This is a genomic window from Streptomyces sp. NPDC021562, assembly GCF_040640875.1.
In the GTDB taxonomy this organism is placed as follows: Bacteria; Actinomycetota; Actinomycetes; order Streptomycetales; family Streptomycetaceae; genus Streptomyces.
Map to the genome: position 1 here is coordinate 1 of NZ_JBFACN010000031.1, position 57,183 is coordinate 57,183.

Below are 57,183 nucleotides of genomic sequence, written 5' to 3' on the forward strand. Positions count from 1 at the left end.
CGAGTGCGCGGCGGGCCCCCCCCGGCCGGGGTGCCCCCCCACCCCCACGACGTGGCAGGAGCCGCGTCAGTCCGGCAGCAGAGCCACCGCCCGCGTCCAGCCGGCTCCGGCCCCCTTGATCTTCACCGGCAGGGCGCTGACGGTGAAGCCGAACGGCCGGGACAGCGCGGCCAGTCCGGACAGCCGCTCGATCTGACAGAACTCCCGGCGGCGGCCGGTCATGTGGGCGGGCCAGAGCATGTTCCGGTCACCGGTACGCCGATAGGCATCCACCAGGTGGGTGAAGGGAGCGTCCAGGCTGAAGGCGTCCGTACCGATCACCCGTACGCCCAGGTCGAGCAGATATTCGGTCGCCGAACCGTCCAGGCCGACGAACTCCGTGAAGTAGTCCATCGTGCCGGCCCGCCGGTCGGCACCGGTGTGCAGCAGGACGATGTCCAGCGGGCTGGGTCGGTAGCCGATCCGGGAGAGTTCCTTCTCCAGGACGGCGGCGTCCACCGTGCCCGCGGAGCGGCCGGTGAGATCCAGTACGACACCGGGCCGGTGGAACCAGTCGAGGGGCAGTTCGTCGATGTTCCGGGGCCGACCGCTGCCGTAGCTGGTGCGAGAGCCGTAGTGCGAAGGCGCGTCCACGTGGGTACCGGTGTGCGCGGACAGTTCGAGGAAGTCGTTGTTGAGGAACTCGCCGTCGGGGAACTCCGCCGGGGAGATCCGCATGCCGAAGTGCTCCTGCATCTCCGCCGCACAGTGGCGTGCCCCCTCCGCGGGTGACATCACGCGGTGGGCGACGGGGTCGGGCTCCCAGCCCGCCGCGTCGATGGGGGACGACAGATCGATGATTCTCATGCTGCGCGGCTCCCCGTCTGCTGGGTGAAGAGGTCCGCGCGAACGCGCACCGGGGTACGCCCGAAGGCGATCTGCTGGAGGACCTTCCGGTAGATGGGGGTATGGGCGAGCGCACGGGCCACGAGCGGCCGGATACGGTCGCTGATCCCCCCATGGGTGAGCATCGCCGCTCCCTGCCTGGCCTGGAGGGTGAAAACCGCTTCGATGTCCGGACGCCGGGCCCTCTCGTACGTGGACAGGCATGCGCACCCGGCGTCCTTCGTCCGCCAGGATTCGACCAGTACGGGATGCAGTACGGCGGCGTCCTGCAGAGCGAGGTTGATGCCCTGGGCGCCGATCGGCCCATGGGTGTGAGCGGCGTCTCCGATGAGCACGAGACCGTCGGTCGCCCAGGTGTCGGCACTGCCCGCGAACACGTCCAGCAGACTCAGGTCACCGGGACCGGTGAGGCTGGCCCGGACCTCGTCGGCGTAGATCGGCACCGCCTGTTCGATCCTGCGGACCAGGGCCGGGAACCCCTCGGAGGACAGCTCCTTGTAACCGCCGTGCGGCAGCGTCCAGCCGATCTGGATGCTGTCCGGATAGGAGTCGTAGATGAGGACGGGGTTTCCGCCGGACCGGTAGACCCTGATGTCGTGGGCGCTGCGGCCGCCGGCAGGAATCTTGAACCACAGGATGTCGTGCTCGAACGCCTCAACCCTGGTGTAGCCGAGCCCGGCGAGCTTGCGCACCTTCGAGTAGCGTCCGTCCGCTCCGACGGTGACGTGGGCGTCGATGCGCATGCGCTGCTCACCGCGGCCCACTACGACCCCTGCAACCCGAGCGTTCTCATGGTGCAGGTCGGTGACGGACCGGCCCTCGAGATAGGTGAAGCCCGGGTGCTCACGGCAGGCGGCGAGCAACTCAACAAGCAGGTGCCGCTGCGGAATGCTCAGCAGAAAGTCGTACGGTGCGGGCAACTGCGCATAGTCGATGTCCATCAGCAGCCGCTCGTGCTCGACCAGTCGGAAGCGACGCAGCGGATAACCGCCACGCTGTCGCGCCCGGTCGAGCACCCCGAGCTGCTCAAGAATCTGCATGCCGCCGGGTTGCAGAATCTCGCCACGGAACTCCCGGTCGAAGGACCGGGCCCGTTCCACGAGGGCGACCCGCGCCCCCGAACGCAACAGAAGCAGGGACAGGGCGAGCCCCGCGGGGCCACCGCCCACGACGCAGAAGTCGGATTCCATGTGTTCCATCAGTGCTCCTAGCGCGGACTTGGCGGGTGAGGAGGACAGGGGGACGGAGCGGCGGCCGGGCGTGGTCCGCTGTGCGGGCGCTCATGCCAGCAGGCCGAGCCCGCCGTCCACCGTGATCACTTGTCCGTGCAGCCAGGCCGCCTGGTCCGTGGCCAGGAGCATGATGAACTCGGCCACGTCACGAGGCGTGGACAGTCGTCCCGCGGGGGTGCGCCGGCCGAGGAACTCGGCGATGCTCCGGTTCGCGGTGAGTTCCCCCTTGTCCAGGAGCGCGGTGGCCACGGCGTTGACGGCGATGCCCCGCCCGGCCAGTTCCACCGCGAGGTAGCGCACCAGGTTCTCCACGGCGGCCTTGGCGACACCGACGTTCACATAGCCGGGGATCACCGAGTGCGCCCCGTTGCTGGACACCACGATGATGCGTCCCGGCCTGCCACTCATGAGCTCCGCGAGCCGGGAGCCGCCGTACACCAGCGGGTTCAGCGCCAGGTCGAGTTCGGACCGGAAGCTCTCCGGATCGGGGCTGACGGCGGTGTCGTACCGGAACGTCGCGGCATTGTGGACGAAGACGTCCAGGCCGCCCCTCTCCTCGGCCACCCTGTCGAGAAGGGCGTGGAACGCGGCCTCGTCGCGGACATCGGCGCGTACCGCCACGGCGGTGCCCTTCAGTCCGGCGAGTTCCTCGACGGTCTGCCGGGCGCTCTCGTCGTCGCGGTGGTAGTTGACGTAGACATCGCAGCCGGCCGCGCACAATTGGTGGGCTGTGGCCCGGCCGAGACCGCGGGCGGCTCCGGTGACCAGGGCCACCCGGCCGTCGAGGCCGAGCTGGGCGGGTTCGGTACGGAGCGTGCCGTCGCGGGCGCTCACGGGTTCACCTCCAGGAGGGGGGACGGATGACCGACAGTGCCCGCGAGCGCCGGTCCGGACGCACCCGTGACGATCACGGGATCGCCCTGCGGTTCCGTGTCCGGGTCGGTGAGCCGCAGGACAGCGGCGGCGACGCGTTCGGGCGTGGTCGGCGGAATCGGTGAGGGTGGATGCCCTGCTCCGGGACGGGCGATCGGGCCCGGGGCGAGGCAGCACACGCCGATGCCCTCGCGGGTGAGCTCGGCGGACAGGCCGAGGACCAGGCCGTGCACGCCCGCCTTGGCCGCGCACAGGTGGGCCGCCAGCGGCCGGCCGCGCAGTCCGGCCACCGAGGAGACCAGGACGACGCGTGCGGCCGGCGCGGCGCGCAGCAGCGGCAGACACGACCTGACGAGCAGGAAGCTGCCGGTGACATCGGTGTCCAGGACCTCGCGGAACTCCGCCGCCGACAGGTCGGTGGCCGCCGCCGGGCGGCCCCGGTACCCGGTGACGAGGTTGACCATGGCGTCCAACCGGTCCAGTCCGCTCGCCCTGGCGCGGTCCACCGCTCGGTCCAGGGACTCCTGATCGGTGACGTCCGCCACCAACGGCAGGACCGACGCGCCGTGCGCGTCCGCGAGCCGATCGGCAAGCCGGTGCAGCCGGTCCGCCGAGCGGCCCAGCAGGACGAGGTCCGTCCCCTGGGCCGCCGCCGACTCGGCCACGGCCGTTCCGACGAGGCCGTTCGCACCGGCGACGAGCAGCTGGCGGTTCAGCGGGGCCGCCGCCCCGTCAGAGGACCGGAGCACCTTCGAGCACCACGGTGTAGAGGTCGGGGTCGGGAATCGCGACGTCGGCGAGCTGCCTGATGTGCGCACCGAACTCGGCGCTGGCCAGGACCCGCTGGTGGTCGGCCTGCGTCTGCCACAGGGCGACGTTCACGTAGACGTCGGGCCGGCTCAGCGAGCGGTGCAGCTTGAAACCGATGAAGCCCTGCTGGCTGCGCATGAACTCCGCGCTGCGAGCCCAGATCTGCTCGAAATCGTCGGTGCTTCCCTTGACGGTGAACTTGTTGATCAGAGTGACCATGGTTGTTCCTCTCTCGGCATGGTGTGCGGGGGACGGGCTTCGATGGACGGCCGCTCAGGCCGCTACGGTGCTCAGCGCCGTCAACTGCTGAAGACTGTCGCCGATGTCCGCCGCCAGGCAGTTGCGCACCCGTTCGGCGATACGGGTGGGCCCGCGGCGCCCGGGCCGGACCGCGGGGAGCAGCGCCCTGCGATGCACGCCGACCCGCACTTCGCCGGTGTCGCCGGTGCAGGGAGTCACCGTCCATTCGTCGGTGAGCGCGAGCACTGCGGCCGGCGGCCGGAGCCGCTTGGTGACGACGCGGCCACCGGGCAGGCTGAGGCAGACCGCCAACCGCAGGTCACGCCGGCCTGGAAGCACAGCCAGGAACACGTCGTCCGCCACCGGGACGCGCAGCGCGCCGGACAGCGAAGGCAGAGTGTGAAGGCCTGGCAGGAGCCCGTCGGGGTACACCGAACCGGTACGGATCGTCACGGTGCCGCTGAGCTCGGCCAGGGCCCGGGCGGTGCCGTGTGGCAGCTGGGCGGCGGTGCTCAGGCCCTCGAGTTGGGACCTGGCGGCGGCCTGCACCATGGGGCGGATCCACGGGTGCCGGTCGGCACCGCCGTCGGCCGCCGCTTCGTGCGTCAGGTGCACCTCACAAGTGTCCGTGCCCGGCGTCGCGCGGAACTCCCAGACGCCGCCCATGGACAGCAGCGGATGCTGCGGCTCCTCCTGACGGAACGCGATGGCGAGCACAGGAGTCCGGCGGAACGTGCGCCGTGCCGTCCAGCTGCGGACGATGCCTGACGCGGGCGCGGCGTCACGGCCGGCCGACGCTGCCGTCTCGAAGGCCGCGTCCACGTCCACGGCCCACAGCCGCAGCCGGTCCGAGTCACCGGCCTGCTCCATCACCTCTACATGCACGATGTTCTCGAACAGCAACGGCCACCATCGGACGTCGGCCACCAGTTCGTGCACCTGGTCGGCAGGCCCGGGAACGGCCGTCGTGTGCTTGACCTTCATGGCAGTTCTTCCTTTCGAGCCGCGAGAACGAGCGCGGAGCGCTCAGACGTCGATCGTCCTCAGCAGAGGAGCGGGATATCGGTCGCCGAGCGCGGCCGGCACCACGTCGCCGAGTTTCTGTATCTCGTCCGGGGTCAGCCCCACCTCCAGGGCGGCCACGTTCTGCTCCAGGTAGGTGCGGCGCTTGGTACCCGGAATGGCGATGACGTCCTCGCCCTTGGCGAGAAGCCACGCGAGGGCAAGCTGCGCGGGTGTGACGCCCTTGTTCTCGGCCAGTTCGTACAGGACCGGCAGGAGCATCATGTTCCGGTAGAGGTTGTCTCCCCTCAGCCGGGGATCGTTGCGCCGGAAGTCCGCCGTCGCCAGCCGGTCCATGGTCAGGTCGCCGCTCAGGAAGCCGCTGCCGAGCGGTCGGTAGGCGACCAGGGACACACTCAGCTCCCGGAGCGTGGGCAGGATCTCCCGTTCGATGTGCCGCTCCCACAGCGAGTACTCGGTCTGTACAGCCGCGACCGGATGCACGGCGTCGGCACGGCGTACGGTGGCGGCGGAGACCTCGCACAGACCGACCTGCCCGACCTTGCCGGCAGCGACCAGTTCGCCGAGCGCGCCGACCGACTCCTCCACGGGTACGTCGGGGTCGACCCGCGCCAGGTAGTACAGGTCGATGCGGTCGGTGCGGAGCCGGGCCAGCGACGCGTCGATGCGCGCCTTGATGAACTCCGGTCGCCCGTTGACCCGCGGAGGACCGCCCGCCACGGCCTCCATTCCCGTCTTCGAGGCGATGACGGCCTCGTCCCGGCGGCCGGCGAGCGCTGTGCCCACGATCTTCTCAGCCGCGCCGTCGGGCCCGTAGAAGTCGGCGGTGTCGATGAGGGTCACGCCCAGGTCGAGGGCACGCCGTACGGTGGCCGCCGCCTCGGTCTCGTCGACCGGACCGTACGAGCCGCCCATGCCCATGGTGCCCAGGCCGAGGGCGGATGCCCGTAGTCCTGTGCGACCCAATTTCCGGTTCTCCATGACGCTGTCTCCAGGTCGTTGTCCGTGCTGGACCGGTACCGGCGGTCAGGCCGGTTCCTGGTCGTAGCGGTCGAAGATCTCCTTGAGCACCTCGGGGGTCGCCCGGCCGGGCGGGATGGCGTCGATCTCCCGGAAGTGGTTCTCGTATCCCGCCGGGTTGATGACGCTGAGGAGAGTGCCCGGCTCATCACCGATGTTCTTGAAGGCGTGCGGCACACCCCGCGGTGCGTAGCAGAACGCGCCGGGGCCGGCTTCGATCAACTCGTCGCCGGTCAGTACCTCGAAACGCCCGCGGACCACGTAGAACGCCTCGGTGTGGGTGCGGTGCAGGTGGGGCGGGGCGTTGCCGCCCGGTGGGAAGACGGCCTCGATCATGGCGAGGGATCCGTCCGTGTCGTCGCCGCTCAGCTTCAGTGAGAAGCTGTTGCCGAAGATGTCCAGCCGCTCGCCGCCGGCGGGTGGCAGCAGGACGTACTGACGGCGGGCGGCCGAATGGAAGCTGGTCATGGCACGTCCCTGGGTGTGGCGGGGCTCATGGGGCCCCGCTGGCGTGGTCAGTCCTTGATGCGGTCGGGGAACAGTGCCTGGGCGTTGGCGTGGTTGATGCCGTCGCGCTGCTCGGGCGTCATGTCGTGGGTGTCGAGGAAACCGTTGTAGTAGGGGATCTCCTCCTCCGCGAACGGCCAGTCGCTGCCGTACAGGACGTGACCTGGGCGGGCGAAGGCAAGAAGGCTCGGCAGGCTGGAGGGGCTGGCCGTGAGGGCGGTGTCGAAATAGAAGGAGCGCATCTGCTCCACGACGTCCGCCGTGCCGAGGTCACCCCAGGTGGCGGGTGCGGTGGCCATGCGATGGGCCGCGAACGGCACGAAGCCGCCACCGTGCGACAGGATGATGCGCACGTTCGGGTACTTGACCGTGCGTCCCGTACGCACCAGGTCGATCGCGGTGCGCACCGTGTCGAGGAGGTAATCCGCGACGTACGACGGGATACCCGGCGCGGGGGTCCCGCCGACACCCGTGGGGTGGGTGAACAGAACGGCGTTACGGCGGTCGAGTTCCTCGAAAACGGGTTCGAACTCGGGGTCGCCGAGATAGCGCCCGTGCACGTTGGTCGGCAACAGGACGCCGTCGGCTCCGAACTCGTCATAGGCGACGCGGATTTCCTCCAGCGCGGCGTCGACGTCGGGCAGCGGGAGCGTGGCGAAGAATCCGAACCGATCCGGGTAGTCCTTCGCCATCTCGGCGGTGAACTCGTTCACCTCACGCGCCTTCGGGGCGAGATCCTGCTCGTCCAGCCTGAGACCGATCGGGGCCGTCGAGACGATCGCCGTCCGGATGTGGTGGTCGTCGAGCATGCGGATCGTGCGGGAAACGCTCCACGGCACGGGTCGTGCTTTGTACAGGCCCTTCTCGATCAGCCAGTTTCGGTAGGCGGGGGGAAGCACGTGGTGGTGTGTGTCGACGCGGCCTGCAGACATCGGCTCTACCTCGCTTCGGTGACGGTCGGGATGTCTCCGGCTCGCGGCGGCGAGCCGAGGCGAGATTGGCAACGAGCGCTAGCAGCGACCTCGAGGATGGGTGGGACACCGGCTCTCCGGACACCTACGGATACCAAGCGCCCCGACGAGTGCCGGAACGGCGGGCTCAGTGGCCGTCGGTCACCGCCGCCGCGAAGAAGACCGTTGACCGCTCATCTCCTCCGGAGAGGGCGGCCGGATTGACGGGAACGCAATGGCTCGGCGGGCGGGGCCGGTGGCGCGCGTCAGCGGCGGTCGACATAGGTGACGAGGCCGCCGACGGTTAGACCCACCGCGCAACCGTAGCCGTGCCGCAGGGCGGCGGCGGCCCACTCGGGGTCGTGCGGGACCTAGGTCCATCCCAAGCGACGGGCCGGTTGTGGCTGTTCGTCGGGTATTTCATGCATCTCCGATCCGGCGATCGAGCGCAGGTCGGCGTAGCCGGGCGGCCTGCGTCTCATGCCGACGGACCCGTCGTCGGATCCTGGTCCTGGCGGGTCGGGCAGGCGCAGGTCGGAGAACTCCAGCCTTCGATCTGCGGTTCCTCGGGGATCCAGGGTGACCCGTGATTCAGCGGCTCCTGCAGATCCCACTCCGCCTCGGCTTGGCCCTCGCTATGGAGCGCCGGCCGTGACCCCGCAACCCCCTGCCCGATCTGGTACCGCTCAGGGGGACGGAGACAGGTCCGGCCGGCCCCCGCGACTCGGAGGGATCACGACTACGGGTGGGCCACCTCTGGTCGCCGCGAAGTTCGAACCTGTTCGACCGGGGCGGCAGACGGCGGCTGTCTAGGGTGGGAATCATGGATGCTCGGACAACTACCCACCATTCGGAAACCGTTGGTCCTGCCGAGGCAGACACCGACCAGTCGGGCGCGGCTGCCGTCGGTGCTCCGGCCCGGACGCCCGGCGACCCCGTCCCCACCGACGTCGTCGACCCCGGCGAGCTGCTCGCCGACCCCTACGCCGGGTATGCCCGGCTTCGGGAGGCCGGGTCCGTGCACCGGGTCGTCGGGACCGACGGGCTCCCGGCCTGGCTGGTGACGCGGTACGAGGACGTACGGCACGCCCTCGCCGACCCGCGGCTCTCGCTCGACAAGGCGCACGCCGCGCCCGGCGGCTACCGCGGGCTCGCGCTGCCGCCCGCGCTCGACGCCAACCTGCTCAACATGGATCCGCCGGACCACACCCGGGTCCGGCGCCTGGTGTCCCAGGCGTTCACCCCGCGGCGCGTCGCCCGGCTGCGCGAACCGGTCCGGCGGACCGCCGACGCCCTGCTCGACGCCCTCGCGCCGCTCGGCCGCACCGACCTGATCGCCGCCTACGCCGCGCCGCTGCCCATCGCCGTGATCTGCGAGCTGCTGGGCGTCGCCGAGTCGGACCGCCCGGACTTCCGGTCCTGGACGGACGCGCTCGTCGTCCCCGACCCCGCACGGCCGGAGCAGGCCAAGGAGGCGGCCGGGGCGCTGCTCGCGTTCTTCGCCCGGCTGCTCGCCCGCAAGCGCGCCGAGCCCGCCGACGACCTGCTCTCCGCCATGATCGCGGTACGGGACGAGGAGGACCGGCTCAGCGAGGACGAGCTGATGTCCCTGGCCTTCCTCATCCTGTTCGCCGGGTACGAGAACACCGTCCACCTCATCGGCAACGCCACCCTGGCGCTGCTCCGCGACCCCGCCCAGCTGGCCGCGCTGCGCGCCGATCCCGCCCGGATCGGCCCGGCCGTGGAGGAGCTGGCCCGCTACGACGGCCCCGCCCCGCTCGCCATCCGCCGCTTCCCCACCGAGGACGTCGTCATCGGCGGGGTCACCGTCCCGGCGGGCGAGACCGTGCTGCTGTCCCTGGCGGCGGCCCATCGGGACCCGCGCCGCTTCCCCGACCCCGACCGGCTGGACCTCGGCCGGGACACCAGCGGGCATCTGGCCCTCGGCCACGGCATCCACTACTGCCTCGGCGCACCGCTCGCCCGTCTGGAGACCGAGATCGCCCTGGCCGCCCTCCTGGAACGTCTCCCCGGTCTCGCACTCGACACTCCCGTGGACCGGTTGCGCTGGCGTCCCTCGATGCGCACCCGGGGCCTGCTGGCTCTTCCGGTGCGGTACTGAGAGAGGGTCAGAGCGCCGTGGACGTGTCCCGGCGGGAGGCGGCCAGATAGCCGACGAAGCAGACGATGGCCACCGTCCAGCCGAGGGTGACCGGACCCAGTCCGAACGCGAGCCCGCCCCGGCCGTGGCCGAGCGCCATCCAGTCGGCGAGGGAGGCGCCGAGGGGGCGGGTGATGACGTAGGCCGTCCAGAACGCGGGCACGGCACCCAGGACGCCGCCCCGGTGGGCGACGGCGGGCACGCAGATCGCGACGGCGAAGAGGACCGCGGAACCGAAGTAGCCGAGACCGGCGGTGGCGCTCAGGTCGCCGGCCGCGGTGCCGAGGGCGAAGGTGGCGAGGACGGCCGCCCAGTAGAAGGCCTCGCGGCGGCGGGTGCGGATGCTGTGGATGGACAGGGTGCGCTCGACGGCGTACCAGAGGGCGAAGACCGCGGCCAGCGCGAACAGGAAGAACGGCGTGGACAGCGTGTAGGGCACGCCGAGGCCGACGTGCAGGACGTCGGCGGCCATCGTGCCGAACACGCTGACCATGACGACGGCCGTCCAGTACACCCAGGCGATGTACCGGCGGACGGCGAACTGCACGGCCAGCGAGACCGCCAGAGCGAGTCCGCCGAGGGCGACCGCGGGCACCGGGCCGAGGACCTTGGCGAGCAGGTCCGACGCGGTCTCGCCCATCCCGGTGGTGAGCACCTTGATGATCCAGAAGTAGGCGGTCACTTCGGGAACCTTGTTCGCCAGCACGCGCAGGGTGGCCCGGGGGCGGTCGTCGAGGAGGTGCTCTGGGGTCATGAGCCGCACCATGACACGGCGCACCTTCGGTGCCACAGATGTCTTTGCCATTGTTTTGGGGCTTCTGGTGCATGAGTTTCATCAACGCCCGGCGAACCTGAGCGCAACCTGAACACGGCGGCGAATCCCCTGGTCGACGTGGCTCCCACGGTGGTAGGCGCCGAGTGCCTGCCCCGCGGGCCTTCCCTCAGGCCCGGCGCTCCCGCAGCCGCGCGTAGGTCATGAGGCCGAGCAGGACGGCCAGCAGGACAGCCGAGGAGCCGGCCGTACCGAGGTTCAGACCGCCCTTGGCGACCGGTTTGGTCAGGAAGTCGCCCGCGGTCGCGCCGAGCGGGCGGGTCAGGACGAACGCGATCCAGAACAGCAGGACGTTCGGCACCGCGGGCACCGCCATGAGGGCGGCCAGCACCGCGAGCGCCCCCGCCACCAGCAGCGCGCCGCCGGCGTAGCCGAGGCCGGAGCTGTCGGAGAGGAAGTCGCCCATGGAGGTGCCGAGCGTGTTGGAGACGAGGATCGCGGACCAGAACAGCGCCTCCCCGCGGAAGCTGACGATCTCCCGGATCTGGAAGGTCGTCCCGGTCAGCCGCCAGACGGCGAAGACGGCCATGAGCAGGGAGATGAGGATCGCCGCCCCGGCCGGGTAGCCGAGGCCGAGGCCCTGCGGCCCCCAGCCGAGCGAGGTGGCGCCGGCCGGCAGGTACTTCGCGTCGGCGTCGCGGTTCATGAAGTCGGACATGGTGGTGCCGGCCATGCTGGTCGACAGGATCACGGTCCAGTAGAAGAACGGGTTGTAGCGGTCGGCGCGGAGCTGCACGACCAGCGTCACCACGAAGACCAGGAACAGCGCGATCGTGGTGAGGAAGTAACCGAGCTTCAGGGTCTGGGAGAAGAGGTCGCCGGCGGTCTCGCCGAGGGTGGTGGCGGCGATCTTCATGATCCAGAACGCCAGGGTCACCTCCGGGAGTTTCTTCATCGCCGACGTGGCCGGGGCCGGGAGGTCCGGGCCGGTGCGGACGTGTGACTGCTGCACGGTGGGGGGCTCCTGTTCGGTCGGGCGACCGCGGGACGGTCACCAGGAGCGACCCTGGCAGTTCCGGCCCGAACGGCCCCCGCGCGACTCCCGCACGACTCCGGTGTTACCCCCGGGAGAGTGAATCGCCGTTCTCGCGGCTCACCTCGTGGTGACGGCCGCCGGGCCCGGGCAGCGGCTTGAGGTCGACCTGGATGCGGTGGGTGGAGTCATGGCTCACCGAGCCGCCGAGACGGGCTTCGACCACGCCCAGCCGCAGCCCCGCGCCGCCCTCGCCGGCCCGGTGGAACTGCACCGCGAACTCCAGGCTGACCTGCTCGACGCTGAACCGCCAGTCGCTCTGGGCCCCTTCGGCCTGGGCCCGCGCCAGCTCGGCGCGCACCGTGCCGATGGCCTCCGCGAGGCCGATCGGTTCCGGATCCCCCATCACCACACCCCCGTCGGCGTCAGTCGATACCTGTCCGAGCCGCTCACAAGTCTAGGGACGCGGCATGCCCCGCGCGTAGTGTGGGACAGCATGGGGGAACTGCGTGCGGACTGGAGACTCAGGCTGCGACGCGAGGACGCGCACGGACCCGTCTGCGGGGCCGGTGTACTCGTCGACCAGCACACGGCGCTGACCTGTGCACATGTGGTACGCCACCCGGACGCGGTGATGTGGCTGGAGTTCGCCGAGAACGCCGCGCTGGAGCCGGTCGCCGCGCGGGTCATGCCGGGCGGCTGGCTGCGGGACGGCGAACGCGGCGCGGACGTGGCCGTGTTACGACTGGACAGCCCGCGCCCGTGGGCCCGTCCCGCCCCGCTGGAACGCCGGCTCAGGGCGGGCCTGGAGGTGTACGCGACCGGCTACGCCGAGGGCTTCGACGACGGCATGAGCCTGTGGGGCCGGATCGGCGGGGCCAGCGGCGAGCGGGTACAGCTCGACTCCGTCACCAAGGCGCACGTGGTGCGCGCAGGTTTCAGCGGCGCGGCCGTGTGCACCCGGCCGCGGGACGGCGCCCCCGCCCGTGTGGTCGGGCTCGTCGTCAGCTGGCGCGGCGACCTGGGCGCACCGCTGCCCGAGGACAACCGGCTCGCCTTCTCGTATCTGGTGCCCGTCGACCGCATCGCCGAACTCTCGCCGTTGATCGCGGAGTTGAGCGGGCCGGATGCCTGGGACCGCGGGTTCGAGGAGCGGCTGGGGCGGTGGTTCGAGGACCCCGACGAGGACCCGGTGAAGATCAGCGTGGTGGCGCCGGGCACCGGCAAGGAGCGCTCGCTGCGCCATCTGCTGCACCATGCCGACGTGGTCCACCGCGCCGGCGACAGCAGACCGCGCCTCGCCGACCGGGCGCTGGGGATGGTCTCCTTCCCGGTCGGCGGCTATCTGGCGCACTGGGAGTGGCTGCTGGGCACCAGGCGCGGACCGGCTCCGGCGGCCGAGGTCACGGCCGCGCGGCCGGCCACGGTGGTCGTCCTGGGCCTCGACGAGGAGCCGCAGCCCGGCCCGCTGATCGAACTCCTCTCACGATTAAGGGAGTTGGGCTTCCGTCTGTTACTGGTCTTCCACCGTGAGGGCGGCGCCGGCTGGACCGCGGCCCGCGACGAACTGCTGCGCCCCGCGCTCCTCGGGCACACGGACGCCCTGCTGGACCGGCTGGAGCTCGCCGAGTTCGGCAAGGCGGCCCGCCGGGGCGTCGTGGCCAGCGCCTCCCTCGGTTCGGTCACCGAGACCGCCGACCTGCGCCGTGCCGAACGCCGCCGCCTCGACGCGGTACGGGACCCCCAGCACCACCTCACCCGCCTCCGCACCCTGATCAACACCCTCCGCACCGACCTGGCCCGCCAGGAGAACCGCTGATGCGGCTCGACGCACAGGAACCGGAGCCGCGGTACCCCCCGCCCCATCCCGCACCGACGTCCGCCGCACACGGCGCACCACCGCGTACACGGCGCACGCGGGAACGGGGTGAGGGGATGCGTGGGTGTCCGCATCGGCGGTTCGACGGGACTCCCTGCGCGGGGGCCGTGCTGCCGACCGGCTGGTGTGCCGTGTGCGGCCGGGCGGAGCGGCACCCCGGGCTGCCGGCGCTGCCCGCCGACCCGCGGGACCTCGGCCCGAGCGAGCTCCTCGCGCTCCCCGAGCGCACCGCCCGCCCCGCCGGCGCCCGCCTGATCCGTCCCGAGGCGCCGCTGGCCATCCGGATGGGCTGTTCGGCCGCCGGCTGCGGCATCACCTTCGCCCCGCCCTACACCGCGGGCCCGGTCCCCCTCAAGGGGCACTGCCCGGCCTGCGGCACCCGCTACTCGTACGAACCGGAACTCGCCGCGGGCGACCTGCTGCGCGACCAGTACCGGATCATGGGGCCGATCGCGCACGGCGGCCAGGGCTGGGTCTACCTCGCCGAGGACACCCACCTGGGCGAGGTCGTCGCCGTCAAGGGGCTGCTCAACCGGTACGAGGACGACGGCGCCCGGCTCGCCGACGTCGAGCGCCGCAACCTCGTCGCCATCCGCCACCCCCGTATCGTCCAGATCCGGGACTTCGTCGCCCGGCGCGCCGACAGCGGCGAGACCACCGGCGGTCACATCGTCATGGACGACGTCGGCGACGGCACCCTCGCCAAGGTCGTCGAGGAGACCCGGCGCGGCGAGTCGGTCCTGGACATCGAGCACGTCGCGGCCTACGGCTGCCAGATCCTGGAGGCGCTCGCCCATCTGCACGCCGGCGGTGAACGGACCTTCGTCTACGGCGACATGAAGCCCTCGAACGTCGTGCACCACGGGACCGGCGTCAAGGTCATCGACCTCGGCGGCATGCGCGAGGAGGGGCAGAGCCGGCCGCCCGCCCATGTCACCCCCGAGTACATGGCGCCGGAGATCGCCTTCTCGGGCCTGCCCACCGTCGCCCACGACCTGTACACGGTCGGCGTCACCCTGCGGGAACTGGCCGACTGGGCGGTCACGGTGGTGCCCGGCCTCGGCACCGACTCCTTCCGCCGGGTCGTCGAGCGCGCCCTCCGCGAGGACCCGGGACGGCGCTTCGCCGACGCCCGCGAGATGGCGAACCAACTGCGCGGCGCGCTGCGGGAGATCCGTGCCCTGCGCGGCAAGAGCGACCCGCCCGAGCCGTCGGACTACTTCCGGCCCTCCCCGCAGCTGCTGGGGGCCCGGCTCGGCACGGTGCCCGGCATCGAGCACTGGCTGTGCCGCCCGCGCCCCGACCGGTACGCGCCGCCCGTGGCCCCGGCCCTCGACCTCGGCGCCCCGACCCCCGCCGAGATCGCCGGCTGCCTGCCGGTGCCGCGCCGCTACCCGGGCGACCCGCAGACCGCCCGCTTCGAGGTGAGCAGCGGCTACGACCCCGGTCAGCTCCTCGCCCAGGAGGACGAGAAGCCGCGCTCGGTGGAGATCTGCCTGCACAACGTACGGGTCCTGCTGAGCCGCAACACCAGGGAGGACCTGGAGCTGGCGCAGACGGAACTCGACACCGCCGACTCCATCCCCGGCCCGTCCGCCGTGCGCCGCTGGCGGCTGGAGTGGCACCGCGCGCTGCTCGCGCTGCGCAGCGCCGGCCTGGACGACAGCCCGCAGCAGGTCGCCGGGGCCAGGGCCCATTTCATGCGGGTCCACCTCGAACTGCCCGGCGAGTACGCGCCGAAGCTGGCCCTCGCGTACTGCGGGGAGCGGCTCGGCGACGACACGGCCGGACCCACCGCCCGGGAACTGTACGAGGCGGTGTTCGCCCGGAACCCCGCGCACGGCGGCGCCGCCCTCGGCCTCGCCAGGCTCGCCCTGCGCGCGGGCGACCGCCGGGCGGCCCTCGACGTGCTCGGCAGGGTGGGACCGGGCACCCTGGACCACACCGTCGCCCGGATCGCCGCGCTGCGGATCCGGGCGGCCCGGCTGCCCGGGGACGTGGATCCTCCCCCGGACTCCGTCCGGGGGGACCCCCGTCCCGCTTCGCTGGCGGCGCCCGCGGAGGTGGACGCGGCACTGGCCGAACTGCCGCACCTGGTGGGCCGCAGACCGGGCGCGGCCGAGCCGAGCCTGTCCGAGGACGAGGCGCTGCGGCTCAGCATCGAACTGCACGAATGGAAACTGGACGCGCTGCACAGCCTCGACGACCGGCCGGGGCCGCGGGGCGGCGGAGCCGGCCGGCTGGACGCCCGGGGGCTGCGGCGGCTGAGTACGGCGGAACGCGCGCTGCGCGCCCGGTTGGAGTCGCTCTACCGCCAGCTCGCCGCCCGGCACCACGAGTCGCCCGCCGCCCACGAACACCTGGTGGACCTCCTGCACGCGGTCCGCCCCCAGACCCTGTTCTGACCGCACTCTGTCGCGATCGCCCCCCCCGGAAGGAGCGGTGACACAGGACATGAGCAGCCACACCCGGCCGCCGCAGCCGGGCATCCGACTCCACGTCGACCTGGACGGCGACGTGCGTCCGCACCGCAGCGCGAAGATCGAGGCCCGGCTCCGGGTCGACGTGGCCGCCGACGGCGCGCCCACCGACCTGCCCGCGGTGGAGCTCGCCGTGATCATCGCGGTGGACGTCGCCGAGGCCCACCGGGCGGCCGTCCGGCACGCGCTGCCCGCCGCGTTGCGCGCGCTGCCCGACCGGATCTCGTTCGCCGTGCTGGGCAGCGGGCCCGAGCCGGTGCGCTGCTATCCGCTGGGTGACGACGAGTGGGCCGTCGCCGACCAGTACCAGCGGCGCCGGGCCGCCTTCGCGGCGGGCTCACTGCCCCTGCACCGGGACCGGCCGCGTCCCGCCGGGTACGCGCACTGGGTGGCCGGGGCGCGCGCCCTGCTCGCCGGCCGCCCGCTGTCCGTACGGCACCTGGTGCTGATCACCGACGGCAGCAGCGCCGCCTTCCAGGAACCCGGTCTGGAGGCGGAACTGGACGCCTGCGCCGGGCTGTTCACCTGCGACGTGTTCGCGGTGGGCGCCGACTGGGCCCCCGACCCGCTGCTGGTCCTGGCCGAACGGCTGCACGGGACCGCCCAGTTCGTGGACGACGGGCTGGGCCGGGCGGTCACGGACGCCATCGCGCGGCTGCGCCGGGTGCACTCGCCGCAGCTGCCGATCGAGGTGACCCTGCGGCCCTCGGTGCGTCAGGTCTCGCTCAGCGAGAAGGCGCCCCGGCCGCACCGGCTCGGCGGGCTGCCCGAACCCGGCCGGCCCAACCGCTGGAGCTTTCCGACCTACCAATGGGAGCAGGGCAGCCGTGACTACCTGCTGACGCTGGTCGCCGACGCCGACGCCGACCCGCTGGAGACCGAGCTGCAGTTCGCCATGGTGTCCGTGGGGGACGTGCACGAGCCCGTCGTCGCCCGCTGGCACCTCGCCGACCGGTCCGTGCCGCCCGCCGTGGCCGGTGCCGGAAGCGTGCAGAGCCTCAACGCCACCGGCCAGATGCGCGGTGCGCTGCGCGAGGGCCTGGCGGCGCTGCGGGACCACCGGCGGGACACCGCCGAGCACTGCCTGGGGCGGGCCGCCCGGCTGGCGGCGCGGTTCGGCACGGGATGGGTGCTGGACGAGATCCGGACGGTCGCCGACATCGAGGACGCCGCCGAGGGACGGATCCGGCTGCGCGCCGTCGACGCCGGCACGCTGGCCCCGATGATCCTGCGCGCGGGCTCGGGCCCCGGCGCGGCCCCGGCCGGCACCGTGGGCATCCGGCCCGGCCCGCGCTGCGGCAACTGCGACACCCCGGCCGGGAGCGAGGCCCGGTACTGCATCACCTGCGGGGAGGAGTTGCTGTGACCGCCGCGCCGGGCGGCCGGGGAGCCACGGCGGCGGGGACCGTACGCGCGGTCCCCCGGCGCCGCCGCTCCCCCGCCGCGCCCTGGCGCCGCCGCTCCCCCGCCGCGTTCTGGCGCGGGCGGCTGCGCCGCCGGCGGACCCGGTGGCTGCTGGAGGCGCATCTGCTGGTGCTGTTCCTGTGCGCCGTCCTGGCGGCGACGTCCCTGTCCCTGTCCTGCCGGCAGGCCCAGCGCAGCGCCGAGGCGCTCGCCTCCCGGGAGGCACCGGCCGTGCAGGGGCTCGCCGCGACCCGGCTCGCGGCGCTGCGTTCCTATCAGGAGGCCCAGTACCTGGTGAACCGCGATCTCGTGGACGTGGCGGGGTCGAGCGAGGCCTACCGGGCCCAGCTCTCGGCCGCCGACCAGGGCCTGTCCCGGATCGCCGACCGCACCGACCAGGACCTCGGCACGGTCAACGGCCTGCTCGCCACCTACGGCAACTCGCTGAGTCTCGGCACCTCGCAGTACCGCGACCAGCCCCTGATGCGGGAGCAGAAGCTCCGCGAGGCGTACTCGCTGCTCACCCGGAGCGAGGTGGGCGTGGTGCCCCGGCTGCACCGCCTTGAGGGGAACCAGCTGCGGCACGCCGAGGCCACCGCCGCCCCCGGCCGCTGGCGGCGCGCCGGCTGGTGGCTCGCCGAACTCTCGCTGGCGGCCATGGCGTTGACGCTGCTGTCGGCGCTGTTCGTGCTGCGCGACCGCTGCGGCCGGGACTGGAATCCCTACCTGCTCGCGGCCTTCGTCCTGACCGTGCTGCTCGCGGTGGTCCCGCTGACGGCGGTGTCCGCCGCCGGTCGCGACCTCGACCGGGCGCTCGGGAACCTCCACCTGATCACCGAGGTGTCCGGGCGCGGCGGGCTGGCGCAGGCGCAGCAGAGCGTCACGGACCGGTCGGAGCTGGTCCGGCGGGAACTGGACGGCGGCACCTGGGCCGCCCGGGTGTACGAGGGCACGCTCGTCGGCGGCCTGCTGGTCGTCGTCCTGCCCGCGCTGGGCCTGGTGCTCCGGCTGGACGGCGACTACTGGAGGCGGCGATGACCCGGCGGCTGCGGATCCTGGTCTTCTTCGTGGCGATGGTGCTGATCGCGGCCGGCGGCCTGGTGGTGGCCTGGGCGCGGCACGACGACGAGGAACCGGTGTCCATCCTCGGTACCTGGACCGGGGAACAGGCGACGCAGTTCACGACGCTGCTGCGGGGCTTCGGCATCCCGTTCCGCTACCAGGGGACCGCGGCCCAGCGTGAGGTGCTGCTCTCCAAGGTGCAGTCGGGGGACCCGCCGGACCTGGTGATCATGCCGGGGCTCGGCGAACTCGCCGAGTACGCCGACCAGCACCGCCTCTACCCGCTGAACGGGCTCTACGACCCGCAGGAGTACGGGGCTCCCTGGAAGCCGACGGGCACGGCCTCCGCACACGTCTACTGGGTGCCGGTCAAGGCGGACCTGAAGAGCGTCGTCTGGTACCGCCAGGACGATCCGCCCGCCGACGCGCCGGCCCCGATGGGGAGTTGGTGCGTCGGCATGGGGGACGACGGCGCCTCCGGCTGGCCCGGCACCGACTGGATCGAGGACCTCCTGCTGCAGCGGTCGGGTCCGGCCGTCTACGAGGACTGGGTACTGGGCAGGGACGGTGTGACCTGGAGCAGCGCCCCGGTGCGCGCCGCCTGGGAGGCATGGGCCGGCCTGCTCCGCAAGGACCGGGCCGCGGCCCGCCACGCCCTGCTCACCGACCACCGCGGCGCCCCCGGCGGCCGGGGACTGCTCTTCGACGCGTGGCACGGCTGCTCCCTGGAGCACCAGGGCTCCTTCGCCCGTTCCTTCTACGACGCGGCCGACGCGAGACGCGCCCGGCTGACGGACTCCGCACCGCTGCTGCCCGGCGGCCCCGCCGTCCGCGCCCACGAGGTGAGCGGTGACTTCGCGGCGCTGTTCAGCGACCGTCCGCAGGCGCGGGCGCTGCTCGGCAGGCTGGCCTCGCGGGCGGGCCAGCAGAAGTGGGCGCAGGTGGCGGACGTCTTCTCCGCGAACCGCAGGGTGACGCCGCGAGGCGGCACGGTGGAACGCGAGATCGCCGAACGGCTGCGGACGGGCCCCCGCTGTCTGGACGCCTCGGACGTGATGGCACCCGCCGTACGGGACGCCTTCTACGAGGCCGCGCTGGAGACCATCGCACGGGTCGCCAAGGGCCGGGACCCGGGCATCCCGGCCCTGCTGCGGGATCTGCAGCGGTTGCAGGACGCGCAGTCGCCGCAGGCGGGCGGCGGCAGAGCGGTGCCGCAGACGGTGTGCAGCACGCGGTGAGCCGCCGGGCCCCTTTGTTGGAACGTCAGGACAAAGTGATTGACATCCCCTGGGAGCGACCCCATAGTACGTGTCACTAGAGCGCGCTAATAAAGCGCTCTAGCAGCTTCCAAGCCGTCGACGGCCGCACCCCTGGCCGTCGGCACGGAGCTCCGTACCCGTTCGTGCGAGGCACCCGGTCGGCCGCCGGTGCCGGACCGCCGACGTCACGCTCTCCTTCTCGATCACCGCTCCCCCCGCTCCCCCGAGCCGACCCATACCGCACAGCGAGGTGCCAGGGACATGCACAGAAACCACCGAGCCGCAGCCATGGCCGCCACCGTCCTGGCGGGCGCCCTGCTCGCCACGGGCTGCTCCAGCAGCTCCGGCGGCAAGAAGTCCGAGGACAGCGGAGCCGCCGCGGCCGCGGGCAAGGCGACCACGCCCCGCATGACGGTGGCCATGATCACCCACGCCCAGCCCGGCGACACCTTCTGGGACCTGATCCGCAAGGGCGCCGCCGCGGCCGCCGCGAAGGACAACATCAAACTGGTCTACTCCGCCGACCCGAGCGCCGCCAACCAGGCCAACCTGGTGCAGAACGCGATCGACCAGAAGGTCGACGGCATCGCCCTGACCGCCGCCACGCCGGACGCCCTGAAGGCCGTCGTGACCAAGGCGAAGGCCGCCGGCATCCCGGTGGTCGGCTTCAACTCCGGCCTGGACGCATGGAAGAGGCTCGGCATGCTGGAGTACTTCGGCCAGGACGAGAACATCGCCGGCGAAGCCTTCGGCGAGCGCCTCGACCAACTCGGCGCCAAGCACGCCCTGTGCGTCGTGCAGGCCCAGGGGCAGGTCGCCCTCGAAGCCCGCTGCGCCGGCCTGACCAAGGGCTTCAAGGGCAAGACCGACAAGATCTACGTCAACGGCACCGACATGCCCTCGGTCAAGTCCACCATCACCGCCAAGCTCCAGCAGGACTCCTCGATCGACCAGGTCGTCACCCTGGGCGCCCCGATCGCCCTGACCGCCGTCCAGTCCGTGAAGGACGCCGGCAGCAAGGCCAAGGTCGCGACCTTCGACCTCAACAAGGACCTGGTCTCCGCCGTCCAGAACGGCTCGGTCGAGTTCGCCGTCGACCAGCAGCCCTACCTCCAGGGCTACCTCGCCGTCGACTCCCTGTGGCTCTACAAGAACAACGGCAACTACAGCGGGGGCGGCACCGCCCCGGTCCTCACCGGACCGGCCTTCGTCACCAAGGACAACGCCGACACCATCGCCAAGTTCGCCGCCAACGGCACCCGCTGACGAGACATCAGGAATCAGCCGACGTCCGGGCCGTCCCCCGCGGGGGGCGGCCCGGTCGTGCCCCGCACCACCAGCTTCGGGTCCAACACCGCCTCACGCGGCTCCAGTTCGGGGTCCTCCAGGCGCTCCACGGCGAACCGCACCGCACACTCGGCCATCAGCCCGGCGTCCTGACGCACCGTGGTGAGGCCGACCGGCATCAGGTGCGAGAGGTGGCTGTCGTCGTAGCCGACCACGGAGACGTCCCGTGGCACCTCGACCCCGCCGCGGGTCAGGGCCATCAGCACCCCCATCGCGCACCGGTCGTTGCCCGCCAGGACCGCGGTCGGCAGCGGCAGCCCCCGCTCGCGTTCCGCCAGCAGCAGACGTCCGTTCTCGATGCCGGACCGTTCCGTGTGCTCACCGGGTATCACCCGGATCTCCGGTTCGAGACCGTGCCGGCGCATCGCGGCCCGGTAGGACCGGCGCCGCTCGGCCGAACCGGGGCCGCGGCCCCCGTCGATGTGGACGATCCTGCGGTGTCCGAGCTCGACCAGGTGGTCCATGGCCTGCCGGACGCCCTTGTTCTCCGCGCTGTGCACGAAGTCCACCCGGGCCCGCGGCACCCGGCGGCTGATCGACACGGTCACGACGCGCCGGCCGAGCCCGTCGAGGTATGCGGGGTCCGCGTCCGGGCCGAGCAGGATCAGGGCCTCGCAGCGGTGTCCGAGCAGCGCCTCGACCGCCTTCTCCTCGCTGCGGCCCTGGGCGGCGGCGGAGAGCAGCACGTCGTAGCCGAGCCGCTCGGCCTCCGGATAGATGCCCTCGATGAGGTCGGTGTGGAAGGTCTGGTGGACGGTGAACATCACGCCGAGGGTGCGGCTGCGGCCGCGGGCCAGCAGCCGGGCCGCGCTGTCGGGGCGGTAGCCGATCTCGTCGGCGACCCGCAGCACCCGCTCGCGCGTCTCCTGGCTCGCGCCGGGCTGGTTGCGGAACACGATCGACACCAGCGCCCGGGAGACCCCGGCCCGCTCGGCGACGTCGGCCATCGTCGGCCGCTGCCTGCCCGCTGCATCCACCTGCGCACCCACCCTTCGACGGAGCCCACCCTAGGGCGTGTTCCCGGCGGCTCCGGAAATCCCCCGGCAACAAGGTATTGACATGACATTTGGACAGGCGTCATCGTACTCGCACTAGAGCGCGCTAGTAGAGCGCAGCAGTCCGCTGACGACGCGACGTCTTCGTCCCCTCCCCCGAAGGACACGCCATGGCAACGGCGCCAGCCCCCCTCCGCACCACCGCCGGCAACCTCTGCCTCGGCTCGGCCCCCGACTCCTGGGGCGTCTGGTTCCCGGAGGACGAGCACCAGGTCTCGTACACCCGCTTCCTCGACGAGCTGAAGCAGGCCGGTTACGAGTGGCTGGAGCTCGGGCCCCACGGCTACCTGCCCACCGACCCGCTGCGGCTGAAGGAGGAACTCGACGCCCGTGGCCTCAAGGTCTCCGGCGGCACCGCGTTCGGCGCGCTGCACCGGCCCGAGGCCTGGGACGAGATGCTCGCCCACGTCCGCCGGGTCGCCACCCTGACCCAGGCCGCCGGCGCCCACCACCTGGTCCTCATCCCGCCCATGTACCGGGACGAGAAGACCGGCGCCTTCACCGAGCCGCCGGAGCTGACCGCCGAGCAGTGGGCGGGCTTCGGCAAGGCCGCCGACCGGCTGGGCAGGCTGCTCCTCGACGAGTACGACGTGCGCCTCGTCGTCCACCCGCACGCCGACAGCCACATCCAGACCCAGCCGGAGATCGAGCGGCTGCTGAACGAGTCGGACGTCCGGTACACGAACCTTTGCCTGGACACCGGGCACGTCGCCTACGGCGGCGGTGACAACGTCGACCTGATCCGGCGCTTCGGCGAGCGCGTCGGTTACGTCCACATCAAGCAGATGGACCCGGAGATCCTGGCCCAGGTCGCCGCCGAGGACCTCGGCTTCGGCGAGGCCGTCAAGCGGGGTGTGTGCGTCTCGCCGCCGGCCGGTGTGCCGGACCCGGCCGACGTGGTGGCGGAGCTGGCGAAGCTCGACGCCGAGCTGTTCGTGATCGTCGAGCAGGACCTGTACCCGTGCGCCCCCGAGGTGCCGCTGCCCATCGCCACCCGCACCCGCGAGTACCTGAACGGCCACGGCCTGTCGGGTACCCGTCGCCCGAACCCGAACCGTTAGGAGGCGACGACATGGACGTCAGGGACGACGCGACCCGGGCCACCGCCACGGTGACCGAGCCGCCCCCGCCCGCGGTCTCCCGGCGGCTGCGGATCGTCACCGTCATCGCCACCTTCGGCGGACTGCTCTTCGGCTACGACACCGGTGTCATCAACGGCGCGCTGCCGTACATGAGCAAGGACCTCGGGCTGACCTCGGTCACCGAGGGGATGGTCACCAGCTCGCTGCTGCTGGGGGCCGCGCTCGGCGCGGTGGCCGGCGGCCGCCTGTCGGACGCGCGGGGCCGCCGCCGTACGATCCTCGCCCTCGCGGTGCTGTTCTTCGTCGGCGCGCTCGGGGCCACCCTCGCGCCGACCACCGCCGTCATGATCGTGGCCCGGTTCGTGCTGGGCCTCGCGGTCGGCGGCGCCTCGGTGACGGTGCCGGTCTACCTCGCGGAGATCTCCCCCGCCGAGCGGCGCGGTGCACTGGTCACCCGTAACGAACTGATGATCGTCAGCGGCCAGTTGCTGGCCTTCACCTCGAACGCGGTCATCGCGAACGTGAGTGGCGAGTCCGGCGGCGTCTGGCGCTGGATGCTGGTGATCGCGACCGTTCCGGCGGTGGTGCTCTGGTTCGGCATGCTGGTCATGCCGGAGAGCCCGCGCTGGCTGGCCTCCAGGGCCCGGTTCGGCGAGGCGCTGGCGGTCCTGAAGCAGGTCCGCTCCGAGCAGCGCGCCGAGGCCGAACTGGCCGAGGTGTCCGCGCTCGCCGTCAGGGAGGAGCAGGAGAAGCTCGGCGGCTGGCAGGACATGAAGGCCACGCCGTGGATCCGCAGGCTGATGTTCACCGGCTTCGGCATCGCGATCGTGCAGCAGATCACCGGCGTCAACACGATCATGTACTACGGCACGCAGATCCTCTCGGACGCCGGATTCGCCTCGGACACCGCGCTGACCGCGAACATCGCCAACGGCGTGATCTCGGTGCTGGCCACCTTCGCCGGCATCTGGCTGCTCGGCCGGGTCGACCGCCGGCCGATGCTGATGACCGGGCAGCTCGGCACCACGCTGGCGCTGCTGTTCATCGGCGTCTTCTCCCTGGTGCTGCCCGCCGGGGACGGCCGGGCCTACGCCGTGCTCGCCATGACGGTCACCTTCCTCGCCTTCCAGCAGGGCGCCATCTCCCCGGTGACCTGGCTGATGCTCTCCGAGATCTTCCCGATGCGGATGCGCGGCTTCGGGATGGGTGTGGCGGCCGTGGTGCTGTGGCTGACCAACTTCCTGATCGGGCTGGTCTTCCCGTCTCTGGTGTCCGCGATCGGGATCTCCAGCACCTTCTTCCTGTTCGTCGTGGCGGGGATCTTCTCCATCACCTTCGTGAAGCTCTACGTCCCCGAGACCAGGGGCCGCACCCTCGAAACCCTCGAAGCCGAACTCCGGTCCCGCTTCTCCTGACCCCTGCGAAGGACTCACCCATGACCGTACGTATCGGCGTCATCGGCGCCGGCTGGATCGGCAACGAGCACATCCGGCGTCTCACCCACACCGTCACCGGCGCCCGGGTCACCGCGGTCACCGACATCGACCCGGCGCGGGCCGCCGAGGCCGCGGAGCCGGTCGGCGCCCGGGTGCTGCCCGACGGCGCGGCCGTGGTCGCCGCGGACGACGTCGACGCCGTCCTCGTCACCTCCTGGGGCCCCACCCACGCCGAGCACGTGCTGAACGCCGTCGCCGCCGGGAAGCCGGTGTTCTGCGAGAAGCCCCTCGCGACCACCGCCGAGGACTGCCTGAGGATCGTCGAGGCCGAGCAGGCGCACGGCCGCCGGCTGGTCCAGGTCGGCTTCATGCGCCGCTACGACACCGGCTACCGGCAGATGAAGCAGGTCATCGAGTCGGGCCGGATCGGCGAGCCGCTGATCGTGCACTGCGCCCACCGCAACCCGGCCGTCCCGGAGACCTACACCTCCGCGATGGCCGCGCTGGACACGGCGGTGCACGAGGTGGACGTCCTGCGCTGGCTCCTCGACGACGAGATCGTCTCCACCCAGGTGATCACCCCGCGCGCCACCGGCAAGCGGTTCGAGCACCTCAAGGACCCGCAGATCATGCTCTTCGAGACCGCCAAGGGGGTCCGCATCGACCTGGAGGTCTTCGTCAACTGCCAGTACGGCTACGACATCCAGTGCGAGGCCGTCGGCGAGGAGGGGGTGGTCCGGCTGCCCGACCCGGCCGCGGTCGCCGTCCGCAGCGCCGCACAGCACAGCACGGCCGTCCTCACGGACTGGGTGGGACGCTTCCGCGACGCCTTCGACACCGAGTTCCGCGAGTGGATCGCCGGGGTGGCGGCGGGCGCCGAGCCCACCGGCCCCTCGGCCTGGGACGGCTACGCCGCCACCGTCATCACCGCCGCGACGGTCGAGGCCCTGGAGTCGGGCACCGTCGTCGCCACCGACATCAAGCCCCGTCCGGCCTTCTACGGAGGCACCGCGTGAAGATCGCCCTCGACCCCTACATGTTCCGCGCCCTGCCGATCGACGACATGGTGCGCACGGTGGCCGAACTCGGCTACGAGTACATCGAGTTGTCGCCCCGCGACGACTTCATGCCGTTCTTCCTGCACCCGCGCGCGGACGACGCGCGGATCGCGGAGCTCAAGAACGCGCTGCGCACGTACGGCGTGCGGCTGTCGTCCGTGCTGCCGCTCTACAAGTGGTCGTCCCCGGACGAGACCGAACGGCAGGCGGCCGTACGCTACTGGAAGCGGATGATCGAGATCACCTCCGACCTCGAATGCCCGCTGATGAACAGCGAGTTCAACGGCAGGCCGGAGCGGGCCGCCGAGAGCGAGGCCGCGTTCTGGCGCTCGCTGGAGGAGTTGCTGCCGGTGTTCGAGCGCGAGGGCATCGCGCTGAACCTGGAGGCACACCCGGACGACTTCTGCGAGGAGAACGCCCCGGCGGTCGACCTGGTCCGCGCGATCGACAAGCCGTGGGTGAACTACCTGTACTGCGCTCCGCACTCCTTCCACCTCTCCGGTGCCGACCCCACGGCCGACATCGCGGCGATGATGCGCTACGCCGGTGACAGGCTCCAGCACGTGCACATCGCGGACTCCTTCAACCACAAGGGCTCCAGCGGGCTGCGGTACATCCTCAACCCGCCCGGCACCACGGCCCGGATCCACCAGCACCTGGACATCGGACAGGGCGAGGTCGACTGGGACGCCTTCTTCGGCACGCTGCGCGAGCTGCACTTCGACGGGGTCGCCACCGCCTGCGTCTTCGCCTGGGAGGAACGGGCGCACGAGTCCTCGGCGTTCATGCTGGACCGCATCAAGAAGGAGCTGCCCGGCTAGCGGAGCGCCTGCTCGATCGCCGCCAGCCAGGTGTCGACCGGTCCCGCCGTCAGCCACCCGCTGCCCGCGCCGGCGAGTTGGCCGGCGGCCGGGTGCAGCCGGTCCCGGCACCGGCGCAGTGTCGGGCGGTCGCCCAGCTCCAGGGCGACCGCCGCCACGAGGCACCACAGCGCCTCCTGCACGAGGTCGGCGGGAGGCTCGGGCAGCTCGTGGAGGGTGTCGCGGGCCGCACCCGCGCCGTCCGCGACGAGCACCAGGGCGGGCCGCACCCAGGGGAGGTACGGCCCCCAGTCGGCGCCCGGTTCCACGGCCTCCCGGATGCCGTACGGAGACCGGGCGAGGCGGGCACAGAGCAGCGCCAGGGGCAGCAGCCCGTCCCGCACCCCGGGCATACCGGCCCCTTCGAGCATCCGCCCGACCTCCCGGTAGGCGACCTCGACGCCCTCGGCGGACGGGCCTGGCGCGGACCTCCCCCACCCCGCCGGAAGAACGCCCCCACCACCCGGCCCCGCCACCCGGGCCGAGCCCGCCCCACCGTCCGGCTGGACGCCCCCACCACCCGGCCCCGCCACCACCCCGGCCCCACCGGTCGGTCGGCACGCAGGGGAGTCGGCTGCGGGGCCCGCGGACTCCACCCGCCCCCCGGGGCCCGCGACCGGCCCGGTACCGCCCGGCGCCGTCAGCGCGCCGTCCGACTGGGTGACCCCACCACCCGGCCCCGCCACCACCCCGGCCCCACCGGTCGGTCGGGACGCAGGGGAGTCGGCTGCGGGGCCCGCGGACTCCACCTGCCCCCCGGGGGCCCCGGTGGGCCCGGGGTGGCCTGTCGCCGTCAGGCGGAGCGCGCGGTAGGCCGTCGTGAAGACGCCGGTCAGGGGGAGTTCGTGGCGGTCGGCCAGGTGGTCGGCCGCCTGGGCGTGTGCGTCGGCGGTGGCGAAGTCGGCGAGCGCGGCGCGGGCCTGGACCCGGATCAGATGGCCGAGCACCTCGTAGGTGACCAGGCCGTGCCGGGTGGCCAGGCCGACGAGTTCGGTGCCGATGGCGTCGCGGCGCGGGGCGAGCCCGGCCCGGGTGCAGGACTGCATGAAGACAGCGTTGAGCGCGAAGGCGAGCAGCGCCGGGTCGTCCAGGCGGCGGGCGAGGCGTTCCGCCTCGGCGGCGGCCTCCGGGGCGCGCGCCGAGCGGCTCCCCCGGGACTCCAGGGCGATCGTGGCGAGCAGCCGGCAGCGGGTCGCGTCGTGGGTGCCGGTCGCGGGGAGCCGGGCCAGCGCCCGTTCGGCGGCCTCGGTCACCCGGCGGGCGCCGGCGGGGTCGTCGGACCGGGTCCAGATCGCGGGGACGTCGTAGGCGCCGATGAGCCGCGCCGTCAGTTCCGGGTCCCCGGCCTCCTCCGCCGCGGCGATCGCGGCGAGCCGGTGTTCACGGGCGGCGACGAGGCCACCGGATCCGGTCACCGCGAGGGTGCGCAGCAGCCCGACGGTGGATTCGAGGCGGGCCCGGGCACCGGTGGCCACCGTACGGTCGTACACCTCGGCCACCCGGGACCACACCCGGCCGGCGGCGCCCCGGCCGGCGCCCAGGTCCCCGTCCAGGGCGGGGTCCTGGGCGAGGACGGCGGCCTCCAGCCGGCGCAGCGCGGGCCCCGGGTCCAGCCCCAGCCGGCCGGCGAGGTCGGCGCGGGCCGCGCGCAGCACCGCGAGGGCGTCGCCCTGGCGGCCGGTGCGGTAGAGGGCGAGCGCCAGCAGCCGCCGGCCCTCCTCCCGCCAGGGGTGTTCCGCGAGGTGGGCGTCCAGATCGGGCACCGCGTCGGCCGCCCGGCCCGCGGCGAGCAGCGCCGTGGCCCGCTGCTCGACCGCCCGCAGCCGCAGTTCGGTGAGCCTGGCCCGTTCGCCGCGGCACCACGGCTCGTCGGCGAACTCGGCGTAGGCGGGGCCCCGCCACAGCTCCAGTGCCGCGCGCAGCAGCCGGGCGGCCTCGGCGGGCTCCGCCTCCGCGGCGGTCTCCAGGGCCGCCTCGAACCGTCGGGCGTCCACCGCGTCCGTGCGCAGCGCGTAGCCGGGCCCGTCGGTGACCAGCAGCCGGGCCGGCGCGCGGGGCGGCCGGCCGGGTTCGAGGGCGCGGCGCAGGTCGCCGACGAAGGTGCGCAGGGCGCCGACCGCGGCGGGCGGCGGCTCGTCCCAGAGGTCGGCGACCAGGCGGGCGACGGGTACGACCCGGCCGCGGGCGACGATCAGCCGGGCCAGTACGGCCCGGTGCCGGGGGCCCTTCAGGGCGAGCGGGACGCCGTCGCGCTCGGCCGAGACCGGCCCGAGCACCGCGAAGGCGACCTGGTCCGTGCTCACCCGTCCACGGTACGTGCTGCTGATCGGCTGCTGATCCGGGCGGGGGAGGCTCGGCACATGAACATCCCCGGTTTCCAGACCCACCGTGTCGAGGTCGCCCACGGCGTCCGGCTGCACGCCTCCGTCGGCGGCACCGGCAGCCCGGTCGTCCTGCTGCACGGTTTCCCGCAGACCCGTCTGATGTGGCGGCACGTGGCGCGCGCCCTCGCGGACGAGCACACCGTGATCTGTCCCGACCTGCGCGGCTACGGCGCCAGCGACAAGCCGGCCGACACGGACGGGACGACGTACGCGAAACGGACCATGGCCGCCGACGTGGTGGCGCTCGCGCGGGAGCTCGGGCACGGGCGGTTCGCGCTGGCCGGGCACGACCGGGGCGCCCTCGTCGCCTTCCGGGCCGGACTCGACCACCCGGACGCGATCACCCGGCTGGCCCTCCTCGACGTGCTGCCCACGCTGGACATGTGGGAGGTGCTGCACGGCACCACGGCGGCGGTCGCCTTCCACCTCTATCTGATGGCCCAGCCGCCCGGTCTGCCCGAAGAGCTGATCGGTGCGGCCCCGGACGCGTTCTTCGGCCACTTCCTCGACCTGTGGTCCCGTGACCCGGCGGCGCTCCCCGCCGACGTCCGGGCCGCCTACCTGGCCGCCTGCCGGGCGGCCGTGCCGTCGATCGTGGCCGACTACCGGGCCTCGGCCGGTGTCGACACCGAGCACGACCGCGCCGACCGGGAGGCCGGGCGCACCCTGCGCATGCCGGTCACCGTGCTCCAGCAGGACTGGGGGGCCGCCCTCGGCTACGACGCGACCGCGCTGTGGCGGGCCTGGGCACCGGACCTGGAGCACCGCACGGTGGACTGCGGGCACTTCATGGCCGAGGAGGCCCCCGGTGAGGTGGTCGCCGCGCTGCGGAGGCTGCTGGCCCGCTGACCGGCCGCCCGGCCCCGGCGGCCGAGGGGCCGGGACCGGGCGGGTACGGGGGTCAGGCCTTGGCGAGGGTGATGTCCTGCTCCTTGGTGGCGTGGAAGTACGGCAGGGGCAGGCCGCCCGCGGGGCGCAGTTCCAGGACGGTGGCCTCCACCTGGGCCTTGCCGGGGGCCAGCTTCTCCGAGGCGACCTTGCCGGTGTTCTGCCACTTGTGCGTGGCGCCGTCGCACTCGGCCTGGGTACCGCCGATGCCGTGCCGGAAGGTGGGCGAGTCCTGGCTGATCGAGGAGCTGATGAAGACCGGCCCGGTGGCGTCGGTGCAGGTGTAGGTGCCGGAGAGGGTGACCGTGCCGTCGCCGGCGAGCCGGCCGGTCGTCTCGACGGTGACGGATTCGGTGGGGTCGGCGGTCGCGGACGCGGGGGCGACGGCGACGCACAGCAGGGCGGCGGAACCGAGGGCCGCTGCGAGGACGGGGCGTACGGGCATGGTTTCCTTCCCGGAATGCGGGGTGGGGGCATGCCCTGGATACCGGGCGGCCGGGCCTCGCGGCGTGACCGTCACCCCTTCGGTGGCGCGTCCCGTGGGGGTTCCGTGTCCGGCGGCGCGGCGACCGTCGTGGCGGCGTCCGAAGGTTGTCCGCGTGTTGTCACAGGTCGCGGCGGGCGGTTCGCATCGGCTCGGTCGTTCAGCTGGAGACCCAGCAACCGGCCTGCTGCGGTGGTTCCGATTCCTGTGGCTTCTGAACGTGACCTGGGACAAAGCGACAGAAGGGGAGGTGGCAGTGATAGGGGGATGGCTTCGTACGGCACCAAATCCGCAGCGCCGCCGCACCCGGCCGGACGCGCCGCAGTCGTGGTCACCAGCTTCTACGACTTCCACCGCGACCTGGGCAACGGCCCGTTGATGAATCCGGTGCCGGTCCCCGAGGCACGGCGCCGGGCGCTGGCCCACCGCAGCCCGGCGGAGGCCATGCCTGCCTTCCCCGTTCCCGGCTGCGCCGGCGTGTCCCGGGCACCAAGCCCCGGGCCATCCCCGACACGATGTGGGACGAGTTCGTCGCCGCCATGAACCACGGCCGGGACCGCGCCGTGGTGCTGCTCCACGTCTCCAGCGGCGCCCGCGCCTCCGAGTTGCTCGGAGTCACCCCGGCTGACATCGGCTCGACCCTGGCCTTCCTCCGCGCCAGACAGGCCGAGGCCGCTCGCCTCATAGCCCAGCCGCAAGTCCGACGGCCGGGTACCGGACCAGGGACTCCCAAGGCCCAAACTGCTCGACCAGTCACCTGCACCTTTAAGCCGCGAGACTCGACCGCGCCCATGTCCCGTCCTCCGTGAGGTACGTATCCACCTTCAGACCCACCTCCGCGAGAGCCCCCTCGAACTGCTCCTTCGTCAGCGGCCGGGACACGAACGTCTGGGTCCACGTGGCGTCCGGAAATTCATACTCCGCATACACCGAGTTCGCCCCATCACCAGTCGGCTCCGCCGACACGATCCGCACTGTGAAACCACTGGGGTCGACACGCTCACGCGGCAGGTTCGTGTGCCAGTCCTCACCCTCCCGTTGGATCAGCACGCAACCGCCCGCCGCGAGGTGCCGGACGCAGGTACGCAACAGCGCCCGCCGCACTTCGACATCTCCGGCGTGCACGAGGAACGACGCAAGCATCACCACGTCGAACGTCTCGCCCAGGTCGAGGTCCTCGATCGCACTGCATATCGCACGTGCCCCACGAATGCGATCGAGCATCTCCTGGGACTCGTCCACAGCAGTCACCATGAAGCCCCGCTCCAGGAGCGGGTGGGTCACGCGCCCCACACCACAACCCAGCTCCAGGATGTGCGCACCCGGCGACACGGCACCGGCGACGATGTCCGGCTCAGCCCCGACCGGCAGCCGCGAGTACAACTCGACCGCGCAGCCGTCCGGGGTGATCACCCCAGGCCCGGTCCCCTGATGTCCCGCTCGCTTGTTCAGCTCCATGCCTGTCCAACGGTCCAGACCACACCGCAGTTTCCGCGGCGAGATGGAGAGGCCGCGCACCCGTCCGGGTGAAGTGCAGAGAAGGAGTCTGCTGTGCGACGGGGCGATCGTCTTCGACGACACGGGTGAGCTGCGCGCCGACGGCAGTGCGGTCCCGCCGCGCCGCGCCCCGGCCGAACGGCTCGCCGTCGGCGCCTGAACCGCCCCGGTCGCCATCCGGAGGGGCACGGCCGCCGCCATCCGGCGGACCCGCGACGCTGACTCTCATTCAGCCGGGCACCAGAGGTGACCAGCAGCGATGCCTGGGACCTAAAATGATCAACGTGCCCGAGCAACACGCCCCGAGGTCCCTCATCGTCACGCTCTACGGCGCGTACGGCCGCTTCCTGCCCGGTCCGGTGCCCGTCGCCGAGCTGATCCGGCTGCTGGCCGCCGTCGGCGTGGACGGCCCCTCCGTGCGCTCCTCGGTGTCCCGGCTGAAACGACGCGGGCTGCTGGTCCCGGCGCGGACCGCGCAGGGCACCGCCGGGTACGAACTGTCCGCCGAGGCACGACAGCTGCTCGACGACGGCGACCGCCGGGTGTACGCCGAGGCGCCCCCTGAGCACGAGGGCTGGGTGCTCGCGGTGTTCTCGGTGCCCGAGTCGGAGCGGCAGAAGCGGCATGTGCTGCGCTCCCGGCTGGCCGGGCTCGGCTTCGGCACCGCCGCGCCCGGGGTGTGGATCGCCCCCGCCCGGCTGTTCGAGGAGACCCGGCACACCCTGCGCCGTCTCGGCCTCGACCCGTACGTGGACTTCTTCCGGGGTGACCACCTCGGGTTCGCGCCCACCGCGGAGGCGGTCGCCCGCTGGTGGGACCTGACGGCGATCGCCAAGGCGCACGAGGAGTTCCTGGACGCCCACGAGCCGGTGCTGCGCGGCTGGGAGCACCGCGCGGACACGCCTGCGGAGGACGCCTACCGCGACTACCTGCGCGCCCTCGACTCCTGGCGCCACCTGCCGTACACCGACCCGGGCCTGCCGACCGGGCTGCTGCCCGCGGACTGGCCGGGCATCCGCTCGGCCGCCGTCTTCCGGGCGCTGCACGAGCGGCTGCGGGACGCGGGAGCCGCTTTCGCCGGTCTGTAGCCGGGCGGGCCGCGGGTGGGCCGACCGGTCTCACCGGTCCCGGGGCCTCGGAGCCTCGGAACGCGTCACAAGGTCACGGCGCGTCCATAAGACGGTAACAGTGAGGGGGGATGTGCGAGAGGGGCGATCGGCCGGGGTAAGCCCCCTGCCGACGGCCCCCGGGACGGGGCCCGTACCATTCCTTCAGTTGAAAGCAGGACAAGCAGTGATCGCCTGCGCCATGAACGGACCAGCCGTGTACGAACCGCCTTCCGCCTCCCCCGCCTCCTGGCGCATCGCACTGCCGCACACCGTCGCGGCCGTGCCGGTCGCCCGTGCCCTGGTGCGTTCGGCGATGGAGGAGGCGGAGCACGCGGCGGACGCCGACACCGCCGAGCTGCTGACGGCGGAACTGGTCGCCAACGCGGTGGAGCACACCGCCGGCCGGGGGCCCATAGAGCTGGTCGTCGAGCTGCTGCCGGGGGGCTGCAAGGTCGAGGTGCACGATCCGGACCCGGCGCCGCCCGGCCATCTGACCCGGCCGGTGATCGAGGAGCCCGACCCCATGCAGGAGGGCGGCCGTGGCCTGCTGCTGATCCGCGCGCTCAGCTCGTCCTGCGGACACCGCCCCACCGAGTCCGGCAAGGCGGTGTGGTTCAGGCTTCCTGCAGTACCGCGTCAGTGGCGTCCGGCGTGACGCCCGCCGCGGTGGCCAGCGTGGAGTTCCGGCGCCCGTAGCCGAGGTAGACCAGCAGGCCCACGGCCAGGAAGACGGCGAACTGGAGCCAGGTCGCCCACCCGGTCTCGTACATCAGGTAGAGGCAGAAGCCGACGCCCAGCAGGGGCACGACCGGGTAGAGCGGGACCCGGAAGGTGCGGGCGAGGGCCGGTTCGCGGCGGCGCAGGGCGAGCACCGCGATGTTCACCACGGCCATGATCGCCAGGGTGCCGACGGTGCACAGGTTCATCACCGCGTCCAGCGAGGCGAAGGCCGCCGGCAGCGCGAAGACGGCCGCGACGATCAGGGTGCCGGCCACCGGGGTGGCGGTCACCGGGGAGACCTTCTCGAAGACGCGCGGGATCAGGCCGTCCCGGGACATGGACATCAGGATGCGGGTCTGCCCGTACATCACCGCGAGCACGACGGAGGCGATGGCGACGACCGCGCCGAAGGCGATCACCCCGCCGCCGACGGTGGACCCGGTGACCCGGTTGACGACGTAGGAGAGGGCGGCGGGACGGCCCGCGACCTGGCCGCCGCCGATGGCGCCGATCGCGGCGAGCGCGACCGCGCAGTAGAGCAGGGTGACCACGCCCATGCAGACGAGGATCGCGACCGGGATGTCCCGGCGCGGGTTCTTGGCCTCCTCACCGGCCGTGGTGATCGCGTCGAAGCCGATGTACGAGAAGAACGCGGCGGTGGTGCCCGCGCCGATGCCGCCGAGACCGGCCGGGGAGAACGGGACGAGGTTGCCGTCCTTGAAGGCGCTGAAGCCGATCGCGCAGAAGGCCAGCAGGATGGCGAGCTTCACGGCGGCCATCGCGGCGGTGGCCCGGGCGCTCTCCCGCACCCCGCGCACCAGCAGGACGGCGGCCATCGCGATGACGATCACCGCGGGGAGGTTCACGATGCCGCCGTCGCCGGGTCCCGCGGACAGCGCGTGCGGGAGCTGGAGCCCGGTGAGGCTGTGCAGCAATTCGTTGACGTACTGGCTCCAGCCGACCGCGACGGCCGAGATGGAGACGCCGTACTCCAGGAGCAGGCACCAGCCGACCAGGAACGCGGTGGTCTCGCCGAGGCCCGCGTAGGCGAAGGAGTACGACGATCCCGAGACCGGGATCGCGCCGCCCAACTCGGCGAAGGAGAGGGCGGTGAACACGCAGGTCACGGCGGCCAGGATGAAGGAGACGACGACCGCGGGACCGGCCTGGGCGACCGAGTCGGAGAGACCGACGAAGATGCCGGTGCCGACGATCGCGCCGATGCCGAAGCAGATCAGCTGGAAGAGGCCCATGGTGCGGCGGAGGCCGTGGCCCGCGCGGTCGGCGCCGGATTCGGCGAGCAGCAGGTGCGGGGACTTGATGCGGGGCATGCGGGTGGTGCTCTCTCTGGTGGTGCGGACGTCCTTCTTGAGGACGCGGTGGCGGCGTCGGCAGGGGTGGCGCCGGGCCGCCGGAAAGGATAGGGCCTTTTCGCGCTACTGCGCGCGTGCGAGCGTGGCCACCAGGACCGCCTTGATGGTGTGCATCCGGTTCTCGGCCTCGTCGAAGACGACCGAGTACTCGGACTCGAACACCTCGTCGGTGACCTCCAGCTCGGTCAGTCCGTGCCGCTCGTGGATCTCGCGGCCGACGTCGGTGCCGAGGTCGTGGAAGGCCGGCAGGCAGTGCAGGAACCTGACGTCGGGGTTGCCGGTGGCGCGCAGCACGTCCATGGTCACGGCGTAGGGGCCGAGCAGCGCGATCCGCTCGTCCCACACCTCCTTGGGCTCCCCCATCGACACCCATACGTCGGTGGCGACGAAGTCGGCGTCGAGCACCCCGTCCTTCACGTCGTCGGTGAGCGTGATCCGGGCGCCGGAGGCGGTGGCCAGCTGCTGGGCCAGCTCGACGATGGTCTCGTCCGGCCACAGCACCCGGGGCGCGACGATCCGCACGTCCATGCCGAGCAGGGCACCGGTGACCAGATAGGAGTTGCCCATGTTGTAGCGGGCGTCGCCGAGGTAGGCGAAGGCGATCTCGGCGAGCGGCTTGTCCGTGTGCTCGGTCATGGTGAGCACGTCGGCGAGCATCTGGGTGGGGTGCCACTCGTCGGTGAGACCGTTGTAGACGGGGACCCCGGCGAACGCGGCGAGTTCCTCGACGACGCCCTGGCCGTGGCCGCGGTACTCGATCGCGTCGAACATGCGGCCGAGGACCCGGGCGGTGTCCTTCACCGACTCCTTGTGACCGATCTGCGAGCCGGACGGGTCGAGGTAGGTGGTGACGGCGCCCTGGTCGGCGGCGGCGACCTCGAAGGCGCAGCGGGTGCGGGTGGAGGTCTTCTCGAAGACCAGCGCGATGTTCCTGCCGCGCAGGTACTGGGTCTCGGTCCCGGCCTTCTTCGCCGCCTTCAGCTCGGCGGCCAGCTCGACCAGCCCGCGGAACTCCTCCTGGGTGAAGTCCAGCTCCTTGAGGAAGTGGCGGCCGGCGAGGGCGGTCGGGACAGTCGCCATGGGGGCGCTCCAGCGGTAGGGGGTCGACTTCAGGGACTATGGAAGTCTATACGACATTCCACATTTCTATACAGTCACCCCCCCGTCATGCATGCGGTACCTCACACCGGGTCCCGCTGGACCGGACAGCTCATGCAGCGCGGGCCGCCTCTGCCCCGGCCGAGCTCGCTGCCCGGGATCTCTATCACCTCGATGCCCTGTTTGCGCAGGTGGGTGTTTGTGGTGGAGTTGCGTTCGTAGGCGACCACGACACCCGGTTCGACGGCGAGGACGTTGCAGCCGTCGTCCCACTGCTCGCGCTCGGCCGCGTGCACGTCCTGGGTGGCGGTCAGCACCCGGATCTCGCTCAGGCCGAGGGCGGCGGCGATCGCCCGGTGCATGTGCTCCGGCGGATGGTCGGTGACCTTGAGCTCCTTCTCGCCGGCGCCCGGTTCGATGGTGTACGAGCGGAGCATGCCGAGCCCGGCGTACTGGGTGAAGGTGTCGCCGTCGACCATCGTCATCACGGTGTCGAGATGCATGAAGGCACGCCGCTTCGGCATGTCCAGGGCCACGATGGACCGCGCGGAACCCGCCGCGAACAGCTTGTGCGCGAGCATCTCGACGGCCTGCGGAGTGGTGCGCTCGCTCATGCCGATGAGCACCGCGCCGTTGCCGATCACCAGGACGTCACCGCCCTCGATGGTGGACGGGTAGGCGGCCTGCCCCTCCGACCAGACGTGGAACGGCTCGGCGCGGAACAGCGGGTGGTGCCGGTAGATCGCCTCGAAGTGCACGGTCTCGCGCTGCCGTGCGGGCCAGCGCATCGCGTTGATGGAGACCCCGTCGTAGACCCAGGCGGAGGTGTCGCGGGTGAAGAGGTGGTTGGGGAGCGGTTCGAGGAGGAAGTCGTCGAGGTCCATGGCATGGAAGCGGACCGAGGTCGGCTCCTCGTGGGCGTCCAGGAACTCCCGCTTGGTCATGCCGCCGACCAGCGCCTCGGCCAGCTCCTGCGCCGACAGCGTCTCGAAGGCGGCGCGCAGGTGGTCGGTGGCGAGCGGGCCGTACTCCTTCTCGTCGAAGACCCGGTCCAGGACCAGGGCGCGGGCGGCCGGGACGTCCAGGGTCTCGGTGAGCAGGTCGCCGAAGAGGTGGACGGCGACCCCGCGGTCGCGCAGCACGTCCGCGAAGCCGTCGTGCTCGACCCGGGCCCGGCGCACCCACAGGACGTCGTCGAAGAGCAGCGCGTCCTTGTTGCTGGGGGTGAGCCTTTTGAGCTCCAGATCCGGCCGGTGCAGGATGACGCGGCGCAGCCGCCCGGCCTCGGAGTCGACGTGGAATCCCATGACTCCATCCTGACCACCCAAGACCGGGTTCACCCCCGGCTCGACCGTTTCCCCGCCCACTTGTTCGCCCCGGCCTCTCGTTCTCGCTGGACTCCTGCTCTCGCCGCCCCTTGTTCTCGTCCTCTTGACGACAAGCGCGTCCGAGATTATGGTCAAGATGACTCTAAAGATTGCCGCACACGACTGAGGGGGGCCTCATGGCCGACATCACCCGGCGCCTGGGCTGGCGCCATCTGCGCGGGGCTCCGACGGCGCACGTCAGACACCACCAGGCCGGGAAGCTGGCGCACGAGGGGGCGGGGCTGAGCTTCTGGTTCCGGCCGCTGTCCGCCGCGATCTCCGAGGTGCCGGTCGACGACCGCGAGCTGGCGATGACCTTCCACGCCCGTACGGCCGACTTCCAGGACGTGGCGGTCCAGGCGACGGTCACCTACCGCATCGGCGACCCGGCGGTGGCCGCCGCCCGCCTCGACTTCTCCCTGGATCCGGACACCGGCGTCTGGCGCGGCACCCCGCTGGAGCAGCTGGGCACGCTGCTCACCGAGACGGCCCAGCAGCACGCGCTCGCCGTGCTGGCCCGTACCGCCCTGGCCGAGGCGCTGGTCGACGGGGTGGCGGCGGTGCGGGAGCGGATCGCGGCCGGGCTGGCCGCGGAGCCGCGCCTGCCGGCGACCGGGATCGAGGTGGTGGCCGTGCGGGTGATGGCGCTGCGGCCCGAGCCGGAGGTGGAGCGGGCGCTGCGCACCCCGGCCCGTGAGCAGATCCAGCAGGAGGCCGACCGGGCGACGTACGAGCGGCGGGCGGTGGCCGTCGAGCGGGAGCGCGCGATCGCCGAGAACGAGCTGGCCAGCCAGATCGAACTGGCCCGCCGCGAGGAGCAGTTGGTGGAGCAGCGGGGCACCAACGCCCGCCGCGAGGCGGAGGAGCACGCGGCGGCGGACGCGGTCCGCGCGGAGGCGGAGGCCACACGGTCGGTGCGGCTCGCGGAGGCGGAGGCGGCGCGGTCCCTGAAGCTGGGTGAGGCGGAGGCGGCGCGGGCGGTCACGCTCGCGCGGGCCGAGGCCGCCGCGGCACGGGAGGTCGGCGAGGCACGCGCTGCCGCACAGGCGGCGTGGCTGCGGGTGCACGGCGAGGTGGACGTGGCCACGCTGCACGCCCTCACCGGTACCCGGCTCGCCGAGAACCTGCCGCGCATCGACAGCGTGACCGTCTCCCCGGACGTCCTGACAGGACTGCTGGCGAAGCTGGGCGCGACGGACCAAGCATGAACACGCCTCCCAGCCCCCCGCCCGGACACCGCACGACATCCCCACCCGCCCGGCCGCACCGGCTCGTGGAGGTGAGGGTGTGAGTCTCGCGCCGCGGGCCGTGGTCGTGCATCGCACCACGGAGTACGAGGAGTTGCTGGCCCGGCACGGCACGCACGGGCAGGCCGCCTTCTTCCTGGCCTCCCGGGGCCGGGACGTCGCGGAGGTCTCCGAACGGCACCGCCGGGCCCGCCGGGCGCTCGCCGAGGTCACCTCGGCGATCCCGCTGGCCTGGCGCCGCACCCAGGTCGAACGGGCCGATCTGGACCGCTTCCTGTTCGCGCCCGAGGACGTGGTCGTGGTGGTCGGCCAGGACGGACTGGTCGCGAACGTGGCCAAGTACCTGGACGGCCAGCCGGTGGTCGGCATCGACACCGACCCCGGCCGCAACCCCGGGGTCCTGGTACGGCACCGGCCGGAGCAGGCGTCCGTGCTGCTGCCCTCCGTCGGGAGCACGCACGCCGACGAGCTGACGATGGTCGAGGCGGTCGCCGACGACACCCAGCGGCTCGTGGCGCTCAACGAGATCTACCTCGGTACCGCCGGTCACCAGACCGCCCGATACCGCCTGGGCCTCGAGGACGACGGGGGTGCCGTCGAGGCCCAGGCCTCCTCCGGGGTGCTGGTGGGCACCGGCACCGGGGCCACCGGGTGGCTGCGCTCCCTGTGGCAGGAGCGCGGCGCCCGGTCGGCCCTGCCCGCACCCACCGAGGACCGCCTGCTCTGGTTCGTCAGGGAGGCCTGGCCGTCGCCGGCGACCGGTACCTCCCTGGTCGCCGGCGAGCTGACCGCCTCCGCGACCCTGACCCTCACGGTCGAGTCGGACCGCCTGATCGCCTTCGGCGACGGCATCGAGACCGACGCCCTGGAGCTGACCTGGGGCCAGACGGTCCGCGTCGGCACCTCCCGCCGCCGCCTGCGGCTGGTCGGCTGACCCCCTCACAGCCGGGGGTCGACCGGCTCCGACTCCAGGGCCAGCACCCCGAACACCGCCTCGTGCACCCGCCACAGCGGCTCGCCGTCCGCGAGGCGGTCCAGGGCCTCCAGACCCAGGGCGTACTCACGGACCGCCAGGGACCGCTTGTGGTTGAGGAACCGCTTGCGCAGCCGCGTGAGGTTGTCGGCGCGGGTGTACTCGGGGCCGTAGATGATCCTCAGGTACTCGCGGCCCCGGCACTTGATGCCGGGCTGGACCAGCCGGCCCTCCGGGCCCCGTACGACCGCGCCGACCGGCTTGACGACCATGCCCTCGCCGCCCCGGCCGGTCATCTCCAGCCACCAGTCGACGCCCGCCCGGACCGACTCCGGGTCGCCGGTGTCGACGTACAGCCGGCGGGTGGTCCTCAGCAGACCGCTCGGGTCGTGCTCCACCAGCCGGTCCAGAAGGGCGAGCTGCTCGTCGTGCGGGAGCGCGGCGAGGCTGCGGCCCTGGACCGCGAGGAGCTGGAAGGGGGCCAGCCGCACCCCGTCCAGTCCTTCCGTGGTCCAGCAGTAGCGGCGGTACGCGTCGGTGAACGCGCTCGCGTACGCGGCGCGTTCCCGCTGCCGGGCGAGCAGCCCGGTCACGTCGACGCCACGCTCCACCGCGCTCTGCAGGGCGGCCAGCGCGCTCGGGAACACCGCGCCGGAGGCGGCGCCCACGGCCGCGTACTGGGTGCGCAGCAGACCGCCGGCCTTGAGCGACCAGGGCAGCAGCTCCGCGTCCAGCAGAATCCAGTCGGTGGCGAGCTCGTCCCAGAGGCCGGCCGCGTCGACCGCGGCCCGGATCCGCCCGAGGACCTCCTCGGTCACCGTCTCGTCGTCGAAGAACGGGCGTCCGGTACGGGTGTAGAGGGAGCCGGTGGGGCCGGGAGCGACACCGAAGCGCCGGTGGGCGACCTCGGCGTCCCGGCACACCAGCGCCACCGCCCGTGAGCCCATGTGCTTCTCCTCGCACACCACCCGGGCGACGCCGTCCCGCGCGTACTGCGCGAACGCCTCCGCCGGGTGCTCCAGGTAGCCGGCGAGTTCACTGGTGGCGGTCGGAGCCATGGTCGGCGGCAGGTAGGGCAGCAGTCGTGGGTCGACCGCGAAGCGGCTCATCACCTCCAGGGCCGCCGCCGCGTTCTCCTCGCGGACCGCGATCCGGCCCTGGTGCCGGGTCTCGACCGTCCGGCGGCCCTGCACGTCCGCGAGGTCCAGCGGCCGGCCGTCCGCGCCGCCGGGCGCCTCGGGGCGCAGCGGCCGGGCCGGTTCGTACCAGACCCGTTCGGCCGGGACGTCCACCAGCTCCCGCTCCGGCCAGCGCAGCGCGGTCAGCCGGCCGCCGAAGACCGCGCCGGTGTCCACGCAGACGGTGTTGTTCAGCCAGGTCGCCTCGGGGACCGGGGTGTGACCGTAGACGACGGCGGCACGGCCCCGGTAGTCCTCGGCCCACGGGTAGCGCACCGGCAGGCCGAACTCGTCGGTCTCGCCGGTGGTGTCGCCGTACAGCGCGTGCGAGCGGACCCGGCCGGAGGTGCGGCCGTGGTACTTCTCGGGCAGCCCGGCGTGGCAGACGACCAGCCGGCCGCCGTCGAGCACGTAGTGGCTGACGAGCCCGTCGACGAACGCGCGCACCTGCGCCCGGAACTCCTCCGGCTCCCCGGCCATCTGCTCGACGGTCTCGGCGAGTCCGTGGGTGTGCTGGACCTTGCGGCCCCTGAGGTACCGCCCGAACTTGTTCTCGTGGTTGCCGGACACGCACAGGGCGTTGCCCGACCCGACCATGGACATCACCCGGCGCAGCACGCCGGGACTGTCCGGGCCGCGGTCGACCAGGTCGCCGACGAAGACCGCGGTACGGCCCTCGGGGTGCACGCCGTCCTGGTAGCCCAACTTGGCGAGCAGGGACTCCAGTTCGTGCGCGCAGCCGTGGACGTCGCCGACGATGTCGAAGGGACCGGTGAGGTGGGTCAGGTCGTTGTAGCGCTTCTCGGTGACGACGGTGGCCGACTCGATCTCCTCGGCACCGCGCAGGATGTGCACCTTGCGGAAGCCCTCGCGCTCCAGGTGCCGTATCGAGCGCCTCAGTTCGCGGATGTGCCGCTGCACGACCCGGCGCGGCATGTCGGCGCGGTCGGTGCGGGCCGCGTTGCGCTCGGCGCACACCTCCTCGGGCACGTCGAGCACGATGGCGATCGGCAGCACGTCGAACCGCTTGGCCAGGTCGATCAGCTGACGCCGGGAGTCCTGCTGCACGCTGGTCGCGTCCACGACCGTGCGGCGGCCGGCGGCCAGGCGCTTGCCCGCTATGTAGTGCAGGACGTCGAAGGCGTCCCCGCTCGCGCTCTGGTCGTTCTCGTCGTCGCTGACCAGTCCCCGGCAGAAGTCGGAGGAGATCACCTCGGTCGGCTTGAAGTGGCGGTGCGCGAAGGTGGACTTGCCGGAGCCGGAGGCGCCGACGAGGACGACCAGGGAGAGGTCGGTGACGGGGAGGACCCGTCCGGTGCTTTGTGTCTCGGTCATGCTGCCTTCGCCTCCTTCGCGGCGAACGTGAACGTGGCCATCTGGGTGGGCGGGCCGACCTCTGGGTCGTCCGGGCCCACGGGGGTGAACTCCACGTCGTAGCCGTGGCGTTCGGCGACCTGCCGCGCCCAGGAGCGGAACTCGGCGCGGGTCCACTCGAACCGGTGGTCACCGTGTCTGCGGTGTCCGGCGGGGAGCGTCTCCCAGCGGACGTTGTACTCGACGTTCGGGGTGGTCACGAGGACCGTGCGCGGGCGGGCGGCGCCGAACACCGCGTACTCCAGGGCGGGCAGCCGGGGCAGGTCGAGGTGCTCGATCACCTCGCTGAGCACGGCGGCGTCGTATCCCTTGAGCCGTCTGTCGGTGTAAGCGAGCGAGCCCTGCAGGAGCCTGACCCGGGCAGCCTGCCGCTCCCCCATGCGGTCCAGCTTCAGCCGCCGGGAGGCGATGGACAGGGCCCGTATCGACACGTCGACACCGACGACCTCGGTGAACGACGCGTCCGCCAGCAGCGCCTGCACCAACTGACCCTGGCCGCAGCCGAGGTCGAGGACGCGGGCGGCGCCGGCGCGCTTCAGCGCGGTGAGGATCGCCTCGCGCCGCTGTGCGGCGAGCGGGGTCGGCTTCTCCTCGCTCTCCGTCTCCGCCTCGACCGCGTTGTCGATGTCCTCGACCTCGCTGTCGTCGGTCTCGGCGAGCCGCACCAGTTCCAGCCGTTCCATCGCCTGCCGGGTCAGCGACCAGCGGCGGGAGAGGTAGCGGCTGGTGATGAGCCGCTGCTCGGGGTGGCCGGGCAGCCAGCCCTCGCCGGCCCGCAGCAGCTTGTCGACCTCCTCGGAGGTCACCCAGTAGTGCTTGGCGTCGTCGAGGACCGGGAGCAGGACGTAGAGGTGGCGCAGCGCCGCGGAGAGAGTGAGGGTCTCCGACTCCAGGACCAGCCCGACGTAGCGCGAGTCGCCCCATTCGGGGAACGCGCCGTCCAGGGCGACCGGTTCGGCGGTGACGGCCCAGCCGAGCGGCTCGAAGAGGCGCCGTACCAGGTCGGGACCGCCCCGGGCGGGCAGTGCGGGGACCTCCACGCGCAACGGCCTCGGCTGCGCGGGGGTCTCCGGGAGGGCGCGGCACACGCCGCGCAGTGCGCTGGAGAAGACGTTGCCGATCGCCACCGCGAGCAGCGAGGAGGCCGCGTACGGGCGGTCGTTGACGTACTGCGCGAGCGCCGCATCGGGGGCTCCGCCGCGTCCCTTGCCCTGGCCGCGCCGGACCAGCGCGACCGCGTCGACCTCCAGCAGCAGCGCCGCCGTGCAGCGCTGGGCGTCCGCCTCCGGGTAGAAGACGTGCGCGACGCCGTAGGAGGTCGAGAACTGCTGCGCGCTGTCGGGGTGCTTGTGCAGCAGGTACCCGAGGTCGGTCGCGGGGCGTGCGGGGGTGCCGGTGGTGGTGATCGTCAGGAACACGGTGGGTCGCCTCGGAAAGGGTCGGAAAGAGCGCGAAAGCGCTGGTCGTGCGCTTGTTCGCGGCTCCAACGTACCGAGGATCGCGGCAGGGGACGCGGGATTTTCCCCCGCCTACCGGTCGGCCCGTTCCCAGGCGCCGACGCCGAGTCGTCCCGTGGTGCCGAGGTCCAGGTCCGGGGTGACCGTCACGGGTGCGGCGCCCGGCCCGGCCAGGACGCGGACGTAGGGCACGGTCACCGTGGTGCCCGCCAGTGTCGTGTTGCGCCAGACCAGGCCGGAGCGGGCGGCCTGGCCGGGCTTGAGGGTGAAGGGGGCGGGCGGGTCGTCGTAACCGGTTCCGGAGGCGATGGCGGCGCCGCCGTGCAGGATGCGGACGCCGGGGACGGGCTCGCGGTTCTCGTCCAGGAGGCTCAGCCGCGGATAGCCGTCGAGCGCGTAGTCGCTCTTCCCGCAGTTCTCCAGGTGGAGTCCGACGACCCGCAGGCCCATCGCGGCGTCGCCGTCGTCGGCCCACAGCCGCAGACCGGAGGCCGGGCAGGCGCCGGTGCGGGCCGGTGCCTCGGCGGCGGGCACCTTGCTGACCTTCTCGATCTTCACCCTGGTCACCGGGGAGGCGCCGGGGGCGAGCACGCCGAGGTCGACTCTGCCGCTCCTGCTGCTGCCGGGCGCGACCCCGCTCACGGTCACCTCCCTGTTGTCCATCACCCCGCCGGTGTCCGTCGTGAAGGCGAAGAGCACGGTGTAGGTCATGGCCTCGTCGCCGTCGTTGCTGACCTGGTAGGCGGCGAAGACGCCGGAGTCGCCGGGCAGCCGGTCCGCGTGGACCGGACCGTGGGTGGCGGGCGGGGTCGGGGAGGCGGACGGGAGGGTGACCGAGGTGATCCGTACGCCGTCCACCGGCGGGTCGGTGACGGGGGCGCGGGGCGCCGGGACGGCCGCTCCGGCGCCGCGGCCCTGGTCCGCGCGGTCCGCGCCGCACGCCGTGGCGAGGAGCAGGGCGGCGGCGGGGGCGAGGAGGCGAAGGCGGGAGCTGCGCATCCGGCCACCCCATCAGGACGAACCCCGGGGCGACTGTGGCGGAGGCCATACCTCCGGTCACAGCCGTGTCACAGCCTGCCGGATGCGCGGGTCCCTGCCGGTTACGACAGCTGGGACTGGACCTGGGCGGAGATCAGCTCCAGGTGGTCCAGGTCGGAGAGGTCGAGGATCTGGAGGTACATCCGGCGGGAGCCGACCTCGGCGTAGCGGCCGATCTTGTCGACGACCTCGGCGGGGGTGCCGGCCAGGCCGTTCGTCTTCAGCTCGTCGACCTCGCGGCCGATCGCGGCGGCCCGGCGGGCCACCTCCTGGTCGTCCTTGCCCACGCAGACCACGAGGGCGTTGGAGAGCACCACCTCGTCGGCCTTGCGGCCGGCGGTCTCCACGGCGGTGCGCACCCGGCCGAACTGGGCCTTGCTGTCCTCGACCGAGGCGAACGGCATGTTGAACTCGTCGGCGTACCTGGCGGTCAGCCGGGGCGTGCGGGTGGCGCCGTGACCGCCGATCAGCACCGGGATCCGGGCCTGGGCGGGCTTGGGCAGCGCGGGCGAGCCGGTGAGGTCGTAGTAGGTGCCGTGGAAGTCGAAGGTCTCGCCGACCCGGGTCTTCCACAGGCCGGTGACGATCGCGAGCTGCTCCTCCAGGCGGCCGAACTTCTCCTTCGGGAAGGGGATGCCGTACGCCTTGTGCTCCTCCTCGAACCAGCCCGCGCCGAGGCCCAGTTCGACCCGGCCGCCGGACATCTGGTCGACCTGGGCGACCTGGATGGCGAGGACGCCGGGCAGGCGGAAGGTTCCTGCGGTCATCAGGGTGCCGAGCCGGATCCGCTTGGTCTCCCGGGCGAGGCCGGCGAGCGTGATCCAGGCGTCGGTGGGGCCGGGCAGGCCGTCGCCGTCGCCCATCCTCAGATAGTGGTCGGAGCGGAAGAAGGCGTCGAAACCGAGCTCCTCGGTGGCCTTGGCGACGGTGAGGAGGGTGTCGTAGCTCGCGCCCTGCTGGGGCTCGGTGAAGATGCGAAGGTCCATGCGTCCATCCTGCACGGCCCCGGCCCCGGCAACCGCATCGGCACCGCCCGCCGCGCCCCTCGTCGAGCGAGGGGAGCCGGACCGCCCGGCACCCGTGCCGGACGGCCTTCGCCGTCGCGCGTGGCCGTGGCCCGTCGACGCGGGCGCCGGGGGCCGAGGAGGCCGTCTTGTCCTTGCCCGAGGAGTCCGTTCCACCGCCGGGCGGCCCGGCCGGTCGACCGGCGGGGCCGCTCCGGCAGATGGAGGAAATCATGGCCGCCCTGAACGCCGACCTGTCCGCGGTGGACGCAAATCTGCAGCGGGGCCCGGAGACCGAGGCCGGCCCGGGCCGGGAGATCGCCGGCTAGCCGTCGCGGACCTCCTCGCGGGCCGCGAGTTTGCGGAGCATCTCCAGGACCCGGTCGCGGGACTCGTCGGCCGCATCGATGGCCTCCATGCACTGCCAGTACGTCGTCTCGTCGGCCGCGGCGCTGGCCATGCCGACCAGCGCGATGCCGGCCTCGGCGAGCAGGGCGCCTAGGGAGAGCAGCGTCACGCGGGCGTCGTCCAGTTCGGTGAGCTGGGCGGCGCGCAGGGTGCCCGGGTCCAGGTCGGGGGTGGTGAGGACGCCGCAGCCGCGGCCCGCCAGCTCGGTCAGGCCGAGGGCCTCGCCGCGCAGTTCGGGCGGCCCCGAGACGGCCAGCCGGCTGCCGATCGCCTGGGCCAGGGCCTGGGCCTGCCACACCTCGGTCATCAGTTCCGCCATGCCCGCGCCGTGCGCCAGCGCCCGTCTGCTCGCCATGATGAGCCGCGTCGCGTCCATCCGTCGCCCCGTCCCCGTCGGTCCGAACTGCCTTGCCGCACTCAGTAGTTCACTACCCAGAGTGAGGGCGCGCGAGACACGAAGCCAGAGGAAGGCGGAAATCTGTGGACAACGATTCGGATTCGGGCGAGGTTTTGGTTACCGAGCGTCAACCCCGCGCGCGGGTCGCCGGGGCCGACGGGGTGTCAGGAGGGCGGGAACCGGTTCTCGTTGCGGTCGATCTTGGCGGCCAGCGCGGCCAGCGGGTCGATGTCCAGGACGTCGCAGAGCTGGAGCAGATAGGACAGGACGTCGGCGACCTCGTCCGTGACCCGGTGCGCGGTGCCGGGGTCGGCCATCACCCGGGACGACTCCTCCGGGGTCAACCACTGGAAGATCTCGACCAGTTCGGAGGCCTCCACACTGAGGGCGGCCACCAGGTTCTTGGGGGTGTGGTACTGCCGCCAGTCGCGGGCGGCGGCGAAATCGGCCAGTCGGCGCTGGAGTTTCGCCACGTCGAGGGGTTCGTCGGTCACGCGTCCAGGTGTACCACTGTGATCGCCCCGGCTCCGTCCGCCCACGACGCGTCGCCGACCGCGCCGACGAAGCGGATGTGCCCGCGTTCGCCCATCAGGACCGCCGTGCGCAGGAGTTCGGTGCGCTGGCGGGGGTCGAGGCAGCGGTCGAAGCCGTCGGTGAGGACGGTGAGGCCGCGCATGGCGTCGGGGACCTCGCCGGGGGCGTCGACCTCGAGGACGCCGGGGCCGGTGAAGAGGACCAGGGCGAGGGCGAGGTAGCGCAGTTCGCCGTCGCCGAGCCGCGCCAGCTCCGTACGGTGGCCGTCGCCGCGGTCGAGCAGCGCCCGTACCGTGCCGTCACCGAGCAGCTCGGCCACCAGGTCGGTCACCGGTCCCGCGCAGCCGGTGCGCACGGCGTCGACGAGAAGCCCGTGCCGTCGGCCGCATTCGGCGCGGGTGCGCCACAGGACGTCGGCGAGGTTGTCGCAGCCGCGCAGCAGCCGGCCGGAGCCGGTGAGGACCGGGGTGCGCATGCTCTCGGGCCGCGGGTCGCAGGGGAACACCGACCGCAGGGCGACGACCATCTGCTCGGCGGCGGCGAGGACCCGCCGCTGACCGTCCGTCTTGCCGGCGACGCGCAACGGCAGCAGCGCGGTGCCGAGGCGGTCGTCGGGCAGCGGGGCCCTGGTCACCGGTGCGGTGCCCGCGGTGTGCCACGCGGCCTGGACGGACCGGCGGCCCGGGTCCCGCAGGGCGGTCTCCAGGAGGACCAGTCCCCCGGCGGTCAGCCGCTCCCCCACGACGCGCAGTTCCGGCTCGGCCTGCACGGCGACGTCGAGCCGGACCGGCCCCTCGGCGCCGTCGGCCGTACAGCCGATCCGGAACCCGCGGCGGCGCTGCGCGTCGGGCCGGGCCCGCTCGGGTACGAGCGCGCCGGGATCCGGGAACACCTCGGCGAGCGCGGCGCCGCCGCCGAGCCGGGCGAGCGCCTCGTAGGCCGCGAGCACCGTGCTCTTCCCGCTTCCGCTGGGCCCGGTGAGGAGGGTGACACGGCCGACCGGAAAGGCGGCGCCGCGGTGCCGGGCGAAGGCGGAGAGCCGCAGTTCGGTGACCCGGGGGCGGGGGTCGCGGCGGAGGGGGGCGACGGCCGGGGGGCCGGGGGCGGGAGGCGATGACGGCGCGACCGGGGATTCGGCGGCGCTCCGGGAAAGGGCGTGCGCCCCGGCGGAACGGCGGGGATCAGTGGCGGCGGGAGAGGCGGGCGGCGGGGAGGAGGCGGAGGGGGCGGCCATATGCGGACCGTAGGACTCCGCGCGTCAGCCGAACCGTTCCGCCCGCCGCCCCTTCCTCCGATCGAGTGACACCGGGCAGAGCCACCCGGGCACCCACCCCGGCACCGCCCGCCCGCAGCCCACCGCACCGGACCTTGAAACACCGCCCCGTCGGTACCGGCCCCGCCTCGTCCCGGCGGGACGCCCCTCAGCCGCCGGAGGCGCCCGCGTCCTGCATCAGGCCGCTCACCTCGGTGCCGGGCGGGGTGAGGAGGAAAACGTTGCGGTCCACCCGGTGCATCCCGCTGGCCAGGCCGAAGACCACGCCCGTGCTGAAGTCGAGGACGCGCTTGGCGACCTCCGTCTCCGCACTGGTCAGGTCGAGCAGGACGGGTATCCCGGCCATCAGTGTCTCCGCGACCTCACGGGCGTCGGCGAAGACGTTGACCCGCAGGACGACGAACCGGCGCCGGGTCTCGGTCTCCGCGTCCGGCAGCGCGCGATGGTCCACGGCCGACGGCCAGGCGTCCCGGCCCCGTAGCGGCACCACCTGGGCGAGCCCCTCCCACTGTTCATCGGTGACGTCGTAACGGCTCACCGGCTCCCCCTGACCTGACTCGCACCCATTGCATGCACCAGCCAATTCTTACGCCAAGTCACCCGTTCGGCCCAACAGCGACACGAAGCGCGCACGCATGCGCAGGCCACACCACCGCAGAAGGGAGATTTCCGTACCATCACGTTTATTGCTGCGCATAGGAGGCTTCTTACTGGCCTCACACCGGACTCTTCACCTCCGGTGACGCCCCGTTCACCGCCCGCGCATACCGTCCGGTGCGTGCACTTGGCAGAATCTCAGCAGGTGGCACCCGGCCGGCGGACACAGTCGGCGGTGTCCGCCGCTCCGGGGGACACCGGTGCCCCCGCCCCCTGGCACCGCGTCCTCACCCTCCTCGCCGACATCGGCCTCTTCATCGGCACCCGGTCGATCTGGACCCAGGCCGCGACGCACCACCTGGTCCTGGCCGCCCTGATCTCCCTGTGCTACGTCTCGATCCTGGTCACCGGGGTGCTGACGCTGACGGTGCGCAGGACCCGCTCGCTGGCCCGACTCGACCTGCTGGTCCTGGTCACGGCGGTGGTCCTCGCCCTGTGCGGCTGGGCGCTCAACCACGCCGGCGGCGACGAGGGCGCCCTCACCACCCAGGCCGCCAGGGAACTGGTCGCCGGCCACACGGTCTACGGCCGGCCCTGGCCCTGGCTGTTCCACGGCACGGGGATCGCGCTCACGCCGACGACGAGCGGCGGTTACGACTACACGTACGGCTACCCCCCGCTGGCACCGCTGCTCACCGCCCCGTTGCTGTGGCTCGGCCACCAGGGCGCCCCGGCGACGGCGGCGTGCACGGGTGCCCTGATCGCCGGCACGATCGCGCTGTGGCGGCTGCTCCCGGTGCCGTGGCGGTCCGCGGCGACGCTGTCCTGCCTGGGCTTCGGCCTTCTGACGGGGTACGCCCGGGTCGGCTACCCGGCGGTCATGGCGCTGGCCCTGCTGATCCCGGTGGCGGTGCGCTGGCCCCGGATCGGGCGGGGCGGCCGGCTGGGCGCGCCCGGGATCGCCCGGGCCGCGTGCCTCGGCGCCGCCTGCGCGGCCCAGCAACTGCCCTGGTTCTTCGTCCCGTTCCTGCTGGCCGGGATCTACGCGGTACGGCGCGGTGAGCTGGGCGGCCGGGCCGCCGCCGGGGTGGTGCTGCGGGTCGCCGGGGTGGCCGTGACGGTGTGGCTGCTGATCAACGCGTACTTCATCGTGTCCGAGCCGGCCCGCTGGCTGCGCGGGATCGCGCTGCCCCTGATCCAGGGCGCCGTGGTGCACGGCCAGGGTCTGGTCGACGTCTCGCTCTACTACACGAACGGCAGCGACCGGCTCGACTGGTACTCGTACGCGAGCCTGCTGCTCGCGGCGGCCCTGCTCGCCCTGTTCGTGCTCTTCGTGCGGCGGCTCGGCCCGGCCGCGACCGTCCTGCCGTGGCTGGCCTTCTTCCTCGCGACCCGCTCCCAGGACGGCTACTACCTGCTGATGACCCCGCTGTGGGTGGCGGCGGCGGTGACCGCTCCCCTGACGGAGTTCGAGCGGGCCTGGCAGCCGCGCCCGGCCGTGCTGACGGGCCCCCGCCGCCGCCCCGCGCTGGTCGCCGCGGTCGTGCTGCTGCTCGTCCCGGCGCTGGGGAGCGCGGCGCTCGCGGTGACCGGCGGGCCGCCGCTGCGGATGGAGATCACCTCGCTGCGGCGGGCGAAGCACCACGACGCGGTGGTCAGGTCGATGACCCTGAAGGTGGTCAACACCGGAAGCGTGCCGCTCACCCCGCACTACACACTCACCACCGGTCAGGGCATGAGCATGTACTGGCTGCTGGTGCGGGGCCCGGCGACGATCCCCGGGCACGGCACGGCGAGTGTCGAACTGCGTCCGGCGAACGGCCGGTTCGACATCCCCGCCAGGCCGGGCACCCGGATCCGGCTGCGCGCCTTCACCGCGGACCCGCAGACGCTCTCCAGTCAGAACGTCGGGCTGCGCAGGACGGCGGGTTAGCGCGTCGTGCCCGCGGTCCCGGGTCGCCCGGCGGGTCGCGGGTCAGGCCGCCGCACGCGTGAAGCGCAGGGTGGCGGTCACGGTGGTCGGGCCGCCCATCATGCGCAGCTGGTTGAAGGTGACGCCGAACTCCTCGCGGATCACCTGGAACTCGGTCTCCAGCGTCAGCCCCTCGGCATCGGCCGCGACCAGCTTCGCGGTGACCTGCTGGGGGCGGCTGATCCCCCGGACGGTCAGCAGGCCGTCGACCCGCACCGCGTCACCGGCGCCCCGCTCGGCACCGCGCACCGCGAAGGTGATCTCCGGGTGGTTCCCGGCGTCGAGGAAGTCGGCCGAGCGCAGGTGGTCGTCGCGCTTCTTGTTCTTGGTGTCCAGCGAGGCCGCGTCGATCACCATGGTGCCGGCCGCGGTGCCGTCGGGGGCCACCTCGCCCCGGCCACTGACGCCGGTGAAGGTGCCCTTGACAGTGACCAGACCCCAGACGCTCTTGTGCCGGATGGCCACGGCGGAGGCGGTCGGGTCGAGCTGCCAGAGGCCGGTTTCCACGGTGACGGTCATGGCCGTGCTCCGATCGATCGTGATGTTCAAATTTGGATGACTCTCACGCTAGCCCAATATCCAAATTTGGACAACGGGTAGGATCGATGTCATGGCCGCATCTCAGGAACACCTCGTCGAGCTGCCCGAATGTCCGTCCCTGGCGGGCGGCGGCCTGCTCCCGGCCGAGCTGCGCGCCTGGATGGTGCTGCTGGCCGCGACGGGCGCGGCGGAGCAGCGGCTGCGGTCGGTGGTGAAGGACTCGCTCGACGTCTCGCACGACGAGTTCCTGATCCTGTGCCTGCTGGCCGAGCAGCCGCACGAGGGCCTGCGCATGACGCGCGTCGCCGAGCTGCTGGGCCGCCCCAAGACCCGCCTCACCTACCAGATCGCCTGCCTCCAGCACGCCGGCCTGGTCACCCGCAGGTCCGTCTGCGGCGACAAGCGGGGCATCGAGGTCGCCCTCACCGACAAGGGCCGCCGGCAGCTCCAGGAGGCCTCCGCCGACCTCGCGGAGACGGTCCGCGACGCCGTCGGCCACGTCATCGGCCCGGAACAGCGCGAGGCACTGTGCGCACTGGTCCCCGACCTCGCGAACCAGCCAGATCCGCTGTCCGAATCAGGCCACTTCCCCCCACGAGGCCCAGGTCACAGCGACGGCGAGGGCAAGGTCACAGCCGTGCCGCCGGGCCCGTCCGGGCAGTCTGCCCTAGCATCCGAGCATGACGGTCCTGCCTGACGACGGGCTCTCACTGGCCGCCGAGTTCCCTGACGCGACGCACGAGCAGTGGCAACGCCTGGTCGAGGGCGTGCTGCGCAAGTCCGGCAAGGAAGTCTCGGGCGAGGCAGCCGAGGACGCCCTGTCCACCACGCTGGAGGACGGGCTGCGCACCCGCCCCCTCTACACCGCGCGCGACACCGCGCCCGACCCCGGCCTGCCCGGCTTCCCCCCCTACGTGCGCGGCGCCCGTCCCCAGGGGAGCGCCGCGGGCGGCTGGGACATACGGCAGCGGCACGCGGCGGCTCCCGACGGCGCGGTCCTGGCCGACCTGGAGAACGGCGTCACCTCGCTCTGGCTGCTCGTGGGCCGGGGCGGCATCCCGGTGTCCGGCCTCGCCCGCGCCCTCGACGGTGTCTACCTCGACCTGGCCCCGGTGGTCCTGGACGCGGGCCGCGACACCGAGGCGGCGGCGGCCGAGCTGCTGCGGCTGTACGACGCGAAGGGCGTCGCCCCCAAGGCGGTGCGCGGCAACCTGGGCGCCGACCCGCTCGGGTACGAGGCGCGTACGGGTGAGCCGCTGGACTTCGCCCCCGTCGCCGCGCTCGCCCGGCGCACCGCCGAGGAGTTCCCGGGGCTGCGGGCGCTGACGGTGGACGCGCTGCCGTACCACGAGGCGGGCGGCTCGGCCGCGCAGGAGCTGGGCGCCTCGCTGGCCACCGGCGTGGCCTACCTGAGGGAGCTGACCGAGTCCGGCCTCGGTGTCGAACAGGCGCTTGGGCAGCTGGAGTTCCGGTACGCGGCGACCGCGGACCAGTTCCTGACGATCGCCAAGCTGCGCGCCGCGCGCCGGCTGTGGGCGCGGGTCGCCGAGGTCAGCGGCGCGGCCGACGCGGGCGCCCAGGTGCAGCACGCGGTCACCTCGCCGGTGATGATGAGCCGCCGCGACCCGTGGGTGAACATGCTGCGCACCACGATCGCGACGCTGGCCGCCGGGGTGGGCGGTGCCGACTCCGTGACCGTGCTGCCGTTCGACCACGCGATCGGTCTGCCCGACGCGTTCGCCCGGCGCATCGCCCGCAACACCTCCACGATCCTCGTCGAGGAGTCGCACCTGGCCCGGGTGATCGACCCCGCGGGCGGCTCCTGGTACGTCGAGCGGCTCACCGACGAACTCGCCCACGCGGGCTGGGAGTTCTTCCGCACGATCGAGCGCGACGGCGGCCAGGCGGCCGTGCTGCGCTCGGGCCGGCTGCGCACCGACCTGGCGGCCACCTGGGCCCAGCGCTCCAAGAAGCTGGCCAAGCGGCGCGAACCCATCACCGGCGTCAGTGAGTTCCCGCTGCTCGCCGAGAAGCCGGTGGAGCGCGAGCCGGCGCCCGAGCCGCCGTCGGGCGGTCTGCCCCGGGTCCGCAGGGACGAGGCGTACGAGGAGTTGCGGGCCCGCTCCGACGCCCACCTCGCGGCGACCGGCGCCCGGCCCCGGGTCTACCTCGCCACGCTCGGCTCCGCCGCCGAGTACACCGGCCGGGCGACCTTCGCCTCGAACCTCTTCCAGGCGGGCGGCATCGAGCCGGTGACCGGGGGGAGCTTCGAGGAGAGCGGCGCCGACGAGGCCGTGCTCTGCTCCAGCGACGACCGGTACGCCGAGCAGGCCGAGTCCGCCGCCGAGTCGCTGAAGGCGGCCGGTGCCCGGCACGTCTTCCTCGCGGGCCGCGGCGGGTACGCGGGCGTCGACTCGTACGTCTTCGCGGGCTGCGACGCCGTGGCCGTGCTGTCCGAGACCCTCGACCGCATGGGAGTGTCCTGATGGGAATCCCCGACTTCTCCGGCATCGAGCTGGGCACCCCCGTCACCGAGGGCAGCGCCGACCAGTGGCGGGCGGCCGGCGGTGACCTGCCGGTGTGGGAGACCCCGGAGGGCATCGGGGTCAAGCCGCTCTACACCGGACGCGACCTGGAGGGCCTGGACTTCCTGGGCACCTACCCGGGCATCGCGCCGTACCTGCGCGGCCCCTACCCGACGATGTACGTCAACCAGCCGTGGACCATCCGCCAGTACGCGGGCTTCTCCACCGCCGAGGAGTCCAACGCGTTCTACCGGCGCAACCTGGCGGCCGGCCAGAAGGGCCTGTCGGTCGCCTTCGACCTGCCCACCCACCGGGGTTACGACAGCGACCACCCGCGCGTGACCGGTGACGTCGGCATGGCGGGCGTGGCCATCGACTCGATCCTCGACATGCGCCAGCTGTTCGACGGGATCCCGCTCGACCGGATGACCGTGTCGATGACGATGAACGGCGCGGTGCTGCCCGTACTGGCGCTGTACATCGTGGCGGCGGAGGAGCAGGGCGTACCGCCCGAGAAGCTGGCCGGGACCATCCAGAACGACATCCTCAAGGAGTTCATGGTCCGCAACACCTACATCTATCCGCCGAAGCCGTCGATGCGGATCATCTCCGACATCTTCGCGTACACCTCGCAGCGGATGCCCCGCTACAACTCGATCTCCATCTCCGGCTACCACATCCAGGAGGCGGGCGCGACGGCCGACCTGGAGCTGGCGTACACGCTCGCGGACGGCGTCGAGTACATCCGGGCGGGCCGGGAGGCGGGCCTGGACGTGGACGCGTTCGCGCCGCGGCTCTCCTTCTTCTGGGCGATCGGCATGAACTTCTTCATGGAGATCGCCAAGTTGCGGGCGGCCCGGCTGCTGTGGGCCAAGCTGGTCGCGCAGTTCGAGCCGAAGAACTCCAAGTCCCTTTCCCTGCGCACCCATTCGCAGACCTCGGGCTGGTCGCTGACCGCGCAGGACGTCTTCAACAACGTCACGCGTACGGCCGTGGAGGCGATGGCGGCGACCCAGGGGCACACCCAGTCGCTGCACACCAACGCCCTCGACGAGGCCCTCGCGCTCCCGACCGACTTCTCGGCGCGCATCGCCCGCAACACCCAGCTGCTCATCCAGCAGGAGTCGGGCACCACCCGGGTCATCGACCCCTGGGGCGGCAGCGCCTATGTCGAGCGGCTGACCTACGACCTCGCCCGCAAGGCCTGGGCGCACATCCAGGAGGTCGAGGCGGCGGGCGGCATGGCCAAGGCGATCGACGCCGGCATCCCCAAGCTGCGCATCGAGGAGGCGGCGGCCCGCACCCAGGCCCGGATCGACTCCGGGCGGCAGCCGGTGATCGGCGTCAACAAGTACCGGGTGGACAGCGACGAGCAGATCGAGGTCCTCAAGGTCGACAACTCCTCGGTGCGCGCCCAGCAGATCGAGAAGCTGCGGCGGCTGCGCGCGGAGCGGGACGAGACGGCCTGCCGGGACGCGCTCGACGCGCTGACCCGGGCCGCCGACGGCGACGGCAACCTGCTGGAGCTGGCGGTGAACGCGGCGCGCGCCAAGGCCACCGTCGGCGAGATCTCCGACGCCCTGGAGAAGGTGTACGGCCGGCACGCGAGCCAGATCCGTACGATCTCCGGTGTGTACCGCAACGAAGCAGGCGAGTCGCCGAACGTGGACCGCACCCGGGCCCTGGTCGACGCCTTCGACGAGGCCGAGGGGCGCCGCCCGCGCATCCTGGTCGCCAAGATGGGCCAGGACGGCCACGACCGCGGCCAGAAGGTGATCGCGACCGCCTTCGCCGACCTCGGCTTCGACGTCGACGTCGGCCCGCTGTTCCAGACCCCGCAGGAGGTCGCCCGCCAGGCGGTGGAGGCGGACGTCCACGTGGTCGGCGTGTCCTCGCTGGCGGCCGGCCACCTCACCCTCGTACCGGCGCTGCGCGAGCAGCTCGCCGAGGAGGGCCGGGCGGACATCATGATCGTGGTCGGCGGGGTGATCCCGCCGCAGGACGTGCCGACCCTCCTGGAGATGGGCGCCACGGCCGTGTTCCCGCCCGGGACGGTGATCCCCGACGCGGCCTACGACCTGGTGAAGCGGCTGTCGGCGGAACTCGGGCACGACCTGTGATCGATGTCGACGCCTATGTGAAGGGTGTGCTCGACCAGAAGCGCGCGGTCATCGCCCGCGCGATCACCCTCGTCGAGTCCACCCGCCCACAGCACCGGGCGCTGGCACAGCAGTTGCTCACCGAGCTGCTCCCGCACAGCGGCCGGGCCCGGCGCATCGGCGTCAGCGGGGTGCCGGGCGTGGGCAAGTCGACGTTCATCGACGCGTTCGGCACCCTGCTGACGGGGCTGGGACACCGGGTGGCGGTGCTCGCCGTGGACCCGTCGTCGACGCGGACCGGGGGCTCCATCCTCGGCGACAAGACGCGGATGGAGCGCCTCGCCGTCGATCCGAACGCCTTCGTCCGCCCCTCCCCCAGCGCGGGCACGCTCGGCGGAGTGGCGAAGGCGACCCGCGAGTCGATGGTGGTGATGGAGGCCGCCGGGTACGACGTGATCCTGGTCGAGACGGTCGGCGTCGGGCAGTCCGAGACGGCGGTCGCCGACATGGTGGACTCCTTCCTGCTGCTCAGCCTTGCCCGCACCGGCGACCAGCTCCAGGGCATCAAGAAGGGCGTCCTGGAGCTCGCCGACGTGATCGCCGTCAACAAGGCGGACGGCCCCCACGAGCGCGACGCCCGGTCGGCGGCCCGGGAACTGGCGGGCGCGCTGCGGCTGATGCACGGCAAGGAAGCGTTCTGGACCCCGCCGGTGCTCAGTTGCAGCGCCCGGGAGTCGACCGGCCTGGAACTCGTCTGGGAACGGCTGGAACAGCACCGGGCGCTGCTCGACTCCACCGGGCGGCTCGCCGCCAAGCGCCGGGACCAACAGGTGGGCTGGACCTGGTCGATGGTCCGCGACGAACTGCTGGGTCGGCTGTACGCGCACCCGGCGGTGCGTGCGGCCGCCCCCGGCCTCGAACAGCGGGTCAGGGACGGCTCGTTGACGGCGACGCTGGCCGCCGAGGAGATCCTCCGGGCGTTCGAGGGCCCTCAGGACAGCTGATCCCGGAGCGCCTCCCGGGCCCGGGCGACACGGGAGCGGACCGTGCCCACGGGGCAGTCGCTGACCTGGGCGGCCTCCGCGTACGGCAGTCCGAGCAGCTGGGTGAGGACGAACGCCTCCCGCCGCTTGGCGGGCAGCGCCGCCAGCAGGTCGAGCAGCGCGACCCCGTCCTCGAAACCGGGCAGCCCGTGCGGCTGGGCGTGCTCCACGGCGAG

The 57,183-nt window shown here is 72.7% G+C and carries 49 protein-coding genes and 2 pseudogenes (1 of these 51 only partly in view); 22 read left to right on the forward strand and 29 right to left on the reverse strand.

The genetic code is table 11. The features are described 5' to 3' along the window. Positions 1–66 precede the first annotated feature (66 nt). The 9 genes from AB0G52_RS34350 to AB0G52_RS34390 all read right to left on the reverse strand — a co-directional run bounded on the left by AB0G52_RS34350 (position 67) and on the right by AB0G52_RS34390 (position 7,522). Positions 67–846, reverse strand: coding sequence for a cyclase family protein (locus AB0G52_RS34350; RefSeq protein WP_132892316.1), 780 nt, complete (start codon positions 844–846; stop codon positions 67–69). Next, the gene (locus AB0G52_RS34355; RefSeq protein ID WP_132892314.1) at positions 843–2,084 is read right to left on the reverse strand and encodes an FAD-dependent monooxygenase; all 1,242 of its coding nucleotides are present in this window, start codon (positions 2,082–2,084) and stop codon (positions 843–845) included. Before AB0G52_RS34355 ends, AB0G52_RS34350 begins: the two co-directional genes overlap by 4 nt. Positions 2,085–2,165: 81 nt before the next feature. Then, positions 2,166–2,951 carry an SDR family oxidoreductase gene (locus AB0G52_RS34360; protein WP_132892313.1) on the reverse strand — a complete coding sequence of 262 codons (786 nt, stop codon included), beginning with the start codon at positions 2,949–2,951 and terminating at the stop codon, positions 2,166–2,168. Beyond that, complete coding sequence (locus AB0G52_RS34365; RefSeq protein ID WP_165939515.1) at positions 2,948–3,739, reverse strand: SDR family oxidoreductase; 792 nt, start codon at positions 3,737–3,739, stop codon at positions 2,948–2,950. The genes AB0G52_RS34360 and AB0G52_RS34365 overlap by 4 nt, the downstream gene beginning before the upstream one ends. Beyond that, the gene (locus AB0G52_RS34370) at positions 3,723–4,019 is read right to left on the reverse strand and encodes an antibiotic biosynthesis monooxygenase family protein (RefSeq protein ID WP_132892309.1); all 297 of its coding nucleotides are present in this window, start codon (positions 4,017–4,019) and stop codon (positions 3,723–3,725) included. Before AB0G52_RS34370 ends, AB0G52_RS34365 begins: the two co-directional genes overlap by 17 nt. A 54-nt stretch (positions 4,020–4,073) precedes the next feature. Next, positions 4,074–5,024 (reverse strand): aromatase/cyclase, encoded by a 951-nt coding sequence (locus AB0G52_RS34375; RefSeq protein WP_361342011.1) that lies wholly within the window; start codon positions 5,022–5,024, stop codon positions 4,074–4,076. A gap of 42 nt (positions 5,025–5,066) precedes the next feature. Continuing rightward, the gene (locus AB0G52_RS34380) at positions 5,067–6,044 is read right to left on the reverse strand and encodes an aldo/keto reductase (RefSeq protein ID WP_361342015.1); all 978 of its coding nucleotides are present in this window, start codon (positions 6,042–6,044) and stop codon (positions 5,067–5,069) included. Positions 6,045–6,089: 45 nt separating this feature from the next. Beyond that, entirely contained in the window at positions 6,090–6,551 is a 462-nt protein-coding gene (locus tag AB0G52_RS34385; protein WP_132892303.1) for a cupin domain-containing protein, read from the reverse strand. Between the two features lie 47 nt (positions 6,552–6,598). Beyond that, positions 6,599–7,522: an amidohydrolase family protein gene (locus tag AB0G52_RS34390; protein WP_132892301.1), complete on the reverse strand. Its 924-nt coding sequence runs from the start codon at positions 7,520–7,522 to the stop codon at positions 6,599–6,601. A gap of 841 nt (positions 7,523–8,363) precedes the next feature. Between AB0G52_RS34390 and AB0G52_RS34395 the strand changes: the two genes are divergently transcribed. Further along, entirely contained in the window at positions 8,364–9,662 is a 1,299-nt protein-coding gene (locus AB0G52_RS34395; protein ID WP_361342019.1) for a cytochrome P450, read from the forward strand. Positions 9,663–9,669: 7 nt separating this feature from the next. Here AB0G52_RS34395 and AB0G52_RS34400 read toward each other — a convergent pair whose 3' ends face one another. The 3 genes from AB0G52_RS34400 to AB0G52_RS34410 form a co-directional block, all read right to left on the reverse strand. Continuing rightward, entirely contained in the window at positions 9,670–10,455 is a 786-nt protein-coding gene (locus tag AB0G52_RS34400) for a hypothetical protein (protein ID WP_361342022.1), read from the reverse strand. A 187-nt stretch (positions 10,456–10,642) separates the two neighbouring features. After that, positions 10,643–11,485, reverse strand: coding sequence for a hypothetical protein (locus AB0G52_RS34405; RefSeq protein ID WP_361342025.1), 843 nt, complete (start codon positions 11,483–11,485; stop codon positions 10,643–10,645). Between the two features lie 106 nt (positions 11,486–11,591). Continuing rightward, positions 11,592–11,912, reverse strand: coding sequence for a trypco2 family protein (locus AB0G52_RS34410; RefSeq protein ID WP_361342028.1), 321 nt, complete (start codon positions 11,910–11,912; stop codon positions 11,592–11,594). 90 nt (positions 11,913–12,002) lie between these two features. Between AB0G52_RS34410 and AB0G52_RS34415 the strand changes: the two genes are divergently transcribed. From AB0G52_RS34415 to AB0G52_RS34440, 6 genes are all read left to right on the forward strand, one after another. Next, positions 12,003–13,325 (forward strand): serine protease, encoded by a 1,323-nt coding sequence (locus tag AB0G52_RS34415; RefSeq protein ID WP_361342031.1) that lies wholly within the window; start codon positions 12,003–12,005, stop codon positions 13,323–13,325. A gap of 116 nt (positions 13,326–13,441) precedes the next feature. Beyond that, positions 13,442–15,790 (forward strand): tetratricopeptide repeat protein, encoded by a 2,349-nt coding sequence (locus AB0G52_RS34420; protein ID WP_361342034.1) that lies wholly within the window; start codon positions 13,442–13,444, stop codon positions 15,788–15,790. Positions 15,791–15,839: 49 nt separating this feature from the next. After that, positions 15,840–17,231, forward strand: a complete 1,392-nt coding sequence (locus tag AB0G52_RS34425) for a hypothetical protein (RefSeq protein ID WP_361342037.1) — start codon at positions 15,840–15,842, stop codon at positions 17,229–17,231. Then, complete coding sequence (locus tag AB0G52_RS34430; RefSeq protein WP_361342040.1) at positions 17,228–18,307, forward strand: hypothetical protein; 1,080 nt, start codon at positions 17,228–17,230, stop codon at positions 18,305–18,307. Before AB0G52_RS34425 ends, AB0G52_RS34430 begins: the two co-directional genes overlap by 4 nt. Next, positions 18,304–19,569 (forward strand): extracellular solute-binding protein, encoded by a 1,266-nt coding sequence (locus AB0G52_RS34435; protein ID WP_361342043.1) that lies wholly within the window; start codon positions 18,304–18,306, stop codon positions 19,567–19,569. The genes AB0G52_RS34430 and AB0G52_RS34435 overlap by 4 nt, the downstream gene beginning before the upstream one ends. A 282-nt stretch (positions 19,570–19,851) precedes the next feature. After that, positions 19,852–20,856 (forward strand): substrate-binding domain-containing protein, encoded by a 1,005-nt coding sequence (locus tag AB0G52_RS34440; protein WP_132892286.1) that lies wholly within the window; start codon positions 19,852–19,854, stop codon positions 20,854–20,856. Positions 20,857–20,870: 14 nt separating this feature from the next. Here the strand turns inward: AB0G52_RS34440 and AB0G52_RS34445 are convergent, their stop codons facing one another. Next, complete coding sequence (locus AB0G52_RS34445) at positions 20,871–21,884, reverse strand: LacI family DNA-binding transcriptional regulator (RefSeq protein WP_132892383.1); 1,014 nt, start codon at positions 21,882–21,884, stop codon at positions 20,871–20,873. Between the two features lie 218 nt (positions 21,885–22,102). On the opposite strand from AB0G52_RS34445, the gene AB0G52_RS34450 reads away from it, so the two are divergent. From AB0G52_RS34450 to AB0G52_RS34465, 4 genes are read left to right on the forward strand one after another with little or no spacing between them, the layout of a single operon-like run. Next, positions 22,103–23,053 (forward strand): sugar phosphate isomerase/epimerase, encoded by a 951-nt coding sequence (locus AB0G52_RS34450; protein WP_132892284.1) that lies wholly within the window; start codon positions 22,103–22,105, stop codon positions 23,051–23,053. Between the two features lie 11 nt (positions 23,054–23,064). Further along, complete coding sequence (locus AB0G52_RS34455) at positions 23,065–24,489, forward strand: sugar porter family MFS transporter (RefSeq protein WP_361342047.1); 1,425 nt, start codon at positions 23,065–23,067, stop codon at positions 24,487–24,489. 20 nt (positions 24,490–24,509) lie between these two features. After that, entirely contained in the window at positions 24,510–25,526 is a 1,017-nt protein-coding gene (locus AB0G52_RS34460; protein ID WP_132892280.1) for a Gfo/Idh/MocA family oxidoreductase, read from the forward strand. Further along, positions 25,523–26,389 (forward strand): sugar phosphate isomerase/epimerase, encoded by an 867-nt coding sequence (locus tag AB0G52_RS34465; protein ID WP_132892278.1) that lies wholly within the window; start codon positions 25,523–25,525, stop codon positions 26,387–26,389. Before AB0G52_RS34460 ends, AB0G52_RS34465 begins: the two co-directional genes overlap by 4 nt. Here AB0G52_RS34465 and AB0G52_RS34470 read toward each other — a convergent pair. Continuing rightward, positions 26,386–28,731 (reverse strand): BTAD domain-containing putative transcriptional regulator, encoded by a 2,346-nt coding sequence (locus AB0G52_RS34470; protein ID WP_361342052.1) that lies wholly within the window; start codon positions 28,729–28,731, stop codon positions 26,386–26,388. The genes AB0G52_RS34465 and AB0G52_RS34470 overlap by 4 nt on opposite strands. Positions 28,732–28,788: 57 nt before the next feature. Between AB0G52_RS34470 and AB0G52_RS34475 the strand changes: the two genes are divergently transcribed. Continuing rightward, a complete protein-coding gene (locus AB0G52_RS34475) occupies positions 28,789–29,661 on the forward strand; it encodes an alpha/beta hydrolase (protein WP_132892276.1) in 873 nt (290 codons plus the stop codon). Positions 29,662–29,713: 52 nt separating this feature from the next. Here AB0G52_RS34475 and AB0G52_RS34480 read toward each other — a convergent pair whose 3' ends face one another. Both AB0G52_RS34480 and AB0G52_RS34485 read right to left on the reverse strand, forming a co-directional pair. After that, on the reverse strand, positions 29,714–30,145 hold the full coding sequence (locus AB0G52_RS34480) for a DUF6299 family protein (RefSeq protein WP_132892274.1): 432 nt from the start codon (positions 30,143–30,145) through the stop codon (positions 29,714–29,716). A gap of 804 nt (positions 30,146–30,949) precedes the next feature. After that, a complete protein-coding gene (locus AB0G52_RS34485; RefSeq protein WP_132892271.1) occupies positions 30,950–31,642 on the reverse strand; it encodes a class I SAM-dependent methyltransferase in 693 nt (230 codons plus the stop codon). An 85-nt stretch (positions 31,643–31,727) separates the two neighbouring features. Here AB0G52_RS34485 and AB0G52_RS34490 point away from each other — a divergent pair. The 3 genes and pseudogenes from AB0G52_RS34490 to AB0G52_RS34500 form a co-directional block, all read left to right on the forward strand. After that, positions 31,728–31,841: pseudogene (locus AB0G52_RS34490) on the forward strand (DUF5999 family protein); the annotation flags it as partial. Positions 31,842–31,956: 115 nt separating this feature from the next. Further along, positions 31,957–32,769, forward strand: a complete 813-nt coding sequence (locus tag AB0G52_RS34495) for a PaaX family transcriptional regulator C-terminal domain-containing protein (RefSeq protein ID WP_132892269.1) — start codon at positions 31,957–31,959, stop codon at positions 32,767–32,769. 220 nt (positions 32,770–32,989) lie between these two features. Further along, positions 32,990–33,445 carry an ATP-binding protein gene (locus tag AB0G52_RS34500; protein ID WP_132892267.1) on the forward strand — a complete coding sequence of 152 codons (456 nt, stop codon included), beginning with the start codon at positions 32,990–32,992 and terminating at the stop codon, positions 33,443–33,445. Here the strand turns inward: AB0G52_RS34500 and AB0G52_RS34505 are convergent. From AB0G52_RS34505 to AB0G52_RS34515, 3 genes are all read right to left on the reverse strand, one after another. Then, a complete protein-coding gene (locus AB0G52_RS34505; protein WP_132892265.1) occupies positions 33,405–34,841 on the reverse strand; it encodes an amino acid permease in 1,437 nt (478 codons plus the stop codon). The genes AB0G52_RS34500 and AB0G52_RS34505 overlap by 41 nt on opposite strands. A gap of 105 nt (positions 34,842–34,946) precedes the next feature. Then, entirely contained in the window at positions 34,947–35,963 is a 1,017-nt protein-coding gene (gene argF / locus AB0G52_RS34510) for an ornithine carbamoyltransferase (RefSeq protein ID WP_132892263.1), read from the reverse strand. 101 nt (positions 35,964–36,064) lie between these two features. Then, positions 36,065–37,288: an arginine deiminase gene (locus AB0G52_RS34515; RefSeq protein WP_132892261.1), complete on the reverse strand. Its 1,224-nt coding sequence runs from the start codon at positions 37,286–37,288 to the stop codon at positions 36,065–36,067. 197 nt (positions 37,289–37,485) lie between these two features. On the opposite strand from AB0G52_RS34515, the gene AB0G52_RS34520 reads away from it, so the two are divergent. Continuing rightward, a complete protein-coding gene (locus tag AB0G52_RS34520; protein ID WP_132892259.1) occupies positions 37,486–38,556 on the forward strand; it encodes an SPFH domain-containing protein in 1,071 nt (356 codons plus the stop codon). A gap of 79 nt (positions 38,557–38,635) precedes the next feature. Continuing rightward, positions 38,636–39,529, forward strand: coding sequence for a hypothetical protein (locus AB0G52_RS34525; protein WP_361342059.1), 894 nt, complete (start codon positions 38,636–38,638; stop codon positions 39,527–39,529). Between the two features lie 5 nt (positions 39,530–39,534). On the opposite strand, the gene AB0G52_RS34530 is transcribed toward AB0G52_RS34525, so the two are convergent. The 8 genes from AB0G52_RS34530 to AB0G52_RS34565 form a co-directional block, all read right to left on the reverse strand. Further along, a complete protein-coding gene (locus AB0G52_RS34530; RefSeq protein WP_361342062.1) occupies positions 39,535–42,081 on the reverse strand; it encodes a polynucleotide kinase-phosphatase in 2,547 nt (848 codons plus the stop codon). Continuing rightward, positions 42,078–43,538 (reverse strand): 3' terminal RNA ribose 2'-O-methyltransferase Hen1, encoded by a 1,461-nt coding sequence (locus AB0G52_RS34535; protein ID WP_361342065.1) that lies wholly within the window; start codon positions 43,536–43,538, stop codon positions 42,078–42,080. The genes AB0G52_RS34530 and AB0G52_RS34535 overlap by 4 nt, the downstream gene beginning before the upstream one ends. A gap of 111 nt (positions 43,539–43,649) precedes the next feature. Then, the gene (locus AB0G52_RS34540; protein ID WP_361342068.1) at positions 43,650–44,576 is read right to left on the reverse strand and encodes a DUF4232 domain-containing protein; all 927 of its coding nucleotides are present in this window, start codon (positions 44,574–44,576) and stop codon (positions 43,650–43,652) included. A gap of 101 nt (positions 44,577–44,677) precedes the next feature. Further along, on the reverse strand, positions 44,678–45,601 hold the full coding sequence (locus AB0G52_RS34545) for an LLM class F420-dependent oxidoreductase (RefSeq protein WP_132892250.1): 924 nt from the start codon (positions 45,599–45,601) through the stop codon (positions 44,678–44,680). Between the two features lie 343 nt (positions 45,602–45,944). Continuing rightward, entirely contained in the window at positions 45,945–46,403 is a 459-nt protein-coding gene (locus AB0G52_RS34550) for a DUF6099 family protein (protein ID WP_207921885.1), read from the reverse strand. Positions 46,404–46,588: 185 nt separating this feature from the next. Continuing rightward, positions 46,589–46,918 carry a nucleotide pyrophosphohydrolase gene (locus AB0G52_RS34555; protein ID WP_361342073.1) on the reverse strand — a complete coding sequence of 110 codons (330 nt, stop codon included), beginning with the start codon at positions 46,916–46,918 and terminating at the stop codon, positions 46,589–46,591. Next, a complete protein-coding gene (locus AB0G52_RS34560; protein WP_361342076.1) occupies positions 46,915–48,192 on the reverse strand; it encodes an ATP-binding protein in 1,278 nt (425 codons plus the stop codon). The genes AB0G52_RS34555 and AB0G52_RS34560 overlap by 4 nt, the downstream gene beginning before the upstream one ends. Before the next feature lie 187 nt (positions 48,193–48,379). After that, complete coding sequence (locus AB0G52_RS34565) at positions 48,380–48,769, reverse strand: cell division protein SepF (RefSeq protein WP_361342079.1); 390 nt, start codon at positions 48,767–48,769, stop codon at positions 48,380–48,382. 264 nt (positions 48,770–49,033) lie between these two features. On the opposite strand from AB0G52_RS34565, the gene AB0G52_RS34570 reads away from it, so the two are divergent. Continuing rightward, positions 49,034–50,761: a hypothetical protein gene (locus AB0G52_RS34570; RefSeq protein ID WP_361342184.1), complete on the forward strand. Its 1,728-nt coding sequence runs from the start codon at positions 49,034–49,036 to the stop codon at positions 50,759–50,761. Between the two features lie 42 nt (positions 50,762–50,803). Here AB0G52_RS34570 and AB0G52_RS34575 read toward each other — a convergent pair whose 3' ends face one another. Beyond that, complete coding sequence (locus AB0G52_RS34575) at positions 50,804–51,319, reverse strand: YceI family protein (RefSeq protein WP_361342082.1); 516 nt, start codon at positions 51,317–51,319, stop codon at positions 50,804–50,806. Between the two features lie 91 nt (positions 51,320–51,410). Here AB0G52_RS34575 and AB0G52_RS34580 point away from each other — a divergent pair. The 4 genes and pseudogenes from AB0G52_RS34580 to meaB all read left to right on the forward strand — a co-directional run. Beyond that, a pseudogene (locus tag AB0G52_RS34580) lies at positions 51,411–51,896 on the forward strand (MarR family transcriptional regulator); the annotation flags it as partial. A 124-nt stretch (positions 51,897–52,020) separates the two neighbouring features. Continuing rightward, a complete protein-coding gene (locus AB0G52_RS34585; RefSeq protein ID WP_361342085.1) occupies positions 52,021–53,826 on the forward strand; it encodes a methylmalonyl-CoA mutase family protein in 1,806 nt (601 codons plus the stop codon). Further along, positions 53,826–55,985 carry a methylmalonyl-CoA mutase gene (gene scpA / locus AB0G52_RS34590; RefSeq protein ID WP_361342088.1) on the forward strand — a complete coding sequence of 720 codons (2,160 nt, stop codon included), beginning with the start codon at positions 53,826–53,828 and terminating at the stop codon, positions 55,983–55,985. Before AB0G52_RS34585 ends, scpA begins: the two co-directional genes overlap by 1 nt. Then, positions 55,982–56,968 carry a methylmalonyl Co-A mutase-associated GTPase MeaB gene (gene meaB, locus AB0G52_RS34595; RefSeq protein ID WP_361342091.1) on the forward strand — a complete coding sequence of 329 codons (987 nt, stop codon included), beginning with the start codon at positions 55,982–55,984 and terminating at the stop codon, positions 56,966–56,968. The genes scpA and meaB overlap by 4 nt, the downstream gene beginning before the upstream one ends. Here the strand turns inward: meaB and AB0G52_RS34600 are convergent. Further along, positions 56,956–57,183 carry the final stretch of a sigma-70 family RNA polymerase sigma factor gene (locus tag AB0G52_RS34600; RefSeq protein ID WP_361342094.1) on the reverse strand. 348 nt of this gene lie beyond the right edge of the window, so only the last 228 of its 576 coding nucleotides appear in the window; its start codon lies off the right edge, out of view; its stop codon occupies positions 56,956–56,958. The two genes, meaB and AB0G52_RS34600, sit on opposite strands and share 13 nt — an antisense overlap.

Coding starts and splice junctions, on each gene's coding strand:
- AB0G52_RS34350 (WP_132892316.1), bottom strand. CDS start 846: ATGAGAATCATCGATCTGTCGTCCCCCATCGACGCGGCGGGCTGGGAG.
- AB0G52_RS34355 (WP_132892314.1), bottom strand. CDS start 2,084: ATGGAACACATGGAATCCGACTTCTGCGTCGTGGGCGGTGGCCCCGCG.
- AB0G52_RS34370 (WP_132892309.1), bottom strand. CDS start 4,019: ATGGTCACTCTGATCAACAAGTTCACCGTCAAGGGAAGCACCGACGAT.
- AB0G52_RS34375 (WP_361342011.1), bottom strand. CDS start 5,024: ATGAAGGTCAAGCACACGACGGCCGTTCCCGGGCCTGCCGACCAGGTG.
- AB0G52_RS34380 (WP_361342015.1), bottom strand. CDS start 6,044: ATGGAGAACCGGAAATTGGGTCGCACAGGACTACGGGCATCCGCCCTC.
- AB0G52_RS34385 (WP_132892303.1), bottom strand. CDS start 6,551: ATGACCAGCTTCCATTCGGCCGCCCGCCGTCAGTACGTCCTGCTGCCA.
- AB0G52_RS34390 (WP_132892301.1), bottom strand. CDS start 7,522: ATGTCTGCAGGCCGCGTCGACACACACCACCACGTGCTTCCCCCCGCC.
- AB0G52_RS34395 (WP_361342019.1), top strand. CDS start 8,364: ATGGATGCTCGGACAACTACCCACCATTCGGAAACCGTTGGTCCTGCC.
- AB0G52_RS34400 (WP_361342022.1), bottom strand. CDS start 10,455: ATGACCCCAGAGCACCTCCTCGACGACCGCCCCCGGGCCACCCTGCGC.
- AB0G52_RS34410 (WP_361342028.1), bottom strand. CDS start 11,912: ATGGGGGATCCGGAACCGATCGGCCTCGCGGAGGCCATCGGCACGGTG.
- AB0G52_RS34415 (WP_361342031.1), top strand. CDS start 12,003: ATGGGGGAACTGCGTGCGGACTGGAGACTCAGGCTGCGACGCGAGGAC.
- AB0G52_RS34420 (WP_361342034.1), top strand. CDS start 13,442: ATGCGTGGGTGTCCGCATCGGCGGTTCGACGGGACTCCCTGCGCGGGG.
- AB0G52_RS34425 (WP_361342037.1), top strand. CDS start 15,840: ATGAGCAGCCACACCCGGCCGCCGCAGCCGGGCATCCGACTCCACGTC.
- AB0G52_RS34435 (WP_361342043.1), top strand. CDS start 18,304: ATGACCCGGCGGCTGCGGATCCTGGTCTTCTTCGTGGCGATGGTGCTG.
- AB0G52_RS34440 (WP_132892286.1), top strand. CDS start 19,852: ATGCACAGAAACCACCGAGCCGCAGCCATGGCCGCCACCGTCCTGGCG.
- AB0G52_RS34445 (WP_132892383.1), bottom strand. CDS start 21,884: ATGGCCGACGTCGCCGAGCGGGCCGGGGTCTCCCGGGCGCTGGTGTCG.
- AB0G52_RS34450 (WP_132892284.1), top strand. CDS start 22,103: ATGGCAACGGCGCCAGCCCCCCTCCGCACCACCGCCGGCAACCTCTGC.
- AB0G52_RS34455 (WP_361342047.1), top strand. CDS start 23,065: ATGGACGTCAGGGACGACGCGACCCGGGCCACCGCCACGGTGACCGAG.
- AB0G52_RS34460 (WP_132892280.1), top strand. CDS start 24,510: ATGACCGTACGTATCGGCGTCATCGGCGCCGGCTGGATCGGCAACGAG.
- AB0G52_RS34475 (WP_132892276.1), top strand. CDS start 28,789: ATGAACATCCCCGGTTTCCAGACCCACCGTGTCGAGGTCGCCCACGGC.
- AB0G52_RS34480 (WP_132892274.1), bottom strand. CDS start 30,145: ATGCCCGTACGCCCCGTCCTCGCAGCGGCCCTCGGTTCCGCCGCCCTG.
- AB0G52_RS34485 (WP_132892271.1), bottom strand. CDS start 31,642: ATGGAGCTGAACAAGCGAGCGGGACATCAGGGGACCGGGCCTGGGGTG.
- AB0G52_RS34495 (WP_132892269.1), top strand. CDS start 31,957: ATGATCAACGTGCCCGAGCAACACGCCCCGAGGTCCCTCATCGTCACG.
- AB0G52_RS34500 (WP_132892267.1), top strand. CDS start 32,990: ATGAACGGACCAGCCGTGTACGAACCGCCTTCCGCCTCCCCCGCCTCC.
- AB0G52_RS34505 (WP_132892265.1), bottom strand. CDS start 34,841: ATGCCCCGCATCAAGTCCCCGCACCTGCTGCTCGCCGAATCCGGCGCC.
- argF (WP_132892263.1), bottom strand. CDS start 35,963: ATGGCGACTGTCCCGACCGCCCTCGCCGGCCGCCACTTCCTCAAGGAG.
- AB0G52_RS34515 (WP_132892261.1), bottom strand. CDS start 37,288: ATGGGATTCCACGTCGACTCCGAGGCCGGGCGGCTGCGCCGCGTCATC.
- AB0G52_RS34520 (WP_132892259.1), top strand. CDS start 37,486: ATGGCCGACATCACCCGGCGCCTGGGCTGGCGCCATCTGCGCGGGGCT.
- AB0G52_RS34530 (WP_361342062.1), bottom strand. CDS start 42,081: ATGACCGAGACACAAAGCACCGGACGGGTCCTCCCCGTCACCGACCTC.
- AB0G52_RS34540 (WP_361342068.1), bottom strand. CDS start 44,576: ATGCGCAGCTCCCGCCTTCGCCTCCTCGCCCCCGCCGCCGCCCTGCTC.
- AB0G52_RS34545 (WP_132892250.1), bottom strand. CDS start 45,601: ATGGACCTTCGCATCTTCACCGAGCCCCAGCAGGGCGCGAGCTACGAC.
- AB0G52_RS34550 (WP_207921885.1), bottom strand. CDS start 46,403: ATGGACGCGACGCGGCTCATCATGGCGAGCAGACGGGCGCTGGCGCAC.
- AB0G52_RS34560 (WP_361342076.1), bottom strand. CDS start 48,192: ATGGCCGCCCCCTCCGCCTCCTCCCCGCCGCCCGCCTCTCCCGCCGCC.
- AB0G52_RS34575 (WP_361342082.1), bottom strand. CDS start 51,319: ATGACCGTCACCGTGGAAACCGGCCTCTGGCAGCTCGACCCGACCGCC.
- AB0G52_RS34585 (WP_361342085.1), top strand. CDS start 52,021: ATGACGGTCCTGCCTGACGACGGGCTCTCACTGGCCGCCGAGTTCCCT.
- scpA (WP_361342088.1), top strand. CDS start 53,826: ATGGGAATCCCCGACTTCTCCGGCATCGAGCTGGGCACCCCCGTCACC.